Origin of the sequence: Bacillus sp. FSL K6-1218 (assembly GCF_038006445.1) — a bacterium.
GTDB lineage: Bacteria > Bacillota > Bacilli > Bacillales > Bacillaceae_G > Bacillus_A > Bacillus_A thuringiensis_S.
In genome coordinates this window covers 5,392,413-5,450,083 of record NZ_JBBOVE010000001.1, presented here as the reverse complement: position 1 = coordinate 5,450,083, position 57,671 = coordinate 5,392,413, and the positions used below count along the sequence as shown (strand labels likewise).

Sequence of the window (57,671 nt, the reverse complement as noted above, 5' to 3'; positions counted from 1 at the left end):
ATTCCCGCAATTATTAGGTTTAGCGTTAATGATTTTCTTGCTTGGCTTAATTCCAGTAGCGGGGGTTATCATTTCGTTATTCCCACTTTGTATGATTGCTTACAATATTGGCGGTATTATGTACGTTGTTTATATTTTAGTTATCGTAACAGTTATTCATGCGCTTGAAAGTTACGTATTAAATCCGAAGTTTATGTCGCAAAAAACAAATTTACCGATTTTCTATACTTTTATGGTATTAATCTTTTCAGAACACTTCTTAGGTGTATGGGGACTGATTATCGGTATTCCAATCTTCATTTTCTTACTAGATGTTTTAGACGTGACAAGTGATGAAATGGAGAAGGATGTTGGAACAAAATAAAGTGAAGTAGAGAAAAAGCATCGATGTTCGATGCTTTTTCTTTTATAACATTATGTTTCTTATGCCATACTGTAAGGAGAATATAGAATAGGGGTGAAAGAATGGCTGTAAATGAAAAGGTAGAGTTGGCTACATTTGCTGGAGGGTGTTTTTGGTGTATGGTTTCTCCATTTGAAGAGATGGAGGGAATTATACAGGTTGTTTCAGGTTATACAGGCGGTCATAAAGAGGATCCAACGTATAAAGAAGTGTGCTCGGAAACAACAGGACATTATGAAGCGGTACAAATTACATTTGATGAAAATAAAATGCCGTATGAGGAATTGTTAAATATATATTGGAGACAAATTGATCCGACCGATATTGGGGGACAATTCCATGACCGCGGACAGTCTTATGAAACGGTGATTTTTTATCATAATGAACAACAACATAAAAAAGCAGAAGCCTCAAAAGAAGAGCTTGAGCAGAGTGGGCGCTTTTCGAAACCAATTGCGACAAAAATACTACCAGCAGCTACATTTTATCCAGCTGAGGAATATCACCAAGGATATCATAAGAGAAACACATTCCGCTATGAGTTATATCGTAAAGGCTCAGGACGAGATGCTTTTATTAAGCAACATTGGCCAAAGGATAATGCTCATTTAAAAGAAAAACTCAATGAGATGCAGTTTTATGTAACACAGGAAAATGGTACAGAACCACCATTTCGAAATGAGTATTGGAACCATAAAGAGGAAGGGCTTTATGTAGATATCGTTTCAGGTGAGCCGTTGTTTACTTCTCTAGATAAATTTGATAGTGGATGTGGATGGCCTAGTTTTACAAAACCAGTTATGTCAGCAAGTGTGAAAGAAAAGATGGATGTGAGTCATAATATGACACGTACAGAAGTGAGAAGTAAAGAAGGAGATTCACATCTTGGGCATGTATTTCCAGACGGTCCAGGACCGAATGGGCTTCGTTACTGCATTAATTCCGCAGCTCTTCGATTTATTCCAAAAGAGGAATTAGAAAAAGAAGGCTATGGCGATTTCTTAATCTTGTTTGGAAATAAAAAATAACCTCGCAGTTAGCGAGGTTATTTTTTTGCTATTTTGTTTTTTTCTTTTTAAATTTGCTTAATACTTCATAAACGATTGGAACAATAAGAAGTGTTAATAACGTTGAACTTGTTAATCCACCAATTACCGTTACACCAAGCCCTTTAGAAATTAAGCCGCTACCTTCAAATCCTAATGCAAGCGGGATAAGAGCCCCGATTGTTGCAATTGCAGTCATTAGAATAGGACGCAAGCGTGTTGCACCAGCTTCTAATAAAGCTTCACGTGTTGATAAACCTTCATTTTCTTTATGAATAACGCGGTCGATAAGCACGATTGCATTTGTTACAACGATACCGATTAACATAAGCGCCCCAATCATTGCAGATACACTTAATGTTTCACCAGAGATTAATAAGGCAACAAGAGCCCCAATAATTGTGAATGGTAGCGAGAATAAAATTGCGAATGGTGCAAGGGCACCGCCAAATGTAACGACAAGAACGAAGTATACAATGGCAATCGCAGCTAACATCGCTAGGCCAAGTTGCTTGAATGATTCTTGAATATCTTTAGTAACACCGCCCATAGAAACATCTACACCAGAAGGAAGATCCATTTTATCTACTTCTTTTTGGACTGCAGCAGATGCTTTTGAAACGTCATCAGATGTTAATTTGGCACTAACCTCTGCATAAACACGGCCATCTCGGTGTGTTACTGTATTCGATGTTTCACCTTCTTTTACAGTCATAACATCTTTTACAGCTACTTCATTACCAAGTGGTGTTGTAATTTTGCGATTTGTTAAGTCATCGATTGTTTCATAATTTTGTTTTTCAGCTTCTACATATACATTGATATCTTTACCGTCTTTTTTAATTGTTGTCAGAACAGGGCGATCATGTTGATTAGAAAGTCCCATTCCAATTTGAGCAGCCGTTAAGCCCATTTTACTCAGTTTTTCTTGATCTGCGACTAAAGTGTACTCTGCATATGTTTTTGCAATACTAGAATCTATATCTTTTAAGTCTTTATTTTTCTTCATGATATTTTGAATATCTTTTACGACAGGCTTAATGTCTTCTGAGCTATCTCCGTAAACGTATAGTTTAATTTCGTTACTACCGCCACTTGCTCCGAAGTCTTGGTTTTTCCATTCACCTTTTCCAGACATTTTTTGTAAATCTTTCACGACTTGTTCTTTTTCTTTTTCGAAGTTTTTCGTGTCGTTATCATATTGAACGAAGAACATAGCTTGATTTGTTTGACCAGGGCTCATTGGATTCTCTCCACCTAATGAGAACTGAATTGTTTTCACGTCTTTATTATCTTGGAAGTGTTTCTCAGCTTTCGTTGCAATTTTTTCAACGTCTTCTAATGTTTGACCTGGTTCAGGTTTGTATGTTGCGATAATCATTTTTTCTTCTTCAGAAGGTAAGAAACTTACACCGATAACCGGTACAAGTGCGAGACTACCAACTAATAGAAGGACAGCAATACTAGATGTAATAATTTTGTGATTTAAAGCCCATTCAAGTATACGTTTATACCCATTTGCTAATTTGCTTGGTTTCTCTTCATGATGTACCTCTTTTTCCCTCGTGCTTTCTTTCTTAAATAAGGAATGAGCAAGCATTGGTACGATTGTAACAGCCACTAGTAACGATGCTAATAAAGCGAAGACGATGGTTAAGGCGAATGGTAAGAACATTTCACCAATCATACCTTTTACAAGCCCTAGCGGTAAGAATACAGCGATTGTCACAATGGTAGAAGACATAATCGGAATAAACATTTCTTTCGTAGCTTCACGAATTAAATCTCTTCCGCGCAATTTCTCTTCTGATAACGACATACGTCGGTAAATATTTTCAATAACAACAATTGAGTCATCAACAACACGGCCTATAGCAACTGTCATTGCTCCAAGCGTCATAATGTTAAGCGTAATATCCATTTGCTTTATGACTAAAACAGCAATTAATAAAGAAAGTGGTATTGAAACGACAGAGATTAACGTTGTTCGAATATTTCGTAGGAACAGCATAATAATAACAATCGCAAAGATAGCACCGAAAATTGCTTTGCTCAGCATTGTTTCAACTGATTTTTCAATAGGTGCACCTTGGTCGAATGTTGAAATGATCTCTAAATCTTTATATTTTTTCTCAAAATCTTTTACTTTATCTTTTACTGCATTTACAACATCAACTGTATTTGCATCAGAGGCCTTCACAATTTGAATTCCAATTGCTTCTTTTCCATTTGTTCGAGAAATGGATTCTGCTTTCCCAACTTCTTTAATTTCAGCAATTTCGTCTAATGTAACTGTTGGAATTCCGTTCATAGCAGCTGGATTCATTTGCGGCGTTTGTGCACCAGCGCCAGCATTTTGACTACCTTGACCGTTAGGTGATGAAGGTATAGCTGGTATTTTGAGTTCTTTTAATGCTTTAATCGTTGTAATATTGCCATCTACAACAACTGATTTTTCCGTGTCTTTAAACGTGTATAAGCCAAGTGGTAAAGATACATCCGATCCTTTAATTACATTTTTTACAGTATCTTCACTTAGTCCTAGTTCTTTCATTTTATCTTTCTTGAAGACGAGCTGTACTTCATCTACTTGTTGACCTGCAATTTGAACAGATGCAACACCATCAAGTCCTTTTAATCCCGGTACAATATTTTTCTCTACATTTTCAGTTAAGGTAGCTAAAGATTCATTCTTGCTTGCTACGCTTAACGAAATAACAGGAAAAGCATTGAAGTTTACTCGTGAAACTTTAGGGTCTTTAACACCTTCCGGGAGTTTCACATTCGTGAGAGCTTCTTTAATTTCTGTTTCTGCTTTTTCCATATTTTTATCAAAATCGTATTCTACTTGAATAGAAGATGCATTTTGAAAAGACGATGAGCTCACAACGTTAACGCCGCTTAAATTTTGTAGTTGTTCTTCCATCGGCTTTGAAACTTTATCAGCTACTTCTTCTGGTGTAGCACCAGGATAGACCGTAGTTACTGTCACAATCGGTGTTGTAATATCAGGAATTGTTTCCAGCTTCATATTGAGTCCAGAGTAGATCCCCGCAATAGTAACAATAATGGTTAGTAGCCAAACTGCGAACTTATTTTTTAACGAGAAATTGATGATTTTGTTCATGTTTGCGCTCCCTTTGTATTGTATTGACCAACCGGTCAGTCTAATACATAATATAACTGACCGTTTGGTCAATCGTCAATAAAAAGAGACGGTATAATACATTTATAATAAGATGCGAGATTAAATTTAGGAGAGAAGATATGAAAGAAAAAGAGCGTTTAATTATAGAAGCGGCTATGAAGTTATTTGCTACTAAGGGTGTAAATGCGACATCAGTGCAGGAAATTGTGACAGCTAGTGGTATATCTAAAGGAGCTTTTTATTTATATTTCAAATCGAAGGATGAGCTTTTATTAGCGACACTTCGATATTATTATGACAAAATCCAAAAGAAAATGCTGGATATTGAGCAAGAGTCTTTATTACCACGTGAAAAATTTGCAAAACAATTACATTGTCAGTTTAATGATATACAAAAGCATAAAGAATTTATTATTATGCATGCGAGAGAAAATGCGATTCCGTTTAATAAAGAAGTGGAAGAATTTATGATGCGGATGAAGTTAGAGTCTCATGCATTTTATCGGAATAGTTTATTGTCCATTTATGGTGAAAAGGTTATGCCATATTTATTGGATTTAGTAATTATAGTAGAAGGCATATGCCGTGGGTATTTAGAATTAATTATTTTACAAGCAGCAGAAATTGACTTATCTTATGTCTCTGCTTTTATTTTAAAAAGAGTAGATAATTTAGTAGATGGCTTGGTAGAATCTTCGGAAGAACCTATTTTACACGAAGAAAAGCTTGGAGAATTCCTTTGTAAATCAGAGCTCATTAAGGAACAAGTTAAAGAGCATTTTTTAAAAGAAATTATTGTATTTAAGCGTAATTTAGCTGATCAATTAGAGGATGATGAGTTGCTAGTAACATTAGATGTTTTAGAGGCGGAAATGCGATTGCTTAATCCAAGAATTCCGGTAATTAGAGGTATGTTAGCAAATTTAGAGGCGTATCCGGAATTAAAAGAATTTCGATTACGCCTTATAGGATACTACAATATAAAAAATTCTTAATAAAAACAAGCAAAAACTCCTTGTCTACACAAGGAGTTTTTGCTTAAAGACTACTTACTATTTTGAGACCATTCTTCTACATCCCAAACCTTTGTGATCCAATCTTCATAGAATTCCGGTTCGTGACATACAAGGAGAATTGTTCCTTTATATGCTTTCATAGCCTTCTTAAGTTCGTCTTTTGCTGTAACATCAAGATGGTTTGTCGGCTCATCAAATAGTAGCCAGTTACTTTCTTCACCCATTAACTTACATAAACGAACTTTTGCTTGTTCTCCACCACTTAATTGACTTAATGGGCGAGAAATATGTTCATTTTTTAATCCGCATTTTGCTAACATCGCACGAATTTGATGCTGGTCTAGGCCAGGGAATGTATTCCATACATCATCAATTGGTGTTATATTATCAGCTTTAACTTCTTGCTCAAAGTATGCAGGCTCTAAGAAGTCACCAAGACTTGTTTTACCGTTTAAAGGTTTAATTTTACCTAAGATTGTTTTTAGTAACGTTGATTTACCAACACCATTACATCCAACAATAGCAATTTTTTCACCACGCTCAATTGTCATTGATAACTTTGGTAGTAGCGGATGTGTATATCCGATTTCTACATTTTCACCTTCAAAGACGAAGCGACTACTTGCACGACTTTCTTTAAATGAGAATTCAGGTTTGATTGCTGTTTCCGGACGATCAATAAGTTCCATGCGATCAAGTTGTTTTTGACGACTCTTTGCACGACCTGTCGTTGAATAACGAGCCTTGTTCTTTGCAATGAAGTCTTCTTGCTTTTTGATAAACTCGCGCTGCTTTTCATAAGCGTTTATATGTTGATTTTTATTGATTTCTGCTAGTTCTAGGAATTTTTCATATGTCGCTGTATAGCGTGTCATTTTTGTGAATTCTAGATGGAAAATAACATCAACACATTTGTTCATAAATTCCGTATCATGAGAAATCAATAAGAATGCATGTGGGTATTCTTTTAAATAAGTTGTTAACCAATGAATATGTTCAACGTCTAAATAGTTAGTAGGTTCATCAAGCAATAACACCTCTGGTTGTTCAAGTAATAGCTTTGCAAGCAATACTTTTGTACGTTGTCCACCACTTAGTGCTGAAACATCACGATCTAAACCAATAGCATCAATTCCAAGACCACGTGCAGCCTCTTCAATTTTCATATCTAGTAAATAGAAACCACCTGCTTCAAGTGCATCTTGTATTTCTGCCATTTGTTCAAGAAGTTCTTCTAGTTCTTCTGGTGTAGCAGTTCCCATTTTTTCTGTAACTTCATTTAAAGCTGTTTCCTTTTCGAATAACGGTAAAAATGCATCCGCTAGTACATCACGAATTGTACGTCCAGGCGTTAAAACCGTATGCTGATCTAAGTAACCGTAATGTGTGCCTGGTGTCCATTCTACACGACCTTCGTCATGAATAAGCTGACCAGTAATGATATTCATGAATGTTGATTTACCAACACCATTTGCACCAACTAATCCAACGTGCTCACCTGCTAATAATCGCATAGATACATCTTTAAATAATGTACGATCGCCAAATGTATGTCCTAATTTTTCAACTGTTAATAAGCTCATAGTATCCTCCGTCCAACTTGAAATAGTACCTTGAATCATGATACTAAATTCTTTCATATAATGCCATCATTTCAAAATGTATATTTTTTCAAAAAAGGGTTGCATTAATTTTCTGAAAATATATAATGTAATTGAACAGTGGTTAATTAAATGTGTGAGGTATGAAATATGTCGCCAAGGAAAGCAGTTAAACAAGAACTAACAAGAGAAATGATTATGAATGTAGCTAGGGAGCTATTTATAGCACAAGGATATCAACATACTTCAATGCGCAAAATTGCAACAGAACTTGGATATAGCCATGGTTCGATTTATTATCATTTTAAAAACAAAGCAGAGCTATTTTACGCAATGGTAGAACAGGATTTTCAATTATTAAATAAAAAGTTAGATGAAATTTGTAATCAAAAATTATCGAGAGAAGAGCAACTAAGAGCAGTTTTATTCGGTTTTATTGAATTTGGTCTAAGAAATCAGAGTCATTATGAAATTATGTTTTTAATTAAAGATGCCGAATTAAAAGAGTGTTTGGAAAATAGTCCTAATGTTAGCTATGAAAAATTTGCGAAGGTTATTTCTTCTTTATGTGATGGGAAATTAAATGCGATGATAATATGGTCTGTTTTTTTATCATTACATGGATTTGTAGCACATTATTGCAGAAGTGGCCAAACGTTTGAAGAACTACAAGGTTTGGCTAAGGTACATGTAGAGTTTATTTCAAAATCGCTTCTTATGTAAGTGATTTTCTTTTTAATATTAATTGAACAGTGGTTAATTAATTTAGGAGGGGATTTATAATGAAAAAGGCTTTAGTATTAGGTGCTTCTGGTTCAATGGGTTATGCAATTGTAAACGAATTATGTGGCCGAGGGATTCATGTGGTTGCTTTTGCAAGAAATAAGGAGAGATTAGGTGCATTATTTTCTGGGAACAAACATGTAGAAGTTGTAGCCGGCGATGTATTTATAAAAGAGGATATAATGAATGCTGCTAAAGATGTTGATATTATATTTCATGCTGTAAATATTCCGTATTCAGATTGGGAGAAACAGCAAGAGAAATTATTAATAAATATATTAGAGGTATCGAAACATTACGGTATCAAAATAGGAATAGTTGATAATATTTATGCGTATGGAAGGCAAGGGGAAGGGCTTGTAAAAGAAGAGGCTAAAAAGAGACCACACACAAAGAAAGGGAAGATTCGTTTACAACTTGAAGAGTTGGCAAAACAAGCTAATGTACGAATGTTTATTGCTCATTTCCCAGACTTTTATGGTCCAAATGCAGAAAGCACACTTGTTCATCATACATTAAAGGGAATACTTGCAAATAAAATGTCTAGCTTTGTTGGAGATAAAAAGATTGCCCGTGAATATATTTTTACACCAGATGGTGCAAAAGCAATGGTTGAATTAGCTTTACATGATGAGGCCTATGGACAAAATTGGAACATACCAGGTTATGGTGTTATTACAGGTGAGGAAATGATTCAACACATACGGGAATTAACGGGATATACCAAACGAGTAATAACTGTAAAAAGAGGAATGATCCAGTTTATTGGTCTGTTTGATAAGCAGATGAAAGAATTTATGGAAATGCTATACTTGACGGAAAAACCAATTGTATTAAGCGGGGAGAAATATGAGAGGTGTATCGGGGATATACCAAAAACTTCGTATTATAATGGGCTAAAAGAAATGATTATATCTATGCAAAAAAGGGTGTGTAAATGTTAGTATATAAAAAAGTTACTTCTACCTACAGAAGTAACTTTTTTGTTATGCCTTTTGTTTAACTTCACTAACTTTCTTTTCAGCTACAATAAAATGCGGTCTACGTTTTGTTTCATAATAAATACGACCGATATATTCACCAATAACACCTAGGAATATGAGTTGAATACCGCCAATAAATAGTATAGCGGAAATGAGAGTAAAGTAACCAGGAACTTCCACACCACCAAGGATAATTTGAACGAACGTAGTGATTACATATAAAAGTCCAAAAATGGTTGTTAGTAATCCAAGATATATAGATAGACGTAACGGTTTATTATTGAATGAAATTACACCATCAATTCCGTAATTTAATAATTTCGAGAAGGTCCATTTACTTTCTCCATCAGAACGTAATACATTTTCATATTCAATGATCAATTCGTTATAACCAATCCAAGAGAATAAGCCCTTTGAAAATCGGTTGTACTCACTTAAAGATACTAATGAATCCACTGCTCTTCGACTTAAAAGTCTAAAGTCACCAATACCATCTACTAATTCAATATCTACAAACTTATTCATCACCTTATAGTAAAGACGAGAGACGAAAGAGCGAACGGGTGAATCACCGGTTCTTGTCCTTTTTGCAATGACTTGGTCGTAGCCGTCGTTATATCCTTCTAACAGTTCTTTTATTAACGTAGGAGGGTGTTGTAAGTCAGCATCCATAATAACAATGGCATCGCCTGTAGCGTATTTTAAACCAGCTAACATTGCAGCTTCTTTTCCGAAGTTTCGACTAAACGATATATAGTGTACCGATGAATCTGAACTAGCTAAATCACGTAAAATATTTAATGTATCATCTTTACTACCATCATTAACAAAAACAAATTCATAATCGGTAGTTAATTTATGAATTTCAAGAGAAGTCTCTGAATAAAAGGCTCGAAGCACCTTTTCTTCATTGTAGCATGGTACAACGATTGAAAGAGTCATTTTTGACACTCCTTGTTTGTAGTGGGTTAAAACAATGTTATGCGTTTTTATATGAAGCTATCCAATTGGATAGCTTCATGATTCATTGATTGCTCATTATTGCTTTTTAAAAGAAAATTTTCGTCGTGCTTTTGGATTTGTGAAAATTAGTAAAGCTACACAAATAATTAGTGAAATGATTGATATAATCATACCTAATTTGAAGTAAGGTGTAACGTAATTCATTTCGATTACATGTGAGCCTTTTGTAATGGGAACACCGATAAAGGCAGAATTCGCTTTCGTAAATTCCTTTTCTTTTCCATCAACTTTTATAGTCCAACCTTTACTATATGGAACAGATAAATATAGGAGCCCGTCTTTATTTGAGTTGATATCCCCTTTTAAATAATTGTTCTTATAATAAATATTTTCAAGCCTATTTTCAGTTAATTTTTTTGTTTCTTTTTGTACACTTTCATAGTTTACGATATTTGCTTGTAAGTCACCTAATTCATACTCACCTGCCATATCAATAGAGATAGTTAGGTTTTCTGGACGCTCATTGCCTAAATTGTAAACAAATCTTTCTAACGGATACGAGTATGCACCAGCATCGTCACCTTTTCCAATCGTTTTTCCATTAACAGTTGCATTGAATGTACCTGTATTTTTCAATTTTAATTCTATCAGTAGGTCACCAGGCGTATTAGGATAATGGATAGGTACGATCATATTTCCAAAGCCATGAACAATTAGTTTGTTTCCTTCTTTTACCATGTTTTCGAATTTTGCTTTTTCCGTTTTAATAGATACTGCCTTTGATTTAAGGTCTTGTTTATTAAAATGGTTTAATGAAAATTCTTTTGTATTATTAACGACAACAGCATGTAATAATAATTGATCACGCTGAGCGAAGTTTAATTTAGAAAACTCTTCTTCACTTATAGCCGAATCATATACATACCCTAACGGTAAGGCATAGTCATTTTTGTAAATATTATATGGTCCTACTTGCTGTAATAGTTTATATCCATAAGGTACATTCTTTGGATCTGTATCAGCACTTAATACGCGATATTTTATACCTAGCATATTTTCAAGTAGTAGTCGACTATCAGCTTGATAAAACATTGAAGGTGTATCGTACATTTGGAATACGCCATATTTATTTTTCATAAAGTCATGGACATAATAATTAACCAAGCTTTGATACGTACTTACGCCATGATATCCTTGTAGCATTGGTGTGTTATATTCACTATATGGATTAAGAATACGATAAAAGTCTTTATCATTTTCTTGTATGTAGCGAATTGCAGCAATTTCTTCTTTATTATCATAGCCTGGTTCGTGTAACTTTTCAGTTGAAATCTGGCTCTGTCCGTAAACGGTACTAAGTATATTATTCGCATACATATAATTCATAGAAATTGTGCTAACGAGTATGTTCAATACAACTAAAAATTGTATGAAGGGTTTAGAAATATAACGCCATAAACATACTGTAATAACAGAAAGAACGACAGTTCCGAGTAAAATGTTATCAACGTCTTGTAAAGGTTTATCAGTTACATTTATATTTGCTTTTCTATAAAATGCATAAATGAATAATCCAATAGACACTAATAAACTTATTAAATAAGGTAATTTGTAGTCTTTCTTATGAATAATCATCCAATCTAGAATGTATGCAATTGTTTGGGCAATGACAAATACAAATAAATAAAACCATCTAGATTGCATTGCTGAAAAACCATTAAATACAGAATATGTATATGGAAGCATAAACAGAATGAACATGAATAACGTAAAGAATACTTTATTTTTAACGAGTTTATCACGTATAAACATTCCAAATACGATTAAGAATAAAATTAAAGCTGGTAAAGCCAGTTGATGATTTTCAGCACTATACATGAAGAAAATATTTTCCATTAAATCTTTATAAAATTTATCTTCAAATAATAGTGGTATCTCAAACTTTTTTGATAGTCGATCGGCGCTAAATACGGCATTAACTGATGGGAGGAAGCAAACGGCGGCTAAACCGAGTGATAGTCCGTACAATAAGCCGATTCTAATATAATAAGTTAGAAAAGAGCCAATCGTTTTATTTTGTTGTGTCGCAAAGTATTGGAATAATGCATAAATGAATATGAAAATACTTGTGATAAAAGCAAAATAAAAGTTTGATGCTAACATTAAAGTAGCAGCGATTAGGAAAAGTCCGCGCTTCTTTTCAATAATATATTTATCAAGTCCCCATATTACTAATGGTAAAAATACAATGGCATCAGCCATGAAATCCCATAGTAAAGAGTGGCGGATGAAAGTAATACAGCCACCATATATAATAGCAGCAACAAAAGATGAGAATGCTGTTTTATTATGGTAACGTAAAGAGCCATACATGAATAACATAGCTAAAAAGTTTTTTAAAATACTCATGTATAATTTCACGTCATAAACTTGCTCAAGACTTAGTTTAGGTAGTAACAGTGTAATCCAGAAAAATGGTGATGTGCTGTAATAATAACTAAACTCTCCAAATAAATCTCCACCTAACCCATAATCAAAAGACCAGAAAAGGTTGCCATCTTTAAAGGCATGTTGCAGAAGAAACGTAAAGAAGCCAAATTGGCGTAATGCATCCCCTGTACCAGAAAAGGCTTGATTAGATGTTAAAAAGAAATAATGAAAAGCAAAAGCACACAATAATAATATTGGCATAATTATTATCGTTTTCTTGGAAAAGAACTTATTATTCGGCTTTATGCTCATAAAAATTGATAATCCTCCTTTAAAAGTTGTTATCATGTAGCAACTAGTTTTTAGGTAGCATATAAAAACACACCAATTTTTAAAGGTGTGTTCTTTAGTTTTAACATGAGAAAATATATATTTTTGTTGAAGCATATATATTTTTACAGGCGTTGAAATTCATAGTTTACATGTAATTTAGTATAAGGCATTTTCAGAAAGTAAGTCAATTTGACCTGGAATATATAGAATTTTTTTACTGAAGAAAAATGGTAGTATATAAAAAACAAAAAGCTTTTCCATTTTTAAATAGGAAAAGCTTTTTGTTTTTAAGCATGTTTGCGAATGAGCTTTTGTTTTATAAACCCTAAAACGAACCCACGTATTTGAGGGTCAATTAAAACCCCGATTATACCGTATAGTATACCAGTAAGCGTTAAAGCAACTAATGGTGGTAAGTTGATTAATGCAATTCGGTATATACCGTAACTAATAATAAAGGCTAAGGAATTAAATATAATTCCTTTAACTAATAATTGCATGCCTTTACGAATAAAGAGTGTAAATCCGATTAATAGTGTAATTTCGGTAAGGATAGCTGCGGCAGCTGCCCCCATCATTCCATATTTACTACCTAATACAATATAACCTATGATAGCAACAACTAATCCAATAGTCATTGTTGTTGCGCGTTTCCATTGCTGGCCAATTGTTGTTAAATTGTCGGCTAGTGGATAGTTAATTGATTGTAAAATAACCATAAACGCTAAAATAGCAAGAGCGTCACCAGCGGGGGCGTACTTTTCTCCTAATAAACTAACAATCCAGAAACTTGGATCAGCAATAAAGGGGATAGAAATTCCCATTCCTAAAAAAGACATAAGTTTTAATTCAAAACTTGATAATTTCCTATGTTCTTCAATGTTTTTCTCATTACCAAAAGCAAAAAGCCTTGGATAAAAGGCAGCTGCAATTACTCCCGGTATTTGATATAGTACAGCTGGTATTTTAGATGCAGCACCAAAGAATCCAACTTGATTATATGTTGAAACCTTTTCTAAGATAATAGGCCCCAATTGTGGTAAGAGCATAATGATGATTCCATTGATTGTGAAAATAAGTAGTTGATCTAAAATACCTTTATCCCAACCCTTATGGACTTTCGTATAGCGTATTGTCATTATAAAGGCGATAACACCTGTTACAAGACTAGATACCCCGTACATGGCAGCAACCATCATAAGTGACCATTGGAAAGACATCCCTAGTAATAGGGCAGCAGCAGCTGTTACACCTTGTAGTACGGAAATAATAGCTGTAAATTGCATGCGTTCTGTTACTTGGAAGTAAGCCATCCCAACACCTTGTAAGGTTGCTCCGAACATTGTTGGTAGAACAACCCAATATACCATCGCACGTAAGTAAGCATCGGGATAGAAGAACTGGGCAAAAATAGCGAAAAGTACAGAAATTACGATAGCTAATATTAAACGAATACGTAAATAACTACTTATTAGCACGCTAATATTAGCATCGCTTCTCGTTCCTTCACGCATAAACGTATGTGTCAAACCTGCATCTGTAAAGTAACAAATAACAGCTGAAACTGCTAACGCAGTTGTAAACATACCGTAATCACTTGGAGAAACATATCTTGCAAAGAAAATGGTTGCAATAGCCAGTACAAAACGGACAGTAATGTTTCCTACAAAGAGGTAGGATGCGTTTTTTAGAATTTTATTTGTTTTCATGAGAAAGGACCTTTCTATTCTTTAGGACCGGATTAGCTTGTCCTATTTGTAAATTTGATTTGTTCACAGAAAGAGAGAGTATCGTTATATTTTCAGTTTAAGAAAACAGAAATTTAATTCGGATAAACCAAAGCATTGCATATAGCTTTTTACTACGCTTTCCATTTTTTGAATAGATTTTACGGCAATATTTCTTGATATCTTTTTTGATTAATTGAACTTGTGATTTATCTAATTGAGAGTTTTCTTTAATATATATACAAGCGTTATTGATGACTGTATAAGGGAATAAATAAGTCTCAAGAATTTCAATAAGTGACTGAGAATCTTTTGTAATGAAATCTTGAGATTTATTATGTACCCAGTCCTTCATACGATTGAATACTTCCAGCTCTTTTGTTGTTTTTAATTCATAATCTTTATATTTAGAAGAAAGATTTCCTTCTGATAAGATTCTATAATATGTTAAGTATTCATCGACATAACATACATTTGTCACACTCATAAGTTTAAATAAAAACTCCAAATCTTCGCCCCAACTACATCCTGGTGTAAAACGAATGTTATGATCCATTACGATGGATCGTTTGAAAATCCAAGTACTTGTTTGAGCAACAACCTGATGTGTTAGGAATGCTTTTGCCATATCGCCTTTAATAAAGTTTGTTGTATGCTCAACCTTCTCGCCTGTTTCTTCGTAGAAATTCATATAACCACAATAGCACGCGTCCATTTTGTTTTTTTGCATACTTTCGACTTGCTTCTCAATTTTAGTTGGATGCCATAAGTCATCACTGTCAAGGAAAGCGACATATTCTCCGCTAGCACTTTCGATACCTGTATTACGAGCTACCGAAACACCTTGGTTTTTTTGATGAACGTATTTTACTTGCCCTGGATATTTTTCGGCAAGGTTTTTCACGATAGAAGGTGATTGATCTTTACTTCCATCATCTACAATTACAATTTCAATGTTTTTATATGTTTGATCTAGTATTGACTGCATCGTTTCTTCAATATATTTTTCCGTGTTATACAGAGGTATGACAACAGAAACAAGTTGCTTTTGTTCCATCATAGAATTTTTATCTCCTCAAGTTTTTTATGTCTTGCACCATATATACAAGCCCTTTGAAAGGGAGAAGATTACAAGAACATCTGTATAAGTTTAACGCATATAAACTTTGTAAATCAACTTTCTATTGTTGTACTTTGTATAAAAAGTATTTATTATAGAACGTATTGTGTTGTAAAAATATAGAAAAATATTTTGAAGATTATGTATCTGAAGGGAGAAGATGAGATGTTAGGGCGATTTACTCGCAAATCTAATATAGTCCTTTTAGGGATTATTATGATTGTCGGGTTTGCACTTCGTTTTGCAACTTTACAAACACATGGTGCAGATCTATCTATAGCTAGCGATGATATAGGTTATCAAAAAACGGCAAATATTTTATTGGAAACAGGGATGTTAACATACCATGAACCAGATAAACCAACGATTCATATTATGCCGGGTTTTCCAGCCTTATTAGCTACTGTATTTTACTTTTTTGGAAATGGCAGTGAAGGTCTTTTTGTAGCCAAATTAATCATTATTCTATTAGGGGTACTTAGTATTTTGCTAACTTATAAGATTGGTACTTATTTATTGAATCCTGCTGCAGGATTAATAGGTGCTTTCTTATTAGCTGTGTATCCTCCAGAGATTGTTATGGAAAATTTAACTTTAACAGAAGGGCCGTTTCTATTCCTTTCATTAGGATTAGTATATTGGAGTTTAAAATTAGCTGATACTCATAAAACGAAACATCTTCTGATTGTATTAATTTTCTATTTTTTAGCACTGTACCTCCGCGTACAAATTGCATTATATCCAATCTTACTATTTGGGTATCTTTTAATGAAACGCTATCCATTCCGGATTATGATGAAGCAGGCGATTATAAGCATAGGAATAGGACTTATCGTACTTGGACCATGGTGGGCCCGCAATTACATTCAATTTGATAAATTTATCCCACTAACTGCTGGGGCAGGGAATCCGTTATTACTTGGAACGTATCAAGGGAAAGGCTACCCAGAAGGTAAGGATATGGGGGAACTTGAAATAGAATTACATGCAAAGTACCCTAATCTTGAAGCACATGAATTTATGGAGTTAGAAGAAAAAATAGCGATTGATAAAATGAAAGAATGGTGGAAAACGGATAAGGGCTCTATGATAGAGAGTTATTTAGTCTTGAAACCAGAAATTCTTTGGAAAAAACCGTATTATTCTATAGAGCATAATATTGAAGTATTCAATGTTTCTGCAAAGGATATGAATGAAATATATAATTTTATTAAGACGATGTTTTTAATATGTACAGTACTCTCATTTATTTTCCTTTTAAAAAGATGGAGAGAGACTACATTTTTATGGTCAATCCTTTTATTGCAAACAGCTTTAACATGTTTTTATGTTGCATATGAACGATATGCATTACCGTTAATACCATTTTTATTTATTATAATTGGAGTCGGTACTGTGGCAACGGTTATGAAAATTAGTAAATTATTAATTAGAAAAAAATAGTTTGAAAGAAAAAACATCTTAATTTTTTTGGAAAATTAAGATGTTTTTTCGTATATATTCATATTTAAATAGGGAACTATTCGTTATCAGTTTCAGTTTGCGTTACGTTTAATTTTTGCTTTAATAACGCATAATCTTGCGTTAATGTTACAAGTTGATGATGTAATTTAGAAATTTTTCTTGTTAAGTCAAAAATTAAGATGAAACAGAATAATAGTCCAAATAAAAATAAAACAGATGGAGGATATTCTACGTGTAATAGTTGTCCAATCCAATTTATAATTTTTTCAGTAGAACTTAAAATTGCCATTGAAACACAAACGAAAATCCATAAAATGGCATATTTAGTTTCTAAAGCTCCACGACGAATGGAATTAATAATTAATAAAAATAATAATAGAATGAAGATAAATGAAAAGGTAATTATAGGCATTTATTATCAACCTTTCACAATTTTTTGCATCAATATAGCAAGACTTACTTTAATCATGTAATATGCAGATTTAAGAGGTGTAATAGAAGATTGTCCCCCTTGGCGCTCTTGCATATTTACCGATATTTCATTAATGCGTAATTTTTTCTTTTTTAAATGAATAAGGACTTCTGGTTCTGGATAATCTTTTGGATAATTATGTGCAAAAATCTTAATTACTTCTCGATTGATAGCACGATACCCAGAAGTTGGATCCATAAAGGTTTGTTTTGTTAGTACTTTCAGTAGAGCAGTAAAATAAAAAATACCAACTCTTCTGGAAATACTACCTTTATAGGCTGTTTTCTCTGTAAAACGTGAACCTAGCACCATATCGCATTGGTCTTCAGCAATAGGTTTTATAATTTTGTACAAGTCATCAGGATTATGTTGCCCATCAGCATCGAACTGAATTGCAATATCATATCCATTCTCATATGCGTATTTATAACCAGTTTGTACAGCTGAGCCAATACCTAGATTATATGGTAAGTTCACAAGGTGAACAGGAAAATCATTTACGATTTGAGCTGTTTTATCATGTGATCCATCATTAATAACGCAAATGCTTAATTCTGTAAAATGCTGTTTTAGTTTTAATAATCTTGTTAATGTATCCGCAATTGCTTCTTCCTCGTTATACGCAGGAATAATAATTAACGTTTTTGGTATTGAAATTGGTACCTCAATAGACATTATCGCACCATCCCTTATATACTTAATTATATTATAGTTATTTTTAAACGAACCTTATCTAATATACCATTAATAGTATAGCAAAATAAAGGAAAAACTGGTGGGTTATTTTAGGAGACAAACAGTAAATAAAAGATAAGAGCTGGAATTTTTTACAATAAAAAATACATGCAAGGATGAAATAAACCTGTGCATGTATGAAGTGAGGTATCATATTATATATTCCATGGCTTACTTAAAGTTAAAACTTCAGCCATCTCTTTACTTTTTAAACGTCCCTTTTTTCGGCTTTCCGCGCGTTCTGAACCGGTTGTGTGTAACCAATGTTCTTCCTGAGTTTCAGGGAGTACTTGTGGTACGGACGAAGGTTTTCCATCTTTTATTGCCACAAATGTAATGAAGCAAGTAGCAGCAATTCTACGCTCGCCTGCTAATAAATTTTCTGCGATTACTTTTACGAAAACTTCCATTGAAGATTTCCCTGTATAACATACAAATGCTTCATAACAAACCGAATCAGCTTGGTGAATTGGAGTTAAAAAATCAACTGAATCAATAGATGCTGTTACGCAATGTTTACGACTATGTCTTGCAGCCGCAATTGAAGCAATACTATCAATTTCTGCTAATAATTTCCCTCCAAAAAGTGTTTGGTGATTATTTAAATCGTTAGGAAAAACACGTGTTGTCTTAATTGCTTTAGATTCTCGCATGAATTTCTTTTCCATATATTCAGCCCCTATAGTCTGTTTTCAATCAGAATAATATGTGTAAGCGGATTACTCATATTAGATATTTAATGAAGTAAAGTGTATTCCAAAAGAGGATTATTTAAACTTCTCTATTTGTATTCATGTAACTGAAAGAAAATTTATTTTATCTAAAATGTAGTGTAAAAGAGGATTCGCTTACATTGCAAGTAAAAAGTAATGACTATGTATTTGTCATAGAATTTCCCTATCAGCCGTGTACCCATTCATGATAGAATCGTTTTGTTATGAATGGAAATAGAGGTGCAATGGACATATGAATCATATACAAACAAATTTTTCATCTTTCTTCAATAAAATTACGATCGGTGCGATGCTCGCATTTTTTGTTTATAGTTGTTGGGCAGCATTTGAGACAAGTAAGCAATTTTTTGGGGGAAGTACAACAAGTGTAACAATCATATTGGCAATTTTCGTCATACTCATTTTGTTAGTGGCATCAATTCTACAATATCGTTTTACAGATAAACAATTTCTTATTTTTCTTATAAGTGTATCTATAGTTGTGAGGCTTAGTATGCTGTTATTTGTAGATGCTTCAATAATTGGTGATATGAAAGTGATGTATGAGTCTGCAAAGCAGATTGCAATTGGTAATAATATAGGGACTGTAACTCATTTGCCTTTTATTATATATGAGTCAGTAATTATTCGTATATTTGGTGATACATTATTCGCTTTACAACTATTTAATGTGTTATTTTGCGCAGGAACCGCATTTTTTATTTATCGTATTGCGGCAATGGTTTTTGGAGAAGAATGCGGTCGTATTGCTTCTATATTTTATGCCCTGTATATTCCAAATATATTCATGAGTTCCGTATTAACTCCTGAGTCACTTGCAATATTTTTATTTTATTTTGCTTGTTACATACTTTTATATAAAGGATTAGATCATCCTTATATGTGGGTGTTTTCAGCGATTTTATTTGCAGTTAGTAATATGATTTTCCCAATGGGATTATTTCTTCCTATTTTTATCACTGTATATGTATTATTAATTGAATTGTTTCAATCAACAACGAAACAAAAAGTGTTACTAAAGATGATAGGGATACTTATTCTATTTTATAGTGCTCATTTTGTTGTGAATTATGGAATTAAGGCAATGGGACTGTCACAATATACGATTACGAATGAGGCGTATGTTCAATCTGTCTTAATTGGAAAAACGCAACATGAGGAAAAAATATCGGAAAATCAAAGTGTAACAGAGCATATTGATCAAAAGTTAAAAGAGATTGAGGGAGAAAGATTTAAACTTTTAGAACCGATGATAAATCAGTTTTCAGATGAGGGGATAAATTCTATTCTTTTCAAATGTGAAAAACTGATATATATAGCCGTAACATTGTTTATGACTATAGCCCTATTACACTTCCTTATTAAGAAACAACAAAATGAGGGATATATGTTGTTCTTATTTTTAATTAGTGGCTCCGTATTGTTAAGGCTCTTCCAAGTAGATATGGCATATTACAATGTAATTATGCCGGCATTGTTTATTTTGCAGAGCTTTGGTGTTTATATGAGTTATGTGTATTGTCAAAAAATATTTTTCAGAAAATAAAAAGAATCCATTCTGGATTCTTTTTTTGATGGAAGATGAAATTTAGTAGTCAGTGCAGATGAAAAGTATGCCTGACCTGAATTTTATCCCGCTATTTTCCGGACAGTAAGACCCCCACCTCAAAATTCAGCGAAAGCAAAGAAGTTAGGTGGGGGCCCTGCTGCCCGTAAAAGCCTGATTGGTGAGGGCTAATAATCAGTGGGGATGAACAAAACCCCCACTGATTAAAGTTTCACTTTATCTTATCGATTTAGTTCTAGTTGCAAACTATCGGCTGTTAGAGCCATTTGTGAGGAATCATCTTGAATTCCTTTCATTACTTGTGAAATAGCTTGTAGCTCATGTTCAATTTTCTTATTCTGTTCTTTTGAGTTAGACATATCTTTTACAATTTCTTGGAAATATCGATCTGTTGCCGACATACTATCCGTTCCTTCCGATACGAGAGAGCTAATTTGTTTCACGGAAGACGAGACACGGGTAATTTGTTCATTTGTTTTTTCGACGAGCTTTGTAACGTTAAATATAGATTCTTTCGTTTGCTCTGATAATTTTCGGATTTCACCAGCAACAACAGAAAACCCCTTCCCAAATTCTCCAGCACGTGCAGACTCGATAGCAGCATTTAGTGCGAGTAAATTTGTTTGCTCCGCGATCGATTTAACGATATCTATGATTTCGTTAATTTTATTAGAAATATCGAGAAGTTCATGAGTATCTGTAATAATCGTTTCCATATTCATTTGAATAGATCCCATTCGTTTGTTTTGCTGGTTTAATTGTTCTTTCCCTTTATTCGCTTTTTCTTCAGATGTTGTAGCTAATGATGTACCTGTTTTAGCGATCTCTACAATAGTTTCAGACTTAGCGGTTAGTTTTTGAATAGAAGAGCTTGTCTTTTCAGATACAGCAGCTAGTTCTGTTGCGATATGCGTAATTGTCATAGCAGTTAGTTCTTTTTCTTTCTCATGCTCTTTTTGCATTCTTTCATATTCAGATTCATAAGCTGCAAGAACAAGTTCTTGTTCAAGAGTGAATAATTTATTTATGACATTTATAGAATAGGAAAAATCATCGATTGTTGTTATTTTTGTTTGCAAAATCTTCATGATAGAGCGGAATAATTCTTGATAAGCAGCAGTATACCATTTTCGATGTAAGCCAATTTGTACATGTCTTTTGGCAATCCTAACACGCTGTTCAATAAAATCTTCATGCATATTGCCGCTGAATAATTCTTTAATATGTGTTTTTAAAGTTTGCTTTAGTTTTGAAATAGAGCTGTAACGTTCAATAATAGTAATTAAATTAGGTTGTTTTGTAATGTTGGCATAGAATTTTTCAGTAATCCAATCAATTTCTGCATAAATAAAAGGCTGTAGTACTTTTACAACTTGTAAATCTTCTTTTGAAATGTGTAGCATATCCATTTGAATTTTCAGTTCAGAATTAGTAGGTACATTAAAAGTTATTTGTTGGTCCTTACTTAATTCGATTATACTGGCGTTTGTTTTATTAATATTTTTTTTGAAAACCCCAAGCATCATTCTTCCCCCTGTGTATAAAACGTTTTCAATTTTAAAACTAATATAGAGTAATTATATATGCTTATATATAATTACTCTATATTAGTTCGTAGAATAGTATATAAATTAAGAGAATTCTAGATAGAATTCTCTTAATGGCCTTTATTAATTTTAGCATGTGTTTTAAAGAAAACAGGGAAATGCACATTATATATTACAGTGACGACACGAATAACGAATGTTACTAATAAACAAACATAGAAAGCTAATACATGCGCCCCCATAGCGTATGTGATTAGGAAGCTAATTGCTCCTAAGATAGAAGCGATTGCGTAAATCTCTTTTCGGAATACGTAAGGGATATCTTGAGCACAAATGTCACGCAAAATACCGCCTCCAATACCTGTAATGACTCCCATTGAAACAACTAGAAATGAGGCGTCAACATGATGTGACATTGCCGCATTTGCACCAATAGCTGTAAAAACGCCTAAGCCAACAGCATCAGAAAGCATAATAACGACTTGAAGCTTATTGATGCGCTCAAAAAACATACAAGTAAATAATGCTGATAATACACTTACGAAAAAGTAAATGGGTTTTACAAATGCGACAGGGGGCAGGTTACCAATCATGATATCACGAATAATACCGCCGCCGAGCGCAGTAGCTACAGCTAAACAAAGGACACCAAATAAATCTAAATCTTTTTTTAAACCAACTAATGTACCAGAAATGGCAGCGGCGATAATGCCAAGAAACGTAAATATATCGATTAATAACATGGCCTTAATCCCTTCCTCTTAAAGATGTTCCAGAGAAAAAATATACACTAAAGTATTGGAAATAACAATTACTTTTCGCTACATGTAGAAAAACGGATAAAATACATAAAGAAAGCGTTTGAAAATGTTTGGAAATTAGCCATAAAGTAATTTGAAAAAGATATGAAAAGATCAATTTTACATTTTTTGATGTTTTATAGTTGGTAAAATGTTACAGTGGTAGGTACGCTGATTATATTTGCATAAAATGATAAAAAAATATGTATATACTGCCAAAAATAAGGGGATGGTTGTTAGATAGCTTTTGTAAAAATGGGGGAGTATAGCTAAAGGACGGTAATTTCTATTACTGATTAATACTTATCCGGGCTAGTTTTAGCTGGAAAAATAGTTCTCGATTTGAATATGAGTTATGTTATAATTGCTAGGTGTGTTTGAACGATAAAAAATTATGATTAAAAGATAATGTTAAGATTTTGTATGGAGGTCTTGGAATGTTAGCAAATCAAGCTAGGGTTAGATTTGAGCATTTTTTGCTCTTTTTTATTATTTTACAGCCTGTTTTAGATTTATTAACGTCTCTTAGCATCACTTTATTAAAATCAAATGCTACCGTTGGAATTTTAGTAAGATTCCTTATTATGGCTGTTGGTGGTATTTACATTTTAATTCAGGCAAAAGAGAAGGAAAATAGAAAGTTTTTAATTTATCTTATATTATTAGCCGGAGTTTTAGGAATAGGATTTATTAATAACAAACTAGTTAAAAATCCTATTGTACTTGGTGAAGAAGTTAAATTCGTTGCGAAAGCATTATATATATATATCATGCTGGGATCATACATTTTAGCTTTAAAATCATTGAAAAAGACAGTTAATATTAGTGATAAGGTTCGAAATAGTATTGTATATTCTACATTAATCATTAACGCAATTATGGTTATTTCTATTTCAACATCTACTGATTTTGGTAGTTATGAATGGATGAAGGTTGGTTCTCGAGGTTGGTTCTATGCAGGGAATGAACTAGGTTCAATCTTAGCTATTATTTTCCCTATTGTGGTACTATATTCTATTCAAAAAACAAAGAGCGTGAAGCACGTTTTATATTGGATTCCATCACTTTTAATGATTTATTCGCTAATTCAAGTTGGTACAAAAGTAGGGATGGGCTCAATTGGTGCTACGTTAGCGGCAGCAATCGGGATTATTTTCCTACAATTATTATTTGATAGAAAAAATCCGAACAAAAAATCTCTTGCGCTTAATGCAGTAATTGCTATTGTCCTATTAGCTGGTGTAGTTGGAACATTTAAACAAACACCATTAGCGCAAAATATGGGTATTCACAATAATTATTTAACAGAGCAAAATGTGGCACAACAAGGTCAAAAAGAACAAGAAATTAAAGAGAAGCTGAAAAAAGAGCAAGAACTTAAAGCAAAAGAAGAAAATCATCATAAAGTTGAAAAGCCAGAAGAAAAGGCGAAGATAGAAGAGGAAGTTAAGAAAGAGCTTGAGAAAGAGCAAAAGAAAGAAAATCAAGAAAATCTTATTTTCAGCGGACGTCAAGTATATGAAGAAAGACATAAGCAGTTCTTTAAAGAAGCGCCAATGACACAAAAATTACTAGGAATGGGCTATGCAGGTAACTTTAAATATAATGAACAAAAGCAGCCAGATCCAAAGCTAATCGAAATGGACTTCCACGATTGGTTTTATGATTTTGGAATTATTGGTTTTGTATTACTAATGATTCCATTTGTTTATTACGGCTTAAGAATCCTGCTAGCATTTATTACAAGGTTTAAAGAGATATTTAATATAAAATATGGAATGATCGCAGCAAGCTTATTGTTAGCATTAGGTATTGCTTATATTGCAGGACATATTTTAACAGCACCAGGAGTTGGGATTTACTTTGTAGTGGTGCTAGCTTATCTAATAGTAGACCTAGAAATTGAATGATAAAAATAAAAGCTAACTTTTGTTAGCTTTTATTTTTTAGTACAGTAAAATAAAAATAGCTGGAAACGTAGCGAGGATTTAAAGGAGGAAAAAACATGAGAATATTGCATATGAATGCAGGAGCAGAAGATGGGGGAGGGAAAACACATATTATTTCACTTCTCGATCAGTTTCCAACTGGTGAAGTAGAATTAGCAGTATTTGAAGATGGAATTGTTGCGAAGGAAGCAAGGGAATTAGGGATAAAAGTCCATGTGTTTTCACAAAAATCGCGCTATGATTTATCCATTTTAAAGAATATAAGTGAATTTATTAATAAAGAAAAATTTGATGTAGTTCATACGCATGGTCCTAGGGCTAATTTCTATGTTTCTTTAATGAAAAAGAAAATAAAGGCAAAATGGGTAACGACTATTCATAGTGATCCATTTCAAGACTTTACTAAACAAGGCTTAAAAGGTTGGATTTTTACGAAATTAAATTTGAAAGCCTTAAAAAATATAGACTTATTTTTCGTTGTAACAAATAGATTGAAAAAAAGCCTGGCAGCATTAGGGATTTCAAATGAAAAGATGCATGTTATTTATAATGGAATTGAATACGATGAGGAAAAAGCAGAAGGCTATAATAAAAAAGAAATGTTCAATATTGATGAAGATGTATTTACGGCAATCCAAGTAGCACGATTACATCCCGTCAAAGGACATGAAGTTTTATTCGATGCGTTACAACAAACAAAATTAGAGAAAATTAAAGTATTATTAGTTGGCGATGGCCCATTAGAAGAAAATCTAAAGTCATTAGCTACTGAAAAAGGGATTAACGATAAAGTAGAGTTTTTAGGACATCGTCAAGATGTAAAACAATTATTTGCGTCGTCACATGCAAATTTATTAACTTCCCATAGTGAAGGGTTCCCACTAGTTTTATTAGAAGCGGCAAACCAACGTGTACCATCAATTGTGACTAGGGCTGGAGAAATTGAGCCATTAATCGTAGATGAAACTTACGGATGGATTGTGCCAACAGGTGATGGAAAGACATTAGCATTAGCTTTAGAAGAAGCGTATGATAAGTGGAAAACGGGAGAATTAGCAGCAATGGGTAAACATATTTATGAGCATGCTACTATGAACTTCTCACTTCAAAAACTATATGAAGATACAAAAGAAACATATAAGCAATTAATAGCGAAAAACTTGTAATGATAGAGAGGATAGTTAACTATGGCAGTACAAACAGTTGATATTCTAGGCGTTCCTTTTTCTACAATGACAATGGATGAAACGGTCCAATATTTAAAAGAACAACTAGAAGCGGAACGAACTCATACGTTTCAGGTAGTAACAGCAAATCCTGAAATTGTTATGTGCGCAAAAAAGGATGAAAAGTTCTATCAAACATTATTGAATACAGATTTAATTACACCTGATGGTATTGGGGTTGTAAAGGCAAGTGGTATGCTTGGTACACCTTTAAAAGAGCGTGTAGCAGGTTTTGATTTAATGTGTAATTTACTTGCGAAGTTATCAGAAGATAGTAAACCAGTATCTGTTTTCTTATTAGGTGCAAAGCCACATGTTGTACAAGCTGCAGCAGATCATTTAACAAAGACATATTCAGCTGTATCCATCGCCGGTACACAAGATGGTTATTTTAAACAAGAAGACGAAGAGAATATTATTTCTCGCATTCAAGAAGCAAAACCAGATTTATTACTTGTTGCACTCGGTTTCCCGAGACAAGAGAACTTTATCCAAAACAATAAGCATCGTTTAGAAACGAAAATGGCTGTTGGAGTGGGTGGAAGTTTAGACGTATGGGCTGGAGAAGTAAAACGTGCACCAAAATGGATTCAAGCGATTCATTTAGAGTGGTTTTATAGATTATGCAGTAATCCAACACGCTGGCGTCGTCAGTTAGTATTAGCGGAATTTTTAAAAGAAGTAATGCGTTCGAAAAAGTAGCGAAATATCGCTGCTTTTTTTATTTGTTCATTTTTAATAAATTGAAACTTTAATCAGTGAGGCATTCCTACTGATTATTAGCCCTCACCAATCGGGATAGACGTTTTACTTTTTGGGAATGATGAAGGAGAAATTTTTTACACAAAAGTATTTTACTTATACAATTCACACATGTAAAATGATGTGTAAAGACACCTGTGTGAGGAGGACTTCTAGTGGGCAAGGTAAAAGAAATTTCGAAGCGCAAACTACTTGGTATAGCTGGGCTTGGATGGCTATTTGATGCAATGGATGTTGGAATGCTTTCATTTGTAATGGTAGCCTTGCAAAAGGATTGGGGATTAACGAGCCAGGAAATGGGCTGGATAGGTAGTATTAACTCAATCGGTATGGCAGTAGGAGCGCTTATTTTTGGGATACTATCAGATAAAATAGGGCGAAAATCAGTCTTTATTATTACATTATTATTATTTTCTATCGGTAGTGGTTTAACTGCGTTAACGACGACACTCGCGATGTTTCTCGTTTTACGCTTTGTAATTGGTATGGGGCTTGGCGGAGAGCTTCCGGTTGCCTCTACACTAGTATCAGAGAGTGTTGAAGCACATGAGCGTGGGAAAATTGTTGTGTTATTAGAAAGTTTTTGGGCAGGTGGATGGCTAATTGCAGCCCTTATCTCGTATTTTGTTATTCCGAAATATGGTTGGGAAGTTGCGATGGTATTGAGTGCAGTTCCAGCACTATATGCTTTATATTTAAGGTGGAATTTACCGGATTCCCCAAGGTTTCAAAAAGTTGAAAAAAGACCATCTGTTATTGAAAATATAAAATCAGTTTGGTCTGGGGAATATCGTAAAGCAACAATTATGCTATGGATTCTATGGTTTTGTGTTGTCTTTTCTTATTATGGAATGTTCCTTTGGTTACCGAGTGTAATGGTGCTAAAAGGATTTAGTTTAATAAAAAGTTTCCAATACGTACTTATTATGACATTAGCTCAACTTCCAGGATATTTCACCGCTGCTTGGTTTATTGAACGTCTCGGTCGTAAATTTGTGTTGGCTACGTATTTAATCGGGACAGCTTGCAGTGCCTATTTGTTTGGGGTTGCGGATTCATTAACAGTATTAATTGTGGCAGGTATGTTACTATCCTTCTTTAACTTAGGTGCTTGGGGAGCATTATACGCCTATACACCTGAACAGTATCCGACGGTTATTCGTGGTACTGGTGCAGGAATGGCAGCAGCATTTGGGCGTATTGGTGGTATTCTAGGGCCACTATTAGTGGGGTATTTAGTTGCCTCAGAAGCTTCACTATCACTAATATTTACGATTTTCTGCGGATCAATTTTAATTGGTGTATTCGCTGTAGTAATACTTGGACAGGAAACGAAGCAACGAGAATTAGTATAAAGTGAAATTTTAAACGTAGCCCTGACCGTTTATTATCCTACACTACTCAGCTCTTTCTAGGCAGTTAATGTAGGATAAAGGGGGAGAGGAAACCGAAGTGGTTTCCTTTTTTCTGTTTTTTTAGATAAATAATGGTATAGTAAGAAAAAGGGATTATTTCTTATAAAAGCGAATGTATACAGCAGGACATATGGACAAAGAATTAGGTGGTTGAAGAAATGAAAATTTTACTGATCATGGAAGAGGCAGAAGAGAGAAGAAAGTTAGCTGAAAATTTCACTGAAAATATGAGAAATGTAGAATGTTTTGAAGCAAAGACAGGAACAGAATCTTTATTTATGATGAAAAAACATATACCAGACTTTGTTTTTTTAAGTTCCAAATTACTAGATGGTACTGGTTTTGAATATGCAAGTTTATTACGAGAAATAAATTGCTATACAAAATTTATTTTTGTAGGTGAAAACATAGAAGAATCCATTACAGCTTTTCGTTTCCAAGCATTTTATTATTTATTACGACCATTTCGTGAAGAAGATTTACAATTTCTTTTATATAAAATAGGTAAAGAACAAGGTGAGAAAGCAAAGAGTTATTTGCGGAAACTACCGATAGAAAGCCAAGAGGGTATACGATATATTCTTCCAGAAGATATCGTATATGTAAGTAAAAATAAAGAAAATAAAACTGTTTCAATTTACACAACGAATAATCAGTATATTTCAACATATACACTTCAGGAATTAGAAAATAAGCTAAATGCATATGATTTTTTACGTGTGCATAAAAGCTATTTAATTAATATGTCATATGTAAAAGAACTGAAACCTTATTATAATGGCACGTATAATTTGTATTTAGATAGGTATGATGAGCAACCGATTCCAGTCAGTCGTAATTATGTAAAACGCCTTCGAAATAACATTGAATTATAGTAGGTAATGAGAGTATTTTAACATGATAAACTGAAAATCCTTCATGATAGGGAGGATTCAAGTTAAATATTCAGAAAATTTAGTACAATCTCCACTAAGAAATAGTATTGGGGGAATTGTATGTGAAGACATTGAAATCGATCTTACTTTGGGGCGTTATTACAGCGGTAGGAGCAGGTGCTTTTGGGGTGATAGCTTTATCACAAGGTGAAACCATTAATGCTGTATGGCTCTTAGTAGCTGCTGTATGTGTATATGCAGTTGCTTATCGCTTTTATAGTAGATTTATAGCGAGAAAGGTTTTTAATTTAGATGATAATCGGCAAACACCAGCCCATACATTAAATGATGGGAAAGACTATGTTCCAACAAATAAGTGGGTATTGTTTGGACATCACTTTGCAGCGATTGCTGGGGCGGGACCTTTAGTAGGACCGATTTTAGCAGCACAAATGGGATATTTACCAGGGACCATTTGGATTATTGTTGGGGTAGTTGTTGCGGGGGCTGTCCAAGATTTTGTCATTTTATTTGCTTCGATGAGACGTAATGGTAAATCGTTAGGAGAAATGATTAAGGATGAGATTGGGCCTGTTACAGGACTAATTGCAATGATAGGTATTTTAGGAATTATGATTATTTTATTAGCAGTATTAGCGTTAGTCGTAGTAAAGGCACTGATTGGAAGTCCTTGGGGAATGTTTACGATAGCAGCAACTATTCCTATCGCTATTTTAATGGGAGTTTACATGCGCTATATTAGGCCTGGTCGTGTTGGAGAAGGGTCAGTAATTGGTATTATCCTACTTATTTTATCTCTTATTGGAGGACAGTATGTAGCAGAAAATCCAACACTTGCAAGTATGTTCACATTTAGTGGTGAAACAATTGCTATTATGCTTATTGTATATGGATTTATTGCATCTGCATTACCAGTTTGGATGTTATTAGCACCACGTGATTATTTAAGTACATTTTTAAAAGTTGGAACAATTGTTGGATTGGCGATAGGTATTTTAATTGTAGCACCTGATTTACAAATGCCAGCAGTTTCGCAATTTATTGATGGAACAGGTCCTGTTTTCTCCGGTAATTTATTCCCATTCTTATTTATTACGATTGCCTGTGGTGCAGTCTCTGGATTCCATGCTCTTGTTTCATCAGGTACGACGCCAAAAATGATTGAACAAGAGGGACATGCACAGCCAATTGGTTACGGAGCAATGTTAATGGAGTCGTTTGTAGCTGCGATGGCAATGATTGCAGCTTGTGTATTAACACCAGGAACTTATTTTGCGATTAATAGTCCGGCAGCACTTATTGGTACGGATGTATCGCAGGCAGCTCAAGTTATTTCTTCATGGGGATTTGCTATTACACCAAATGAACTAAAAGAACTTGCTGTAAATGTTGGAGAGCAAACAATTTTATCACGTACAGGTGGCGCACCAACGTTAGCGATAGGTATGGCATATATTTTCTCACAAGTAATAGGTGGAACGGCGATGATGGCATTCTGGTATCATTTTGCTATTCTCTTTGAAGCCCTATTTATTTTAACAACGATTGACGCAGGAACGCGTGTAGGACGATTTATGATTCAAGATATTTTAGGGCATGTATATAAGCCGTTTGCGAAAACAGATTCTACATTAGCGAATGTGATAGCTACAACGTTATGTGTATTAGGATGGGGTTATTTTTTGTACCAAGGGGTAGTAGACCCGCTTGGTGGAATTAATACATTATGGCCACTTTTCGGTATTGCAAATCAAATGTTAGCAGGTATTGCATTATTACTTGGAACGACAATTTTGTTCAAAATGGGGAAAAAGGCATATGTTTGGGTGACACTTATTCCAACTGTTGGATTGCTTATTGTAACGATGACGGCGGGTTATCAAAAGCTATTTCATGAAAACCCTAAAATAGGATTTCTATCTCATGCAAAGGTGTTCCAGGGAGCATTAGATGAGGGGAAAGTGTTAGCACCAGCTAAAAATGTTGCTCAAATGAAGCAAATTATTTTCAATGATTATATTGATGCAGCGCTTTGCGGGATTTTTATGATAGTTGTAATCGCTGTATTAATTTCTGCAATTCGAATTTGGATTCAAGTATTAAGAAATAAGCCGATGCCGCTAAAAGAGGCACCATATATTTCTAGAGATGAAAGTGAGTCGAGGAACTATTATGCTTAAACGACTACGGAAAGTATGGGGGGAAAGAAAACGCTTTATTAGTTTGCTCGTTGGGGTACCAAGTTATGAAGTATATGTGGAGCATATGAAAAAGCATCATCCTGAAGAAGAGGTTGTATGTCAAAAGCAATTTTTTGCTGAGGCACAAGAAGCAAGATTTAATGCAAAGGGTGGAAAAATATCACGCTGTTGTTAATGAAAAAGGGCGAGTTTTCGCCCTTTTTATTTTTTTGCTGTTTCACGTGGAACAGCAAAAAATAAACAAAAAACTTTGGGAATTATAGGGATTTCGTATACAATAAAGTGAGGAAGGGGATAGATGGAAAAGTAGGGAGATTATTTTATGTTAAGGGACTTATTTGTAAATACAACAATTATTCTTTCCTTTATTTTTGTTGGAGGTCAGCTTTTAAGAGATAGGCCGTTAAAAGAAGAGTTTTCTCTTTGGCAGAAATGTGTAGTAGGTATTCTTACTGGAATATTAGGTATATTACTAATGTATTTCGGTGTTCATGTTGGTACCATCCTATTGGATTTGCGCTACTTAGCTGTTATTTTAGCTGTTATAATTGGAGGCCCGATAGCGAGTACTATAGCTGTTAGTATGATTTTAGTAACTAGGTTATTATTTATGGATTATTCATTAGCTTCTCAAGTAGCTTTTTATACAATTATTGCGATAGGAGTAGGTAGTATCTTTATTTCGCGTCTAAATCTCTCTCTAGGAGAAAAGTGGGCATGGTTACATACATATATTTTATCTATTCTAATCCCCTCACTATATATATGGTTAATTAAAGATATTAACATAGTAGGATTATATTTAATTTCTAGTATTATTACAGGCTACATAACGTTCATAAGTGCAAATTACGTTTTACAATCCAATGAGTTATTCCAAACGATGAAGCAATACGCAACGGTAGACGCATTGACAGGTCTAGGAAACGTAAGACAGTTTGATTTAGAGATGAATCGTCATATTAGTAATAAGAACATGAAAAATGATTCGCTTTGTTTACTACTTATAGATATTGACCACTTTAAGTACGTAAATGATACGTACGGGCATCCTGCAGGGGACGAAGTGTTAAAACAAGTAGGATGTATTTTACGAGAAACTTCACAATTTCCAGATTTGGCTTTTCGAAAGGGTGGAGAGGAGTTTGCGCTTTTGATACCGAATAAGGGATTAGCTTACGGAATTCGTATGGGCGAGCAAATTCGTATAGCTGTTGAAAGTCACTCATTTCAATTGTTAGATGGAACAAAAATAAAAATTACGGTTTCGGTAGGGGTTTCAGAGTATGAAGGTTCATCAGAGCAATTTATTCAAGCGGCGGATGATGCGTTATACTACTCGAAACGAAATGGTAGAAATAAGGTCAGTTCTGCATCTTAAAGATAAGATGACCAGAAGACATAAAGCTTATAAAAAACACTCACAGAGGCAATGTATGAACCTTGTGAGTGTTTTTATTTATATATTAGACAAGTTCTTTTGATACAACGAATTTACGATATGCACCATGGTGAGTTGGACCTACGTATTCGTTAATTTTGAATGAGTAACGAATAGCAGCTGTGATGAATTCTTTAGCAGTTTTTACTGCTTCTTTCACAGGTTTTCCTTTTGCAAGTTCTGCTGTAATTGCAGCAGAATATGTACAACCTGCACCGTGTGTATTGGTTGTATCGATTTTTTCTGATTCTAGAAGATCGAATGTTTCTCCATCATATAGGACGTCGATTGCAGTTTCCGTACCAAGTTTGCTTCCACCTTTAATTAGTACGTATTTGGCACCTAAAGTGTGGATTTTCTTCGCTGCTTCTTTCATGTCCTCAAGAGAATTAATTTTCACACCGCTTAATTGGTAAGCTTCAAATAAGTTTGGTGTTACAACTAATGCCTTTGGCACAAGAACGTCACGTAAGCAATCGTTCGTTTCAGGATGTAATGCTTCATCTGCACCTTTACATACCATAACAGGGTCAACTACTACATTTTTGAAATTGTGCTTTTCGATTGTTTCTGCAACCATTTCAATAATTTCTACTGATCCAAGCATACCTGTTTTTAAAGCGTCTACGCCAACACCTTCAATTGTTGTTTCTAATTGTGGTTTTAATGTAGAAGCTGGGATTGGAAATACGTTATGTGCCCAACCGTTATGTGGATCCATCGTTACGATTGTTGTAAGAGATGTCATTCCGTATACGCCAAGTTCTTGGAATGTTTTTAAATCTGCTTGTATACCAGCACCGCCACTTGTGTCAGAACCAGCGATAGTAAGTGCTTTATTTAATGTCATTATGAAAGCCCCCTCAAGTGATATAATGAAAACTATGTTTTCACCATTATATCAATGTTACGAATAAGTACAAAGTGAAAAGTAGATGATTTATTTTAAGAGCTATTTAAAATCTTGTATGCAGGAGACTGAGTATGTTTCGAGATAATCGTACAAATGAATTAGTTATATTAAAGGAAATTGCAGAAACATTAAATACATCAAATGATACATATCATGTATTGCAAGCAGTGCTAGAAAAATTGCTCAGTGTAACAGGTTTAACGACAGGCTGGATTTTTCTCGCGGATGAAAATGGGAAGTATACGAAGGTGATCGATTACCAGTTACCAGAGGCACTTACATATGAAAATAAACGCCCGATGTGTGAAGGTGAGTGTTGGTGTTTACGCGGCTTCGTAGATGGGAAATTAGAGAGAGCCGTTAATATTATTGAATGTAAAAGAATTAATAATGCAATTGAATATAATTGGGGAGATACAGAAGGAATTCTTCATCATGCTACGGTTCCTTTAAAGGCTGGAGGAGAGAAATTTGGTGTTTTAAATGTAGCTAGCCCAGGTAAAACACATTTTTCGGAAGAAGAATTAGTATTGCTCCAATCAGTTGCTTTCCAAATCGGTACGGCTTTAAAGCGAACAAAATTATATGAAAATGAAAAGCGAAGAGCACATTATTATGTGAAGTTGGAGCGGTTTATTCAAGCTTTAAAAACGATTCATAAGTTTAATGTATTACCTGAAAAAGTGGTAAATCACGTAGGTGAAGTATTTCAGTGGAATCAAGTGGCGTTTTTTATTAGGGAAGAAATAGAGTTATCTTTGCGAGCTTCTTATGGGCAGGAAGAGTTACAAGAGGATGTAAAAGAAGCGGCAAAGAAGGCGTTAGAACAAGGTGAGCTAGCTCTATTAAAACATGTAAATGGAGTTGTTATTGCTACGCCAATACATATTCAAAATCATATATTTGGTGTTTTATGTGTTAGTTTAAATAATGGGGAATTTGATGTTAATACAATAGATATAATTCAAGCGTTATCGAATCACGTTTCATTAATAATAGAGAATCTAAGATTAAACGAACAGCGCCGTGAACTCGTACGAATGGAAGAAAGAAACCGATTAGCAAGGGATTTACATGATTCTGTTTCGCAAAAATTATTTTCATTAACCTTTATGACAAAAGGGGCTGAGGCAGTTTTAAAAGGTCAAAATGAAAAGGTTGACCAATCTTTGCATGAGATGCGTGAACTAGCGCAAGGAGCTTTAAAGGAAATGAGAACATTAATTTGGCAGCTTCGTCCGGCAGGGTTAGAAAAAGGTTTATTACCAGCTTTAAAGCAGTACGGTGAAAACTTGGGACTGAAAATTAGGGAACAAGTTACAGGTGTTCGTGATTTACCGCGTGTAGTAGAGGAAGCGCTATGGAGAATTGGACAAGAAGCTTTAAATAACGTAAGTAAACATGCGAATGTCAGAGAAGCAACGATTTATTTCAAAGTGACAGAGAAGAATGTATCATTAGAAATAGTCGATCAAGGAAAGGGCTTTGTAGAAAAGGATATAAAAGAGAAGAAATCACTCGGCATGACTACGATGCGTGAAAGAGTAGAATTAGTTGGTGGAACAATTAAAATTGTAAGTAGTAAGAAGCGAACGAGCGTAAAAGTAAAAGTACCATTATGATGTGAAAATGAGGGAAGTTTGTGAAAATAAAAGTATTGTTAGTCGATGATCATACAGTCGTTTTAAAAGGATTAGCATTTTTCTTAAGTACACAGGAAGATTTAGCGTTAGTTGGAGAAGCAAATAATGGGAAAGAAGCGTTAGTGAAAGTAGGGGAGACGAATCCAGATGTTGTATTAATGGATTTATATATGCCCGAAATGGATGGTGTCGAGGCGACGGCATGCATCAAAAAAGAATATCCGAATGTGAAAGTAATTGTATTAACTAGCTTTTCTGATCAGGCGCATGTTTTACCAGCGTTAAGGGCGGGGGCAAGTGGGTATATTTTAAAAGATGTAGAACCAGATCAGCTTGTTGAAGCTATTCGAAGCGCATATAAAGGGAATATTCAATTGCATCCGGATATAGCAAATACTCTTCTCTCTCAAACATTACCTGTGGAAGAAAAGGAAGAAGAACCTTTTCTTCAAGTGGGTGTGCTAACGGCGAGAGAAAATGAAGTGTTGCAACTATTAGCAAAAGGGATGAGCAATAAGGAAATTGCATCTGTTTTAGTTATTACAGAAAAGACAGTTAAGGCACATGTAAGTAGCATTTTGAGTAAATTAAATTTATCCGATCGTACGCAAGCGGCGTTATATGCAGTGAAAAATGGAATTGTATAAGACGAAAGTCGTAAGACCTAGTTCGCCTTTAGAAGGTGGACTTTTTTTATGGAAAAATACGTCTATGTGAGGACGAAATTGTCCTGATATAAAGATAAAATATGTTTGTAAGCAACAAAACAACAATTACAAGGGATACCTTTTTTGAAAGCATATAACAACATAAGAGTGAGTACTAGGAGGAAGAAATAATGGCAACAGTTTTATTCGTTAAAGCAAACAACCGTCCAGCGGAACAAGCAGTTAGTGTAAAATTATATGAGGCATTTTTAGCAAACTATAAAGAAGCACATCCAAATGATACAGTAGTAGAACTTGATTTATATAAAGAAGAATTACCATATGTAGGCGTAGACATGATCAATGGTACATTTAAGGCAGGTAAAGGATTTGATTTAACAGAAGAAGAGGCAAAAGCAGTAGCAGTAGCTGATAAGTACTTAAATCAATTTCTAGAAGCTGATAAAGTTGTTTTCGGCTTCCCATTATGGAACTTAACGATTCCAGCAGTACTACACACATATATTGATTATTTAAACCGTGCTGGTAAAACGTTTAAATATACGCCTGAAGGTCCAGTTGGTCTAATTGGAGATAAGAAGATTGCATTATTAAACGCGCGAGGCGGCGTATATTCTGAAGGTCCAGCAGCTGAGGTAGAAATGGCTGTTAAATATGTAGCAAGTATGATGGGCTTCTTCGGTGCAACAAACATGGAAACAGTAGTTATCGAAGGACATAATCAATTCCCAGACAAAGCAGAAGAAATTATTACTGCAGGTCTTGAAGAAGCTGCTAAAGTAGCAAGCAAATTTTAATTGAAATTATAATCGTCACTCGAAAAAACAGCATTAACATGTAAACGTTAATGCTGTTTTTTATATTTTTAGTTCATCAGCAAGTTTTTCTAATGTATTTCGATCTTGTATATAATATGTTCGGCCTTCTTTTTTTAAATAATTTTGTTGGCAAAATTGGTTTAATACATATAAAAGATGACGATAGCTGACGTTTAAGTATTCTGCAGCCTCAGTATGCTTTTCTATATAACAATTATTTTGCTCTGTTAATAAAATAAAAGCAGCTAATCGATTTTCGAAAGGATAACTATAGTTTTTTGCGTAATTTTCAGTGCGAGTAATTGTCTTTTCTCCAATAAATTTGCATAAGTGCTGTAAAAACGTTGCATCTTGTAATAAAAGTTGCTGACAATCTTTAAGAGGAAGTGCCAAACACATACAATCTTCTAGTACTTCAACGGACTTAGTAATATTTTCTACTCCTATTAATCCTAATTCCCCGATAAAAGATGGTGCTTGAATAAAGTTAATTAATGAAACCTTCCCGTTTTGATGACTCATATATATTTTTGCTTTCCCAGAAATTAAGTAATAGAGATAAGGGAGAGCATTTCCTTCGCTACATATCATCTCTTTCGTTTGAAAAGAATGTAGCTCTACATATGGCAAGACATGAAATGAAAATAGGGTATGGAATTGATGGATTTGCATGTATTGATAAATTTCTTCCTCATTTTTGCTGATTTTCATATTTTCACCCCCATGTATAGTATGAGATATCTCCTATTATCTTTACAAGAAGGAATGATACGATTTATGTAAATTTGTTTTTGTAGAAAAGAGAGTGTGATGAATTTATGAAAAAATATAAAACATTGTTATTTGATGTAGATGATACATTACTAGATTTCCAAAAGGCTGAAAAAGTGGCTTTACGGGTGCTTTTTGAAGAGAAGGGAATTCCTTTAACAGACGAGATAGAGGCTCGTTATAAAAAAATAAATAAAGGTCTTTGGGATGCTTTTGAAAAAGGTGAACTATCACGTAATGAAGTTGTAAATACACGATTTTCTCTGTTGTTTAAAGAGTATGGAGAAGAAGTAGACGGTATATTATTCGAAAATAATTATCGTAGCTACTTAGAAGAAGGAAATCAACTCATGCAAGGTGCGTTTGAATTTATAAAACAAATTCAAGGGGAGTATGAGTTGTATATAGTGACAAATGGTGTTTCTAAGACGCAAGATAAACGTTTGCGTAATGCAGGGTTACATTCATTATTTAAAGATGTTTTTATTTCGGAAGATACAGGTTTTCAAAAGCCGATGAAAGAGTATTTTGATTATGTTTTTGAACGGATTCCTAACTTTGCACCTGAAGAAGGGCTGATTATTGGGGATTCATTAAGTGCCGATATTAAAGGTGGATATGTAGCAGGAATTGATACTTGTTGGTTTAATCCAGAAAGGAAATTAAATGATAGTGGGATTATACCGACATATGAAGTGCATAATTTTGAAGAATTATACGCTCTATTAAAACAGTTTGTTTAATGAAAATAGATGATTGGGGTTTATTTTACATGAATCATTTTTTCTAAAGGTCTTTTTCAAGTTAGTATGGAATATATTTCTTTTGTTTCTTTATATGAAATTGTTAACATTTATTTTAGAACATTCAGAAAAACTGTTTGACATTAGGAAATTATTGCTATAAAATCAACGGTAATTGCATAGTCTTATCAAGAAAAGGTGGAGGGACAGGCCCGATGAAACCTTGGCAACAGCCGTATAACGGAATTGTGCCAAATCCTGCAGGTAGTAATCCTGAGAGATAAGAAAGAGCCTTTAGAGCGTGTTTTCAAACTGCTCCTTTCTTGTTTTCAGGAAGGGGGCAGTTTTTTATTTTGTATAAAAGAAAGGAGAATGAGAGATGGGAGAATCATGGGGAAAAGGAACGATTTGTGTGCAAGGTGGCTATACGCCAAAGAATGGTGAACCACGTGTTTTACCACTTTATCAAAGCACAACGTATAAATACGATACTTCGGATGATTTAGCAGCTCTATTTAACTTAGAGGCAGAAGGATATATTTATACGCGTATTGGAAACCCTACTCTAGCCGCATTTGAGCAGAAGTTATCAGATTTAGAAGGCGGTGTAGGAGCTGTTGCAACGGCTTCTGGGCAAGCAGCTATTATGCTCGCAGTTTTAAATATTTGTAGTAGTGGGGATCATTTACTTTGCTCTTCAACTGTTTACGGGGGAACGTTTAATTTATTTGGGGTGAGTTTACGTAAGCTTGGCATTGATGTTACGTTCTTTAATCCAAATTTAACGGCAGATGAAATTACGGCACTTGCTAACGATAAGACGAAACTTATCTATGCAGAATCATTAGGAAATCCAGCGATGAATGTTTTAAATTTCAAAGAATTTTCAGCTGCCGCTAAAGAATTAGAGGTACCTTTTATCGTTGATAATACATTAGCAACTCCTTATTTATGCCAAGCGTTTGAATATGGGGCAAATATTATTGTTCATTCTACGACTAAATATATCGATGGGCATGCGAGCTCTTTAGGCGGTATTGTAATTGACGGTGGAAACTTTGATTGGACAAATGGAAAATATCCTGAGCTTGTTGAACCAGATCCAAGTTATCACGGTGTAAGTTACGTTCAAAACTTTGGTGCAGCAGCATATATTGTGAAAGCACGTGTTCAACTATTAAGAGATTATGGAAATTGTATGAGCCCATTCAATGCATATATTAGCAATATTGGCTTAGAGACTTTGCATTTACGAATGGAGCGTCATAGCGAAAATGCTCTGGCAGTTGCTAAGTGGCTTGCTAATCATGAACGTATTGAATGGGTGAATTATCCGGGATTAGATAGTAATGAAAATTACTCGTTAGCACAAAAGTATTTGAAAAAAGGCGCTAGTGGGGTTTTAACATTTGGTATTAAAGGGGGATTAGAAGCAGCAAAAGAATTTATCGCAAATGTAAAACTAGCAACTCTTGTAACACACGTAGCTGATGCACGAACTTGCGTTATACATCCCGCTAGTACGACGCATAGACAATTAAATGCTGAAGATCAGCGTCTAGCTGGTGTTACATCTGATTTAATTCGTTTATCGGTTGGTATAGAAGATGTTTCTGATATTATTGCAGATTTGGAAGCAGCTCTAGTTGGAGGCAAAACACATGCCGATCATAATTGATAAAGATTTACCGGCTCGCAAAGTGTTGCAAAAAGAAAATATTTTTGTAATGACGAAGGAGCGAGCAGAAACACAAGATATACGCGCTTTGAAAATTGCTATATTAAATTTAATGCCAACGAAGCAAGATACAGAGGCACAATTACTTCGCTTAATTGGAAACACACCGTTGCAATTAGATGTTCATTTACTTCATATGGAATCACATCTGTCTCGTAATGTAGCGCAGAACCATTTAACGAGCTTTTATAAAACGTTTCGTGATATTGAAAATGAAAAATTTGATGGGCTCATTATTACAGGAGCACCAGTTGAAACTCTTTCTTTTGAAGAAGTAGATTATTGGGAAGAGCTTAAACGTATTATGGAGTATTCAAAAACGAATGTAACATCTACGCTCCATATTTGCTGGGGGGCACAGGCTGGTTTGTACTATCATTATGGTGTTCCAAAGTATCCCCTTAAGGAAAAAATGTTCGGTGTATTTGAACATGAGGTTTGCGAGCAACATGTGAAATTGTTACAAGGATTTGATGAATTGTTTTTTGCTCCGCATTCTCGTCATACAGAAGTACGAGAGAATGATATTAGAGAAGTGAAAGAATTAACATTGTTAGCAAACTCTGAAGAAGCAGGTGTTCACCTTGTTATTGGGCCAGAAGGAAGGCAAGTTTTTGCCCTTGGACATAGCGAATATAGTTGTGAGACGTTAAAACAAGAATACGAACGAGATCGTGACAAGGGATTAAATATTGATGTGCCAAAAAACTATTTTAAACATAATAATCCAGATGAAAAGCCGCTTGTTAGGTGGAGGAGTCATGGTAATTTATTGTTTTCTAATTGGTTGAATTATTACGTGTATCAAGAAACCCCTTATATATTGTAAAGAAAGATTGTGTAACACGTGGCAACGTTTTCCTTGTAAAGATTAACTTATATTTTTCCGAATGTTCAAAATACATTGTTTTTCAGATTTTTTACTCATATAATTTCATCTAAACACAATTTTTGAGGGGTGGACAGTACTATGAAAGAAATTCAAGTTGGGTTATTAGGTCTTGGGACAGTTGGCAGTGGTGTGGTTCGTATTATTACGGATCATCAAGAACGACTCATACACCAAGTAGGTTGTCCAGTTAAGGTAACGAAAGTATTAGTGCAAAACATTGAGAAAGAGAGAGAGGTAGAGGTACCTTCTACTCTATTAACACAAGATGCAAATGAAATTTTAGATAATCCAAATATTGATGTTGTCATCGAAGTGATGGGTGGCATTGATGATGCAAAATCATATATTTTACAAGCTTTAAAAAGCGGAAAGCATGTTGTAACTGCAAATAAAGACTTAATGGCATTACATGGAGCTGAATTATTAGCGACAGCAAAAGATAATAAGGCTGATTTATTCTATGAGGCGAGTGTGGCAGGAGGAATTCCAATTTTACGCAGTATTGTAGAAGGACTTTCTTCAGATCTTATTACGAAAGTAATGGGAATTGTAAATGGAACGACAAATTTTATTTTGACGAAAATGTCAGACGAAGGGAGAGCATATAACGACGTGTTAAAAGAAGCCCAACAACTTGGATTTGCAGAAGCAGATCCAACATCAGACGTAGAAGGTTTAGATGCAGCAAGAAAAATGACGATTTTAGCTACTCTCGGTTTCTCTACAAATGTAGAGCTTGGAGATGTGAAAGTAAAAGGGATTACCTCTATTACAGAGGAAGATATTGAATACAGTAAGAGCTTAGGTTATACAATTAAATTAATCGGTCTTGCAAAACGAGATGGTGAAAAATTGGAGGTTACAGTTGAACCAACTTTACTTCCAAATACACATCCTCTTGCGGCAGTACAAAATGAATATAACGCTGTGTATGTGTACGGTGAAGCAGTTGGAGAAACGATGTTTTATGGACCAGGCGCAGGAAGTTTACCGACAGCGACAGCTGTTGTTTCGGATTTAGTTGCTGTAATGCAAAATATTAGATTAGGGGTAACAGGAAATAGTGCAGTAGTCCCACAATATCAAAAAGTATTAAAAGAGCCAGACGAAATTGTCGTGAAAAAGTTTTTAAGACTTCATGTAAAAGACGAAATTGGTGTATTTGCAAAAATTACTTCACTGTTCTCTGAGCGTGGCGTTAGCTTTGAAAAGATTATTCAAATGCCGCTTGAAGAGAAAGGAAAGGCTGAAATTGTAATTGTAACGCATCGTGCGTCTCTTGCTGATTATGATTATATTCTACATACGTTGCAAGGGTATGAAGAAATCGATTGTTTGAAAGCGAACTATCGAATTGAAGGGGATGCTAAGTAGTATCTCTTACCATAAAACAGAAAGAGCCTATTAAGCAGCTTGCTTAATAGGCTCTTTTCTATTTAAAATCTGCGTACCAACTTGAATAAATGCTTGGATAATCCAGCCTGTTGTAAAGGATAAGATGATTGTTCCAAAATAGATAGGTCCATCTAATAAAAAGCTTAACGTTAAAAATAAAAAGGCTAATGAAATCTCTGTTCTTCTAAACGTCCATTTTTTCTTTTCAGCAACCGTTAAAACGAAAGCTTCTTGAGGCGCTGCGCAAAGGTTTGTAGAGACGTAAAGACCAATTCCAGCTCCAACGAATAGATTTCCGCAAATAAGTGTTATATATTTTGGAAGAGAGCGGATAGCGTCCATAATAGTTGTAATGGAACCAATCCAATCAACAAAAAGAGAAATAAGAACCATCGTTACAATTGTACCGATTGTAATTTGTTTTTTATTCCAAAAGAGTACGATAAGTGTAAAGGCAAAGTTAATCATGAAAATCCAAAAACCAATACTTATCCCAAAATTTTGATATAGTGCAATAAAGAAGGAATCATAAGGACTAAGTCCAAAGGAAGTAATTGTTGTCATCATATTAATACCGATGGCAAGAATGAGTAAACCGCCAATGAAAAATATATATTCTAATTTGAATCGAAGCATAGTTGTATATCCTTTCTAAATGTATTTGCTAGGAAAGGATATATTGTGGAAAGCTTACCAGGTCAAGGGAGAATTTTTGTGAGAAGGGGAAAATGAGATGACAAATATAAGAAAGATTGCTGAACTTGCTGGAGTATCTGTTTCAACTGTTTCACGTGTACTAAATAATCATCCGTACGTAAATGAACAGAAACGAAAAGAAATTTTAGCAATTATAGAAGAATTAAATTACACGCAAAACGTGAATGCAATTCATTTAGTGAAAGGAAAAACGAATGTAATTGGCGTTTTATTGCCACACGTAAATGATCAATATTATAGTGCTATTATCGAGGGGATATCAAAAGAAACAGCAAAGAATAATTATAATATGATGCTTTGCCAGACAAATTATAGCGAAGAAAGAGAACTAGAAATTTTAAATATGTTAAAAATGAAAAAGCTTGATGGGGTTATTATTTGTTCTCGGACAAATAGTAAGGAGAAGCTTGAAGAATATACGAAATTCGGCCCGATTGTTATGTGTGAAGAAATAGATTCAAAATGCATTTCAAGTGTCCATATTGATTACTACAAAGTATTTTCACGTGGGATGAAAAGCTTAATAGATGCCGGTCATACAAGTATTGGATATTGTATTGGAAGAAGTAATAGCGTTAATAGCCAAAGACGAAAGAAGGCGTATGAAGATTCGCTTCAACAGAGTATCGTAACACCGTTAGAGACCTGGAAATTTGAGGGGTGTTTTACAGTGGAAGATGGACGCAATGTAATTAGAGAATGGGCTCATATGTCAGTAAAACCGACGGCGTTCCTTGTATCTTGTAACCATATTGCAGCGGGGATGGTTACAGAAGCAAACAAACAAGGAATTCGTATTCCAGAGGATATTACGATTATTGGGTGTGATGATCAAGAGGTGGCAGATATATTGGGTATAACGACGATTTCGCATTCTAGTAAAAACGTTGGAGTGAAAGCATTTGAATTATTATATGAAAAGATTAATGAAGAGAAATTAGATGTGAAGCATATAGAGTTATTACCAGAGTTAGTAGATAGAGAAACGACATAATTGAGAAGGTGTGAAAATCGCTTTTCAAAATTTCGTTTGGTATAATTATGGACAATCTATGAGGGCTAAAAGGGGTTTTGATATGAGATCAAAAGTAGTAAAAGTAATTCTACTCATTACAATTGCATCTTTCTGTGTATTTGCATATGGCTTTGTTTCAGGTGTAAATGATGTATTAAATCCGAAAGCTTCAAATTTAATTAAAAAGACCGATGTAGTGGCGAAAGAGAAAAAGAAAACAGGAACGTTACAAATCGTTAGTTTAGGTGATTCATTAACGCGTGGCGTTGGTGATAAAGAAGGAATTGGCTATGTTGGGCGAATGAAAGAGGATTTACAAAAAGATTATAAGCAAAAAATTGCATTAACAAATTTAGCAGTTAGTGGTGCAAAAATGCCCGATTTATTAAAACAAATTGAAAGTAGTGGCGCTCAATATTCAATTAAGCAAGCAGATGTAATCGTGTTAACGATTGGTGGGAATGATTTGTTCCCAGGCTGGGAATCGCTTGGGAAAATAGATTTAGAGACGTATCGTCCTGATACAGAAACATTTCAAAATGAAGCAAAGAAAATTATAGAAGAAATTCGTAAATTAAATACAGATAGTCCGATTTTTTGGCTTGGTTTATACAATCCTTTTGAAGATGTAGAAGATTTAAAAGGGTCTTCAAACATTGTTGTGGACTGGAATGCATCTTTAGAGAAGCTAGCACTAAACGATAAAAATGTGTATATTACACCGACATTTGATTTATTCCAAAACCGTGGAAAAGATTTATTATACTCTGATCATTTTCATCCGAATGAAGTAGGTTATACGTATATGGCAGAACGTTTAGTTCAAAATGTTGTAAGTAAATTAAAACTAGAACAAGGAGGGGTAAAATGACGACGATACTTTCCGTACGAGACTTGAAGAAGGTAATTGGAAAGAAGACTCTTGTAGAGAATATTTCCTTTGATGTAAAGCAAGGAGAAGTGTTCGGGTTCCTAGGACCAAATGGCGCTGGAAAGACGACTACCATTCGAATGTTAGTCGGATTAATTAAGGCAACAGAAGGTACAATTTCTATCGGTGGTTATTCGATTAAGGACAATTTCAGAGAAGCGATGCGTCAAATTGGTAGTATCGTTGAAAACCCAGAGTTGTATACATATTTAACGGGATGGGAAAATTTAAAGCAATTTGCTCGTATGTTAGGTGATATATCAGATGAACGTATTATTGAAATTGCTAAAATGGTTCATTTGGATGAAAGAATTCATGACAAGGTAAAAACGTACTCACTTGGTATGAAACAGCGCCTTGGAATTGCGCAGGCGCTCCTTGGGAATCCTAAATTACTTATATTAGATGAGCCAACGAATGGTTTAGATCCAGCTGGGATTAGAGAACTTAGGGAATTTATACATAAGCTTGTGAAAGAAGAAAATATGAGCGTGTTTATTTCAAGTCACTTGCTAAGTGAAGTGCAAATGATATGCGATCGCGTTGCTATTATTCATAAAGGAAAGATGATAACAGTTGCCAAGGTTGAAGAATTAATTAAAACAGCAAGTGATCGTGTAGAATGGATTGTTACACCAATTTCTAAGGCGAAAGATATGCTAGAAGCGGCCGAAGCAGTAAGAGAAGTGAGTGTAGAAGGCGAGCGATTATTATGCCGCATGGATATTGCATCTATAAGTAGTTGGAATAAACACTTTGTAGAAAATGAAATAGATGTACATAGCGTTAAGGAGCTTGTATTTACGCTAGAAGATTTATTTATTGAACTCACAAGGGGTGAGCAGCATGCGTGAATTTGCGAATCTAGTTTTAAATGAATCAGAAAAGATTTACCGTAAGAAACGTATTTTTGTTGTCATGCTTATTTTAGCAATCTTGATCCCGCTTTTTGTGTATGCGCAGTATCGTGAAATAGAAACGACACAAAAAAGACTCGGTACAACTGATTGGAAGGTTTCATTGCAACAGCAAATTGTTGATTCTCAGAATCGGTTGAACAATTCTAGATTGCCAGAAGAATGGCGTGATTGGTTAAAGGTAAGAGTTGAGCAACAACAATATTATTTAGATCATGATATTAACCCGATGGCGCCGGGTGCACCGACTTTTGTCAGAGCATTTATTGAACAAGGAATTACATTGTTTATTCCGCTTCTCGTAATGATTGTCGCCATTGATATCGTTTCAGGAGAACGAAGTGATGGGACGATGAAGATGTTACTTACGCGGCCGATTCGGCGCTGGAAAATACTCCTTAGTAAATACGTGACGATGTTATTTTTCATTTCGCTCATACTGTTTCTTGTAGGTTTGTTTGCTTACATATTATCAGGGCTTGTATTTGGGTACTCGGGATGGAATTTACCTGTTTTAACAGGATTCGTCATTGATAAGGAAACGTTAAATACGAACTTTGTGCATCTTATTCCGCAGTGGCAATACATCTTAATGGCTTATGGACTAGCCTGGTTTGTTGCTATCGTTGTCGGAACTATATCATTTATGGTCTCTGTTTTAATTCGTAATACACCAGCTGGTATGGGCGTTATGCTAGCTGCATTAATTGCAGGTGGTATCTTAAGCTCATTCGCAACATCTTGGGAAGGCGCGAAATATATTTTTAGCGTGAATTTATCATTAACGGATTATTTATCAGGAAAATTACCTGCATTACAAGGCTTATCAATGGGATTTTCTTTGATGAATTTAACTGTTTGGGCAGTTGTTTCTCTTATTATTTCGTTCTTAGTATTTACAAAACAGGATATGTTGAATTAATTGGAAAGGAAGTGAAAGCATGAAAAATGTTTTAAAAAATGATTGGGGACCATTATTGGCACCAGAATTCGAGAAAGAGTATTATCTTACTCTATCCAGTTTTTTGACAGAAGAATACAGCACGCATGTTGTTTATCCGAAGGTAGAAGATATTTTTAACGCTCTTCAGTATACAAGTTATGAAAATACAAAGGTTGTTATTTTAGGACAAGATCCGTATCATGGACCGAATCAAGCGCATGGTTTAAGCTTTTCTGTACAACCTGGTGTTAAAACACCACCATCATTGTTAAACATGTATAAGGAGCTTCGAGATGAATATGGTTATGAAATTCCGAATAACGGTTATTTAGTAAAATGGGCGGAGCAAGGAGTATTACTACTAAATACCGTATTAACAGTTCGTCAAAGTGAAGCAAATTCTCATAAGGGAAAAGGATGGGAGCACTTCACAGATCGTGTGATTCAACTGTTGAATGAACGTGAAAAGCCAGTTATTTTCATATTGTGGGGGCGCCATGCGCAGGCGAAGAAGAAGTTAATTACGAATCCGAATCATCATATTATCGAGTCTGTACATCCAAGTCCATTATCGGCAAGACGTGGTTTCTTTGGTAGTAAGCCATACTCTAAAGTAAATACGATTTTAGCTAATATGGGCGAAAGAGAAATTGATTGGGAAATTCCAAATTTATAAATAGAAAAGGTAGTTAACAGTCGTTAACTACCTTTTTATTATTATTGCTCGTTCTTTAATTTTGCATCTAGTACAAAAGTACCGAATGGGATAACTGATGAAACGAATGCTCCAAGTGCCCATAAAATTGATTTACGGTGTACGATTGTTACTTGAATTACTGCAAAGATGAATAGAATAAATAGAACACCATGAGCCATGCCTGTAATTTTAACAGCTGTTGCAAATCCTGCGAAATATTTCAATGGCATTGCTACAAATAATAGTAATAGGAAAGAAATACCCTCAACTAGTCCAATTGCTCTTAATCGTCCGATTGGTGTAGATAACATAAAGTAGCCTCCTTTAACGTATGCTTGTATATAGTAAATTTGTATTCTTTTTCAAAATAAAATAGTCTATTTTGTTTCATTATATACAAAAAGAAAGTTTACACTACGAGAATAGTGCAAAGTTCAAAATATAGTCACAAAAGCATGAGAATTTAAATAAAAACCTATTTGAAGTATTTGACTTCAAATAGGTTTTGTGAATGAAAATATTAAACAAGTACATCCGTTTTTAAAACGAATTTCTCTACAACTTTTGCAACACCATCGTTCATATTTGTATCTGTTACGTAGTTTGCAATTTCTTTAATATCATCAGGTGCATTGCCCATTGCAACGCCAAGACCAGCAAATTCAATCATTGCTTGGTCGTTATAGCTATCGCCCATTGCGATAATTTCTTCACGCTTAATGCCAAGCTTTTGAATCAGTTTGTTTAAGCTCGTTCCTTTTGTAACACCGGCTTCGGTAAATTCTAAGAAGAATGGTTTCGAACGCATCACGCTTAATTGGCCTTCTAGTTGTTTTTGTAGTTTCTTTTCAACTTCAACAAGGCGTTCAGCTTCTTTATTCATTAATACTTTTACTACAGGCTCTTTAACTGCGGCTTTAAAGTCATCTACTACAACAATTGGCATACCAGTAATATCGCCCTCAATTTCAGTATAAGGATTATTTTCTTCCGTTACGATATCATCGCCCATATAAGTATGAATCCATACATCTTCAGTTTTACTAATTTCAAATAGATTGTGAACGATTTCAGGAGATAGCGTACTACTAAAGATTTCTTCGTTTGTTTTACAGTTAATAATTTTTGCGCCATTAAAAGATAGAATGAAACTGCCGTATTCTTCTAAACGAAGTTCTTTGGCTACATTGCGCATACCAAATGTTGGACGTCCAGAAGCAAGTACAACCTTTATCCCTTGCTCTTGTGCAGTCATTAATGCTTCTTTCGTACGAGGTGAAATAGTATGGTCATCACGTAATAAAGTATCATCTAAATCTAAAACAATCATTTTATAAGTCATATAGAGAATTCCTTTCTTTAATTGAAATCAAAATACATGTTCATGAAAATGTTGAGGAATAATAGTAAGACATCAAACCTCTTTGAAAAGAAGTAGATAAATTATTATGAGTGTGTTGCTCATAATATCGGTTAATAATCATTGGGGATGGATAAAACCCCAATGATTAAAGTTTGATTTTATCGTAACAACTCTAAAGGTAGAGTGCAATAATGGAAGTTTTCCAATTTACGATATTTGTTTTGCTGTGGAACGAGAAAATAGTATTTCTAGCAAGATTGCCATTACAGATCCAAGAACGAGACCGTTACTTAAAAACGATGCTAGAAATGGTGGAAGTGTGGAATATGCTCCTGCTGGAACAAACATAACTCCGACTCCTGTAAAGATTGAAAGACCGGCTACTTTAAATAATCGTTCTTTATCCTGGACAGTTTCGTATTCTCGAAAGGCGAGGCCGATCATGCTTGCGAATACAGGATAAATAGCGGCATAACCAACTGCAACAGGGATTGCTGCAAAGAATGAAGTGATCTTTGGAAATATACTAACGACAATAATAAAGCTTGACCCTAATATAAACGGGAGACGTTTATAAATATTAGTCGTTGCAATAAAACCTGCTGATCCAGAAATAGCGACAGGCCCAATAGCTGAAAACAGGCCGCCTAGCAATTGGTTGATTCCTGTTATAATGCCAGCTTGTTTAAAACGATCTGATGCCGCATTTTTTTCATATTTAGAGACAACCTTTTGAACAACGCGAATACTTGCTAACATATTTGTTAGAAGTAAGAGTGTAACGAAAATAACCGTAATTACCATGTTCCATTCAACACGAGGCATTCCGAAAACAAATAAGGATGGAAAACGGATTATGTCTGTCACTGGTGTTATTGGATTAGATAATCCGAAGTATGCGAATAATATCCAGCCGAATACGATACTGAAAAGAACAGAATATTGTCCAATAATAGGTAGCTTCATGATGAAAAAGGATAGTAAAATAACAATGAGTGAAAGAATAAATACGTTAGGTTGTACTTCTGTATGTTTTCCATCAAGGCCAAACATTCCCTTTAAGAAGGAGCCACTAAGCTGCGCGACAAGAAGAAATAAATATGTTCCAATGACTGTCGGTGTAAAATAGCGAACGAGTTTATCAATAAGTCCAAAAACGCTAAGAATAATACAAATAATACCGCTTAATAAGAAAGCATATTGAAGAACTTTAAGTGTCTCATTGTTTGATCCAAATAATACGACGCCTAAACTTGCGTAAAGGGAGAAAATTCCCCACCAAAGGCCAGCAGGACCTTCTTGAATAGGAAGTTTATGCCCAAATATAGCTTGCAAGAGACCAGCAAAGCCTAGAACAAATAATGTTCTTTGTACGAATGCGATAGCTTCAGCGCCATCAAGACCATAACTAGTTGCGACACTAATTGGTACAATAAGGCTTCCAGCTAAAATAAATAGTGCCCATTGTAAGGCGGAAAGAAATGTCTTCATTATATCAACCTCTTTCATAGATTCCGTATCTAGTATATACGTATTTTATTTCCACTGGCAAAGATTGTAGATAGAGAAAAGAGTTGAAATACGGTATGAATGCACGTAAGCAATTATGGATAGCAGTTATATGTATGACTTTTGTTGTAATTCTAGGAACGATAGGATTTATGACAATTGAAGAGATTAGTTTGTTTCAAGCATTTTGGATGACGGTGATTACTGTATTGACTGTTGGATACGGAGATGCTGTTCCTGTAACGCAAGCGGGGAAAGTATTTGCGCTCCTTATTATTCCTGTTGGCGTAGGTATTGTTACGTATGCAATTGGGGTAGTGGCAGCTATGATTATTGAAGGGAATTTATTTCGTGCAGTGCGGAGGAAGAAGATGGATAAACAAATAGCGCAGTTGAAAAATCATATTATAGTATGTGGTTGCGGTAGAGTGGGGCTTCAAGTTGTACATGAATTGCAAGAAAAGAAAATTCCATTTGTTGTTGTCGATAAAGATGAAAGTGTATTAGAGAAGGGAAAGCTTTTGTATATACATGGAGATGCGACGGAGGATCAAGTTTTACATCATGCTGGAATTTCAAAAGCGGCTGGTTTAGTTGCTATCGTAGCAAATGATGCTGAAAATGTATTTATTACATTAACAGCAAGAGGATTAAACGATGCAATTAAAATTGTGGCGAGATCTGAAAAGCCAGAAACTGAAGAGAAATTAAGGCGTGCGGGTGCAAATAAAGTTATTAATCCATCCAGTATGGCAGGAATACATATTGCAAAAGGTATTGCGAATCCATTAACAGTTCATTATATTGATACAGTGCTGTATGGGATAGAACAGTCATTTGTCATTGAAGAAATTTTAGTTGGAAAAGATTCAATATTAGTTGGTAAATCGTTACTAGAGAGTGATGTGAGGAATCAGTTTGATGTAACGATATTAGCGATTTTGAGAAATGGGGATATTATACATAATCCAACGGGGCAGGAAAAACTGCAAGAACATGATATGATAATAGTATTTGGTTTAGTAGAGAAGCTGAAGCAATTTGAGAAAGAACTACAAAGTACGAGGTGATAAGGAATGCAAATATCGAGCGATAAGATTTTAAATAAAATGGCGAATGAAATTGCAAAGGCAAAAAGTAGTGAAGGACAAAAATCAAAAGATCATTTATTAGTTGTGCGTGCTTTATGCGATTTACTATTAGATGAACAGGTTGAATCTTCTACGTATAGGGAGCCGCAAATTCAATCGCAAGTAATTGGATCGCAGCCTATAAAGACAGTTCAACCAGTTATGCCAGTTTCTGGAGAACCTGTGTATATTAAAGAAGAAGGTGCAAATGGTAATTCTTTATTTGATTTTTAAGGATTAAATCGTTTGGCTTATATGAAAAAATTGCTTATGATAAAAGTAAAAAAGGGGAATTAAGATGAAAATTTTCTTTTTACTAGGTTGTATTGCAGCGGGGCTATCTGTTGCGTTAGGAGCCTTTGGAGCACACGGTTTAGAAAATAAAATTTCTGCGAAAATGTTAGAAGTTTGGAAAACAGGTGTTACATATCAAATGTTTCATGCAGGTGGACTATTCGTAGTTGCTTTATTGATGGATAAGGTTCAATCATCACTTTTAACTACTGCTGGTTGGCTTATGGTAGCTGGGATTATTATGTTTTCAGGCAGTTTGTATGCATTAAGTACGACAGGTATTAAGTTCTTTGGACCAATTACACCTCTTGGTGGCGTAGCGTTTATTGTAGCATGGATTTTAGTCGGAACTGCAGTTGTAAAAGGTTTATAAAAAAACAAAAGCTGGCATATGCCAGCTTTTTTTATGGTCTTGGAGCATAAGTTGCTTGTTGACTAGGTAAGTACGTAATTTCTTCGGGGAATTCCACATAATCTAAGTAAATCATTAATAGTAAATAACGTTTCCCTGATTGTGGCTCACTAATTACAATATGATCACGACCAGCCGCTTCAATAATACCTGTATACGATTGTGTACCGAGTGAACTACCACGTTCATACGTCATTACAACTGTGGCTTGCTTGCCCTTGTTCAAGCGGAGAATATTTTCAATATACGACTGTTCTAATGGTAACATGCCTTGAGAAACAGCATATTGAGCTTGCGCAGCTTGTTGTTGCATCGCTTGCTGTTGCTGTTGTTGTGGGGTCGTTTGTTGCGGTTGTACATAAGTTCCAGATGGTTGATAAAATCCAGTTCCGTAATACGGGTTTTGTTGCTGTGCCATTCAAAAATCCCTCCTTATTATCAATCCTTAATAAACGCTAGGACAATCTTCGCCAGATGGCTGGAAGAAGCAGTGCTTTTTGAAGCGACCAGAGTTTTGTTGATTATACCAAGTTGATGGACAAGGGCCTTCAGGTCTAAAAAACCATAAGGCAAAATTTGCAGGCCAAAAGCGTTGTCCCTGAATCGTTCGCCTTGCTAAAGCAATATCTTGTTCCCTTGCACGTTGATAAAAATATCCTTTTTGCGTTGCCTCAAAACCACCAGGGTTTTGATAAACCATTTGACGTAAATTACGTATTTTTTTAAAATCTAAACAATTTCCGCGGACACGATTTACCCCAACGTTTCCGACCATCAACATCCCCTGTTGACCTTCTCCTTCAGCTTCAGCACGCATCAGTCTAGCTAATAACTTTACATCTTCTTCGTTATACGCGATAACGCCCATTATGTGTCACCTCTCTTTTTGGAATCCCTTGTGGAAAGAGGTTTATCCCGCATTAACGGGCAGTAAGACTCCCACCTTAAAATTGGGCTGGAGCAAAGAAGGTGGGTGGGAGATCAAACTGCCCGTAAAAGCCCGATTGGTTCAACTAATAATCAGTGGGGATGAACAAAACCCCCACTGATTAAAGTTTCACTTTATCTCTAGATGAAGTGTGTAACAATTACTAGTTCATACGTATGAGGAAAAGGACTCAGATATGACAACCAAACGAAGTTTTACATGGAGAGAAGAAAATAAAAAAAGCTAGCGTGAGCTAGCTTTTCATCATTATTAAAATACTTTAGACCATAAGTTTGAGAAGAAATCTCCAATAGAGCGCATTGTTAGCATAAACCAATTTGCTTTTTCAACTTCCCCTGTCGTTTTTGCAGTAGCTTTCATACTTTTACTACCGTCTAAGAAACCATATTTATCAGTTGATTCTAAAGTAATTGAGCCTACTTTGGTATCTTTCTTAACAGGAGCAACTAAATGTCCATCTTCAGCAAGGGATTTATCTAATTCAGTCCCAATTTTATAAGGCTCTTTGCTACCTTTTTTCGCAATTACTGTTATTTCTTTTTCGGGTGCAACAGTTACTTGGTCTTCTTTCCCTTTTACTACAGAGATTGTATTGTTTTTAATAACTTTTAATTTTTGTTTTTCAAAGTTATTAAATCCATATTCGATTAATTCACGAGATTCTGTGAAGCGTTCATCCATTGATTTTGTTTTAATAATAACCGAGATAAGACGAACATCACCACGTTTCGCTGTAATAGTGAACCCATATCCAGCGGTATCAGAACTACCAGTTTTTAAACCGTCCGTTCCATCATAAGAGAAGGCAGCGCCTGGTAACATCCAGTTCCAGTTTTCCATACGAATCGGTTTTGGATGATTGTCTGGGAAGTTTCTAAATCTTTGTTTTGTATCCTCTAGCATTTCTGGATACTTTGTAATAATCGTTTTTGCAAGAATACCCATACCGCGAGCTGACATGGAGTTTTCTCCAGTCGGATCTGTTCCTTCAGGATGTTTTCCTTTTAAGTCAGCATTATTTAACCCGGTAGAGTTTACAAATTTATATTTCTTTAATCCTAGCTTTTTAGCATGTTCATTTACAAGATTTAAGAAGTTTTTCTCACTTCCTGCAAGAAGTTCTGCTAAAGCGATACTAGATCCATTTGCAGAGAATATAACAATAGAATGATATAATTCTTTTACAGTATATTGACGTCCTTTTTCGAACGGTACATTAGAGAATTCATTATTACGAGAGACTTCATAAGCGTAATCAGAAATATTTACTTTCGTATCCCATGTGATTTTTCCTTCTTTAATTGCTTCTAAAACAGCGTAAACAACAATTAATTTTGACATACTAGCAATAGCTAGCAATTCATCTGGATTTTGCTCGTGAAGTATTTTTCCTGTATCTGCATCAAATAAAAGTGCAGCAGCTGCCTCAATATGTATTTTTTCTTCTGCATGGGATGTTGTTACTCCTAAGGAAGAAATTGACAATACAAACAATAGTAAAATAGACAAGATTTTTTTCATATAGATTATCACCTTCGCATCGTTATTTAGCATATAGCTCGTATCATTTTAGCATATCTTTATATATAAAAAGGTTACAATTTTACAAGAAATTTGAAAAAATGTTGGTTTTTCTTCAAAAATGCAGAAAAAAGGAGATTTTTGAGGATAAATATAGAGAAGAATAAAAAAAGGAACGAATTTCGTTCCTTTTCACCATTTATATGTGTAAAAATTTCTCTACTTTTTCGTCTGGTAAAATGTTTCCAACGAAGAATGTTCCAAACTCACCATAACGAGCACTTACTTCATCGAAGCGCATTTCATATATAAGTTTTTTAAATTGAAGAACATCGTCAGCGAATAATGTTACGCCCCATTCGAAATCGTCGAATCCAACAGATCCTGAAATCACTTGGCGTACTTTACCTGCATATTGACGTCCAATTTTACTATGACTGTACATCATTTTTTTACGCTCTTCCATAGGAAGCATGTACCAGTTGTCATCACCTTGGCGACGCTTATCCATTGGATAGAAGCAAATATGATTTGCTTTCGGCAATTCAGGATATAAGCGAGCTAAAATTTGCGGGTTTTGGTATGGATCCTCATCAGCTGGAAGATAGTTGCTTAATTCAACAACAGATACGTAAGAATATGCAGGAACCATATATTCAGCTAAAGTTGTTTTATTCAATTCTGTCTCAATTTCATTTAACTCTTCCATTGTTGGACGTAAAATCATAAGCATAATATCAGCTTTTTGGCCAACAACTGTATACATTGCGTGACTACCTTTTTTCGCAGTAGCTACTTCGTTCCATTTTTCAACGACATTTAAAAATTCAGACACTGCTTGTCCGCGTTCGTCGCTAGATAATGTTTTCCATGCAGCCCAATCAATAGAACGTAAATCATGTAAACAATACCAGCCATCTAACGTTGTTGTTGCTTCACTCATTCTATTCACCTCAGTTAATGATAGTTTTACACGTTAACTATAGCATATATAGTTTTAAAATAATCTATATAAAACCTTGGCGCATAAAATTGTCACATTTAAGAGTTTAAGTAAGGTGAATTTCCTGGCTGAATTTTATGAAAATATAATCATTTTTATTTTATCTATTTTTTGGGAGCTATAAGTTTAAAATATAGAAGAAAAGCAGTATTCTTAAAGATAGAGTTTTTTAACATATGTAGGAGGGTTTATTCGTGAGCAACTTATTTACAACAGTAAAAGAAAAAGTTCAAGGAAAAGGCATTTCTATCGTACTTCCTGAAGGAACTGATGAAAGAATTTTAGGCGCTGCAGAGCGTTTAGCAAAAGAAGAGTTAGTAAAACCAATCTTAGTTGGTAATAAGGAAGAAATTAGCGCAAAAGCTGCTAGCATGAATTTAACATTAGCAGGCGTTGATATTTATGACCCAGCTACATATGAAGAAATGGATGCAATGGTAGCATCTTTCGTTGAACGCCGTAAAGGTAAAGCAACTGAAGAAGACGCTCGCAAAATCCTTAAAGACGAAAACTACTTCGGTACAATGCTTGTATACATGGGCAAAGCACACGGTTTAGTAAGTGGTGCAGCTCACTCTACAGCTGATACAGTTCGTCCAGCACTTCAAATCATTAAAACAAAACCAGGCGTTACAAAAACTTCTGGCGTATTCATCATGGTACGTGAAGAAGAGAAATATGTATTCGCTGATTGCGCAATTAACATTGCACCAAACAGCCAAGATTTAGCTGAAATTGGTATCGAGAGTGCAAAAACTGCTGAATTATTCGGTATTGACCCACGCGTTGCTATGTTAAGCTTCTCTACAAAAGGTTCTGCGAAATCTCCAGAAACAGAAAAAGTTGTAGAAGCAACTCGCATTGCAAAAGAAATGGCTCCAGAATTAACTTTAGATGGAGAATTCCAATTCGATGCTGCATTCGTACCATCTGTAGCTGAGAAAAAAGCTCCAGGTTCTACAATTCAAGGTGATGCTAACGTATTCGTATTCCCAAGCTTAGAAGCTGGTAATATCGGTTACAAAATCGCTCAACGTTTAGGTAACTTCGAAGCAGTAGGACCAATCTTACAAGGTTTAAACATGCCTGTAAATGACCTATCTCGTGGATGTAACGAAGAAGAAGTGTACAAGTTAGCTTTAATTACAGCAGCTCAAGCACTTTAATTCTATAATGAATTGAAATAAAGACCGTCGCTATTATAGCGACGGTCTTTATTTTTCTAAGCCAAGTGCTTTATTGTTACGATCAATAATCCGTTGTAAATTCGTCTCATATAAAGGTATTTCATCTATTGTTAATTGAGATGGTGTTAACTTTGGAGCGAATTGCTGCAATGTTTTTAAAAGGCGCATCATTAAATCTTGTACTGTAATGGTTTCGCCAAGTAATTCTGAAAGTGAAGCCATCGTACTCGGTACAATTTCAGGATACGTAAAGCGTGTTTCTTCTCCTTGAATGGCTAGGTTATAGAAATCACGAACGAGTGCGGCACGCTCAGAGCCACTTCCTGTAGCACAAAGATAAATTTGGACAGCGACACCCCCGCGAATACGGCGCTGTGAAATGCCAGCGAATTTTTGATCGCGAATACTTAAGTCATAGCTACCAGGACAGTAAGAACCTACAATTTCTTTTGCCTCGATTGTAACATCATAGTCGTGTAACATCTCCTGAATTAAGTGCCACATCGTATCGTATCCAAGATCAATATCAATCCCTTTTTCCGTCTCTTGGAATAAAAGTGATACGTTTAGAACACCTTCATCAAGTACGACTGCAAGTCCACCGGAATTACGAACGATAACATTGAAGTTGTTTTCTTTTAAAAAGGAAATCCCTTCTTCTAAGTGTGGTAGGCGTGAATCTTGAATGCCAAGAACAATTGTATTGTGATGAACCCAAGAACGCATTGTTGCAGCTGATT

General features: G+C 34.7%; 53 protein-coding genes, 1 pseudogene and 1 riboswitch (2 of these 55 cut by a window edge). Of the genes and pseudogenes, 31 read left to right on the top strand and 23 right to left on the bottom strand.

Going from position 1 to position 57,671, the window contains the following annotated elements; all coding sequences use genetic code 11:
• Together MHI26_RS27950 and msrB are read left to right on the top strand one after the other, a co-directional pair.
• Positions 1-364 carry the final stretch of an AI-2E family transporter gene (locus MHI26_RS27950; protein ID WP_001166011.1) on the top strand. The gene continues 671 nt to the left of window position 1, outside the view, so 364 of the gene's 1,035 nt are visible here — the last part of the coding sequence; the start codon falls outside the window, past its left edge; its stop codon occupies positions 362-364.
• Positions 365-465: 101 nt separating this feature from the next.
• Positions 466-1,431: a peptide-methionine (R)-S-oxide reductase MsrB gene (gene msrB / locus MHI26_RS27945; protein ID WP_061667939.1), complete on the top strand. Its 966-nt coding sequence runs from the start codon at positions 466-468 to the stop codon at positions 1,429-1,431.
• 28 nt (positions 1,432-1,459) lie between these two features.
• On the opposite strand, the gene MHI26_RS27940 is transcribed toward msrB, so the two are convergent.
• Positions 1,460-4,576: an efflux RND transporter permease subunit gene (locus MHI26_RS27940; RefSeq protein ID WP_061667938.1), complete on the bottom strand. Its 3,117-nt coding sequence runs from the start codon at positions 4,574-4,576 to the stop codon at positions 1,460-1,462.
• 140 nt (positions 4,577-4,716) lie between these two features.
• On the opposite strand from MHI26_RS27940, the gene MHI26_RS27935 reads away from it, so the two are divergent.
• Positions 4,717-5,592, top strand: a complete 876-nt coding sequence (locus tag MHI26_RS27935) for a TetR/AcrR family transcriptional regulator (protein WP_000659598.1) — start codon at positions 4,717-4,719, stop codon at positions 5,590-5,592.
• Between the two features lie 50 nt (positions 5,593-5,642).
• Here MHI26_RS27935 and MHI26_RS27930 read toward each other — a convergent pair whose 3' ends face one another.
• Positions 5,643-7,196: an ABC-F family ATP-binding cassette domain-containing protein gene (locus MHI26_RS27930; RefSeq protein ID WP_000055384.1), complete on the bottom strand. Its 1,554-nt coding sequence runs from the start codon at positions 7,194-7,196 to the stop codon at positions 5,643-5,645.
• 168 nt (positions 7,197-7,364) lie between these two features.
• Here MHI26_RS27930 and MHI26_RS27925 point away from each other — a divergent pair, with 168 nt between their 5' ends.
• The gene (locus MHI26_RS27925; RefSeq protein ID WP_061667937.1) at positions 7,365-7,937 is read left to right on the top strand and encodes a TetR/AcrR family transcriptional regulator; all 573 of its coding nucleotides are present in this window, start codon (positions 7,365-7,367) and stop codon (positions 7,935-7,937) included.
• 59 nt (positions 7,938-7,996) lie between these two features.
• Positions 7,997-8,941: an NAD(P)H-binding protein gene (locus MHI26_RS27920; protein WP_061667936.1), complete on the top strand. Its 945-nt coding sequence runs from the start codon at positions 7,997-7,999 to the stop codon at positions 8,939-8,941.
• A gap of 42 nt (positions 8,942-8,983) precedes the next feature.
• Here the strand turns inward: MHI26_RS27920 and MHI26_RS27915 are convergent, their stop codons facing one another.
• From MHI26_RS27915 to MHI26_RS27900, 4 genes are all read right to left on the bottom strand, one after another.
• Complete coding sequence (locus MHI26_RS27915) at positions 8,984-9,922, bottom strand: glycosyltransferase family 2 protein (protein WP_000175828.1); 939 nt, start codon at positions 9,920-9,922, stop codon at positions 8,984-8,986.
• Between the two features lie 96 nt (positions 9,923-10,018).
• Positions 10,019-12,685 (bottom strand): YfhO family protein, encoded by a 2,667-nt coding sequence (locus tag MHI26_RS27910; RefSeq protein WP_061667935.1) that lies wholly within the window; start codon positions 12,683-12,685, stop codon positions 10,019-10,021.
• A 308-nt stretch (positions 12,686-12,993) separates the two neighbouring features.
• Entirely contained in the window at positions 12,994-14,415 is a 1,422-nt protein-coding gene (locus tag MHI26_RS27905; RefSeq protein ID WP_000856134.1) for an oligosaccharide flippase family protein, read from the bottom strand.
• A 97-nt stretch (positions 14,416-14,512) separates the two neighbouring features.
• Positions 14,513-15,493, bottom strand: a complete 981-nt coding sequence (locus tag MHI26_RS27900; protein WP_061667934.1) for a glycosyltransferase family 2 protein — start codon at positions 15,491-15,493, stop codon at positions 14,513-14,515.
• Between the two features lie 225 nt (positions 15,494-15,718).
• Here MHI26_RS27900 and MHI26_RS27895 point away from each other — a divergent pair, with 225 nt between their 5' ends.
• Positions 15,719-16,996, top strand: a complete 1,278-nt coding sequence (locus tag MHI26_RS27895; protein WP_000901473.1) for a glycosyltransferase family 39 protein — start codon at positions 15,719-15,721, stop codon at positions 16,994-16,996.
• A gap of 76 nt (positions 16,997-17,072) precedes the next feature.
• Here the strand turns inward: MHI26_RS27895 and MHI26_RS27890 are convergent, their stop codons facing one another.
• From MHI26_RS27890 to MHI26_RS27880, 3 genes are all read right to left on the bottom strand, one after another.
• A complete protein-coding gene (locus tag MHI26_RS27890; protein WP_001121770.1) occupies positions 17,073-17,429 on the bottom strand; it encodes a DUF2304 domain-containing protein in 357 nt (118 codons plus the stop codon).
• Between the two features lie 6 nt (positions 17,430-17,435).
• Positions 17,436-18,164, bottom strand: coding sequence for a glycosyltransferase family 2 protein (locus MHI26_RS27885; RefSeq protein ID WP_000021478.1), 729 nt, complete (start codon positions 18,162-18,164; stop codon positions 17,436-17,438).
• Positions 18,165-18,379: 215 nt separating this feature from the next.
• Entirely contained in the window at positions 18,380-18,892 is a 513-nt protein-coding gene (locus MHI26_RS27880) for an acyl-CoA thioesterase (RefSeq protein ID WP_000412128.1), read from the bottom strand.
• Positions 18,893-19,190: 298 nt separating this feature from the next.
• On the opposite strand from MHI26_RS27880, the gene MHI26_RS27875 reads away from it, so the two are divergent.
• The gene (locus tag MHI26_RS27875; protein ID WP_061667933.1) at positions 19,191-20,504 is read left to right on the top strand and encodes an ArnT family glycosyltransferase; all 1,314 of its coding nucleotides are present in this window, start codon (positions 19,191-19,193) and stop codon (positions 20,502-20,504) included.
• 242 nt (positions 20,505-20,746) lie between these two features.
• On the opposite strand, the gene MHI26_RS31650 is transcribed toward MHI26_RS27875, so the two are convergent.
• The 3 genes and pseudogenes from MHI26_RS31650 to MHI26_RS27865 form a co-directional block, all read right to left on the bottom strand.
• Positions 20,747-21,448, bottom strand: coding sequence for a methyl-accepting chemotaxis protein (locus MHI26_RS31650; protein WP_390227533.1), 702 nt, complete (start codon positions 21,446-21,448; stop codon positions 20,747-20,749).
• A 54-nt stretch (positions 21,449-21,502) separates the two neighbouring features.
• Positions 21,503-22,048, bottom strand: a pseudogene (locus MHI26_RS31645) (protoglobin family protein); the annotation flags it as partial.
• A gap of 134 nt (positions 22,049-22,182) precedes the next feature.
• The gene (locus tag MHI26_RS27865; RefSeq protein WP_000924377.1) at positions 22,183-22,815 is read right to left on the bottom strand and encodes a trimeric intracellular cation channel family protein; all 633 of its coding nucleotides are present in this window, start codon (positions 22,813-22,815) and stop codon (positions 22,183-22,185) included.
• A 494-nt stretch (positions 22,816-23,309) separates the two neighbouring features.
• Between MHI26_RS27865 and MHI26_RS27860 the strand changes: the two genes are divergently transcribed.
• The 8 genes from MHI26_RS27860 (at position 23,310) to MHI26_RS27825 (ending at position 32,702) form a co-directional block, all read left to right on the top strand.
• On the top strand, positions 23,310-24,782 hold the full coding sequence (locus MHI26_RS27860) for an O-antigen ligase family protein (protein ID WP_000880754.1): 1,473 nt from the start codon (positions 23,310-23,312) through the stop codon (positions 24,780-24,782).
• A gap of 95 nt (positions 24,783-24,877) precedes the next feature.
• Complete coding sequence (locus MHI26_RS27855) at positions 24,878-25,987, top strand: glycosyltransferase family 4 protein (RefSeq protein ID WP_061667931.1); 1,110 nt, start codon at positions 24,878-24,880, stop codon at positions 25,985-25,987.
• A 21-nt stretch (positions 25,988-26,008) separates the two neighbouring features.
• Positions 26,009-26,749 (top strand): WecB/TagA/CpsF family glycosyltransferase, encoded by a 741-nt coding sequence (locus tag MHI26_RS27850; RefSeq protein WP_000290751.1) that lies wholly within the window; start codon positions 26,009-26,011, stop codon positions 26,747-26,749.
• A gap of 215 nt (positions 26,750-26,964) precedes the next feature.
• Positions 26,965-28,164, top strand: a complete 1,200-nt coding sequence (locus tag MHI26_RS27845; protein WP_061667930.1) for an MFS transporter — start codon at positions 26,965-26,967, stop codon at positions 28,162-28,164.
• A 218-nt stretch (positions 28,165-28,382) separates the two neighbouring features.
• Positions 28,383-29,099: a LytR/AlgR family response regulator transcription factor gene (locus tag MHI26_RS27840; RefSeq protein WP_000698260.1), complete on the top strand. Its 717-nt coding sequence runs from the start codon at positions 28,383-28,385 to the stop codon at positions 29,097-29,099.
• A gap of 122 nt (positions 29,100-29,221) precedes the next feature.
• On the top strand, positions 29,222-31,300 hold the full coding sequence (gene cstA, locus MHI26_RS27835) for a carbon starvation protein CstA (protein ID WP_000854307.1): 2,079 nt from the start codon (positions 29,222-29,224) through the stop codon (positions 31,298-31,300).
• Positions 31,293-31,496, top strand: a complete 204-nt coding sequence (locus MHI26_RS27830; RefSeq protein ID WP_000919819.1) for a YbdD/YjiX family protein — start codon at positions 31,293-31,295, stop codon at positions 31,494-31,496. Before cstA ends, MHI26_RS27830 begins: the two co-directional genes overlap by 8 nt.
• Before the next feature lie 147 nt (positions 31,497-31,643).
• Positions 31,644-32,702 carry a GGDEF domain-containing protein gene (locus MHI26_RS27825; RefSeq protein ID WP_000942922.1) on the top strand — a complete coding sequence of 353 codons (1,059 nt, stop codon included), beginning with the start codon at positions 31,644-31,646 and terminating at the stop codon, positions 32,700-32,702.
• 85 nt (positions 32,703-32,787) lie between these two features.
• Here MHI26_RS27825 and pdxK read toward each other — a convergent pair whose 3' ends face one another.
• Positions 32,788-33,612 carry a pyridoxine/pyridoxal/pyridoxamine kinase gene (pdxK, locus tag MHI26_RS27820; RefSeq protein ID WP_000174261.1) on the bottom strand — a complete coding sequence of 275 codons (825 nt, stop codon included), beginning with the start codon at positions 33,610-33,612 and terminating at the stop codon, positions 32,788-32,790.
• Between the two features lie 134 nt (positions 33,613-33,746).
• Here pdxK and MHI26_RS27815 point away from each other — a divergent pair, with 134 nt between their 5' ends.
• The 3 genes from MHI26_RS27815 to MHI26_RS27805 all read left to right on the top strand — a co-directional run bounded on the left by MHI26_RS27815 (position 33,747) and on the right by MHI26_RS27805 (position 36,783).
• Positions 33,747-35,297 carry a GAF domain-containing sensor histidine kinase gene (locus MHI26_RS27815; protein ID WP_000488151.1) on the top strand — a complete coding sequence of 517 codons (1,551 nt, stop codon included), beginning with the start codon at positions 33,747-33,749 and terminating at the stop codon, positions 35,295-35,297.
• 20 nt (positions 35,298-35,317) lie between these two features.
• Positions 35,318-35,965, top strand: coding sequence for a response regulator (locus MHI26_RS27810; RefSeq protein ID WP_000695793.1), 648 nt, complete (start codon positions 35,318-35,320; stop codon positions 35,963-35,965).
• A 191-nt stretch (positions 35,966-36,156) separates the two neighbouring features.
• Complete coding sequence (locus MHI26_RS27805) at positions 36,157-36,783, top strand: FMN-dependent NADH-azoreductase (RefSeq protein ID WP_000246726.1); 627 nt, start codon at positions 36,157-36,159, stop codon at positions 36,781-36,783.
• Positions 36,784-36,843: 60 nt separating this feature from the next.
• Here MHI26_RS27805 and MHI26_RS27800 read toward each other — a convergent pair whose 3' ends face one another.
• On the bottom strand, positions 36,844-37,515 hold the full coding sequence (locus MHI26_RS27800; protein ID WP_061667929.1) for a transcriptional regulator YeiL: 672 nt from the start codon (positions 37,513-37,515) through the stop codon (positions 36,844-36,846).
• Positions 37,516-37,622: 107 nt separating this feature from the next.
• Between MHI26_RS27800 and MHI26_RS27795 the strand changes: the two genes are divergently transcribed.
• The 4 genes from MHI26_RS27795 (at position 37,623) to MHI26_RS27780 (ending at position 42,322) form a co-directional block, all read left to right on the top strand.
• Entirely contained in the window at positions 37,623-38,318 is a 696-nt protein-coding gene (locus tag MHI26_RS27795; protein ID WP_061667928.1) for a YjjG family noncanonical pyrimidine nucleotidase, read from the top strand.
• A 182-nt stretch (positions 38,319-38,500) separates the two neighbouring features.
• A riboswitch (SAM riboswitch) is annotated at positions 38,501-38,605 on the top strand.
• A 92-nt stretch (positions 38,606-38,697) separates the two neighbouring features.
• The gene (locus MHI26_RS27790) at positions 38,698-39,996 is read left to right on the top strand and encodes a bifunctional O-acetylhomoserine aminocarboxypropyltransferase/cysteine synthase (RefSeq protein WP_000504786.1); all 1,299 of its coding nucleotides are present in this window, start codon (positions 38,698-38,700) and stop codon (positions 39,994-39,996) included.
• A complete protein-coding gene (metA, locus tag MHI26_RS27785) occupies positions 39,980-40,885 on the top strand; it encodes a homoserine O-acetyltransferase MetA (RefSeq protein WP_001121532.1) in 906 nt (301 codons plus the stop codon). The genes MHI26_RS27790 and metA overlap by 17 nt, the downstream gene beginning before the upstream one ends.
• Positions 40,886-41,026: 141 nt before the next feature.
• Positions 41,027-42,322 (top strand): homoserine dehydrogenase, encoded by a 1,296-nt coding sequence (locus MHI26_RS27780; RefSeq protein WP_000659109.1) that lies wholly within the window; start codon positions 41,027-41,029, stop codon positions 42,320-42,322.
• Between the two features lie 30 nt (positions 42,323-42,352).
• Here the strand turns inward: MHI26_RS27780 and MHI26_RS27775 are convergent, their stop codons facing one another.
• Entirely contained in the window at positions 42,353-42,979 is a 627-nt protein-coding gene (locus MHI26_RS27775) for a YczE/YyaS/YitT family protein (protein WP_000943411.1), read from the bottom strand.
• A gap of 97 nt (positions 42,980-43,076) precedes the next feature.
• Here MHI26_RS27775 and MHI26_RS27770 point away from each other — a divergent pair, with 97 nt between their 5' ends.
• Genes MHI26_RS27770 through MHI26_RS27750 form a run of 5 tightly spaced genes read left to right on the top strand, consistent with a single transcriptional unit; the run spans position 43,077 to position 47,542 of the window.
• A complete protein-coding gene (locus MHI26_RS27770; protein WP_061667927.1) occupies positions 43,077-44,054 on the top strand; it encodes a LacI family DNA-binding transcriptional regulator in 978 nt (325 codons plus the stop codon).
• 10 nt (positions 44,055-44,064) lie between these two features.
• The gene (locus MHI26_RS27765; protein WP_116365991.1) at positions 44,065-44,946 is read left to right on the top strand and encodes an SGNH/GDSL hydrolase family protein; all 882 of its coding nucleotides are present in this window, start codon (positions 44,065-44,067) and stop codon (positions 44,944-44,946) included.
• Entirely contained in the window at positions 44,943-45,860 is a 918-nt protein-coding gene (locus tag MHI26_RS27760; protein WP_061667925.1) for an ABC transporter ATP-binding protein, read from the top strand. Before MHI26_RS27765 ends, MHI26_RS27760 begins: the two co-directional genes overlap by 4 nt.
• Positions 45,853-46,845 (top strand): ABC transporter permease subunit, encoded by a 993-nt coding sequence (locus tag MHI26_RS27755; RefSeq protein WP_001206475.1) that lies wholly within the window; start codon positions 45,853-45,855, stop codon positions 46,843-46,845. Before MHI26_RS27760 ends, MHI26_RS27755 begins: the two co-directional genes overlap by 8 nt.
• A 19-nt stretch (positions 46,846-46,864) precedes the next feature.
• The gene (locus MHI26_RS27750) at positions 46,865-47,542 is read left to right on the top strand and encodes a uracil-DNA glycosylase (RefSeq protein WP_000800193.1); all 678 of its coding nucleotides are present in this window, start codon (positions 46,865-46,867) and stop codon (positions 47,540-47,542) included.
• 41 nt (positions 47,543-47,583) lie between these two features.
• On the opposite strand, the gene MHI26_RS27745 is transcribed toward MHI26_RS27750, so the two are convergent.
• From MHI26_RS27745 to MHI26_RS27735, 3 genes are all read right to left on the bottom strand, one after another.
• Positions 47,584-47,874, bottom strand: coding sequence for a DUF3817 domain-containing protein (locus tag MHI26_RS27745; protein ID WP_000953395.1), 291 nt, complete (start codon positions 47,872-47,874; stop codon positions 47,584-47,586).
• A 209-nt stretch (positions 47,875-48,083) separates the two neighbouring features.
• The gene (locus MHI26_RS27740; RefSeq protein ID WP_061667924.1) at positions 48,084-48,905 is read right to left on the bottom strand and encodes a Cof-type HAD-IIB family hydrolase; all 822 of its coding nucleotides are present in this window, start codon (positions 48,903-48,905) and stop codon (positions 48,084-48,086) included.
• A gap of 228 nt (positions 48,906-49,133) precedes the next feature.
• Positions 49,134-50,417 carry a purine/pyrimidine permease gene (locus tag MHI26_RS27735; RefSeq protein ID WP_061667923.1) on the bottom strand — a complete coding sequence of 428 codons (1,284 nt, stop codon included), beginning with the start codon at positions 50,415-50,417 and terminating at the stop codon, positions 49,134-49,136.
• A gap of 95 nt (positions 50,418-50,512) precedes the next feature.
• On the opposite strand from MHI26_RS27735, the gene MHI26_RS27730 reads away from it, so the two are divergent.
• From MHI26_RS27730 to MHI26_RS27720, 3 genes are all read left to right on the top strand, one after another.
• Positions 50,513-51,505, top strand: a complete 993-nt coding sequence (locus MHI26_RS27730) for a potassium channel family protein (RefSeq protein ID WP_061667922.1) — start codon at positions 50,513-50,515, stop codon at positions 51,503-51,505.
• A gap of 6 nt (positions 51,506-51,511) precedes the next feature.
• Positions 51,512-51,799 carry a YwdI family protein gene (locus tag MHI26_RS27725; protein ID WP_001167339.1) on the top strand — a complete coding sequence of 96 codons (288 nt, stop codon included), beginning with the start codon at positions 51,512-51,514 and terminating at the stop codon, positions 51,797-51,799.
• Between the two features lie 64 nt (positions 51,800-51,863).
• The gene (locus tag MHI26_RS27720) at positions 51,864-52,232 is read left to right on the top strand and encodes a DUF423 domain-containing protein (RefSeq protein WP_000688315.1); all 369 of its coding nucleotides are present in this window, start codon (positions 51,864-51,866) and stop codon (positions 52,230-52,232) included.
• Between the two features lie 31 nt (positions 52,233-52,263).
• Here the strand turns inward: MHI26_RS27720 and gerQ are convergent, their stop codons facing one another.
• The 4 genes from gerQ to hemQ all read right to left on the bottom strand — a co-directional run bounded on the left by gerQ (position 52,264) and on the right by hemQ (position 55,684).
• A complete protein-coding gene (gene gerQ / locus MHI26_RS27715; protein WP_061667921.1) occupies positions 52,264-52,689 on the bottom strand; it encodes a spore coat protein GerQ in 426 nt (141 codons plus the stop codon).
• Between the two features lie 27 nt (positions 52,690-52,716).
• On the bottom strand, positions 52,717-53,139 hold the full coding sequence (cwlJ, locus tag MHI26_RS27710) for a cell wall hydrolase CwlJ (protein WP_000538161.1): 423 nt from the start codon (positions 53,137-53,139) through the stop codon (positions 52,717-52,719).
• Between the two features lie 330 nt (positions 53,140-53,469).
• Positions 53,470-54,741, bottom strand: a complete 1,272-nt coding sequence (locus tag MHI26_RS27705; protein ID WP_061667920.1) for a serine hydrolase — start codon at positions 54,739-54,741, stop codon at positions 53,470-53,472.
• Between the two features lie 199 nt (positions 54,742-54,940).
• The gene (hemQ, locus tag MHI26_RS27700; RefSeq protein WP_001287595.1) at positions 54,941-55,684 is read right to left on the bottom strand and encodes a hydrogen peroxide-dependent heme synthase; all 744 of its coding nucleotides are present in this window, start codon (positions 55,682-55,684) and stop codon (positions 54,941-54,943) included.
• A gap of 254 nt (positions 55,685-55,938) precedes the next feature.
• Between hemQ and pta the strand changes: the two genes are divergently transcribed.
• Positions 55,939-56,910: a phosphate acetyltransferase gene (gene pta, locus MHI26_RS27695; RefSeq protein WP_000067216.1), complete on the top strand. Its 972-nt coding sequence runs from the start codon at positions 55,939-55,941 to the stop codon at positions 56,908-56,910.
• 48 nt (positions 56,911-56,958) lie between these two features.
• Here the strand turns inward: pta and MHI26_RS27690 are convergent, their stop codons facing one another.
• Positions 56,959-57,671: the 3' portion of a lipoate--protein ligase family protein gene (locus MHI26_RS27690; RefSeq protein ID WP_000071955.1), read on the bottom strand. The gene runs 133 nt beyond the window's last position; only the last 713 of its 846 coding nucleotides appear in the window; the start codon falls outside the window, past its right edge — the gene reads right to left on this strand; the stop codon is at positions 56,959-56,961.

Bases quoted from the DNA above. Each gene is read 5' to 3' on its own strand.
- msrB (WP_061667939.1), top strand. From the start codon at position 466: ATGGCTGTAAATGAAAAGGTAGAGTTGGCTACATTTGCTGGAGGGTGT.
- MHI26_RS27940 (WP_061667938.1), bottom strand. From the start codon at position 4,576: ATGAACAAAATCATCAATTTCTCGTTAAAAAATAAGTTCGCAGTTTGG.
- MHI26_RS27935 (WP_000659598.1), top strand. From the start codon at position 4,717: ATGAAAGAAAAAGAGCGTTTAATTATAGAAGCGGCTATGAAGTTATTT.
- MHI26_RS27930 (WP_000055384.1), bottom strand. From the start codon at position 7,196: ATGAGCTTATTAACAGTTGAAAAATTAGGACATACATTTGGCGATCGT.
- MHI26_RS27925 (WP_061667937.1), top strand. From the start codon at position 7,365: ATGTCGCCAAGGAAAGCAGTTAAACAAGAACTAACAAGAGAAATGATT.
- MHI26_RS27920 (WP_061667936.1), top strand. From the start codon at position 7,997: ATGAAAAAGGCTTTAGTATTAGGTGCTTCTGGTTCAATGGGTTATGCA.
- MHI26_RS27915 (WP_000175828.1), bottom strand. From the start codon at position 9,922: ATGACTCTTTCAATCGTTGTACCATGCTACAATGAAGAAAAGGTGCTT.
- MHI26_RS27910 (WP_061667935.1), bottom strand. From the start codon at position 12,685: ATGAGCATAAAGCCGAATAATAAGTTCTTTTCCAAGAAAACGATAATA.
- MHI26_RS27905 (WP_000856134.1), bottom strand. From the start codon at position 14,415: ATGAAAACAAATAAAATTCTAAAAAACGCATCCTACCTCTTTGTAGGA.
- MHI26_RS27900 (WP_061667934.1), bottom strand. From the start codon at position 15,493: ATGATGGAACAAAAGCAACTTGTTTCTGTTGTCATACCTCTGTATAAC.
- MHI26_RS27895 (WP_000901473.1), top strand. From the start codon at position 15,719: ATGTTAGGGCGATTTACTCGCAAATCTAATATAGTCCTTTTAGGGATT.
- MHI26_RS27890 (WP_001121770.1), bottom strand. From the start codon at position 17,429: ATGCCTATAATTACCTTTTCATTTATCTTCATTCTATTATTATTTTTA.
- MHI26_RS27885 (WP_000021478.1), bottom strand. From the start codon at position 18,164: ATGTCTATTGAGGTACCAATTTCAATACCAAAAACGTTAATTATTATT.
- MHI26_RS27880 (WP_000412128.1), bottom strand. From the start codon at position 18,892: ATGGAAAAGAAATTCATGCGAGAATCTAAAGCAATTAAGACAACACGT.
- MHI26_RS27875 (WP_061667933.1), top strand. From the start codon at position 19,191: ATGAATCATATACAAACAAATTTTTCATCTTTCTTCAATAAAATTACG.
- MHI26_RS31650 (WP_390227533.1), bottom strand. From the start codon at position 21,448: ATGACAATTACGCATATCGCAACAGAACTAGCTGCTGTATCTGAAAAG.
- MHI26_RS27865 (WP_000924377.1), bottom strand. From the start codon at position 22,815: ATGTTATTAATCGATATATTTACGTTTCTTGGCATTATCGCCGCTGCC.
- MHI26_RS27860 (WP_000880754.1), top strand. From the start codon at position 23,310: ATGTTAGCAAATCAAGCTAGGGTTAGATTTGAGCATTTTTTGCTCTTT.
- MHI26_RS27855 (WP_061667931.1), top strand. From the start codon at position 24,878: ATGAGAATATTGCATATGAATGCAGGAGCAGAAGATGGGGGAGGGAAA.
- MHI26_RS27850 (WP_000290751.1), top strand. From the start codon at position 26,009: ATGGCAGTACAAACAGTTGATATTCTAGGCGTTCCTTTTTCTACAATG.
- MHI26_RS27840 (WP_000698260.1), top strand. From the start codon at position 28,383: ATGAAAATTTTACTGATCATGGAAGAGGCAGAAGAGAGAAGAAAGTTA.
- MHI26_RS27830 (WP_000919819.1), top strand. From the start codon at position 31,293: ATGCTTAAACGACTACGGAAAGTATGGGGGGAAAGAAAACGCTTTATT.
- MHI26_RS27825 (WP_000942922.1), top strand. From the start codon at position 31,644: ATGTTAAGGGACTTATTTGTAAATACAACAATTATTCTTTCCTTTATT.
- pdxK (WP_000174261.1), bottom strand. From the start codon at position 33,612: ATGACATTAAATAAAGCACTTACTATCGCTGGTTCTGACACAAGTGGC.
- MHI26_RS27815 (WP_000488151.1), top strand. From the start codon at position 33,747: ATGTTTCGAGATAATCGTACAAATGAATTAGTTATATTAAAGGAAATT.
- MHI26_RS27805 (WP_000246726.1), top strand. From the start codon at position 36,157: ATGGCAACAGTTTTATTCGTTAAAGCAAACAACCGTCCAGCGGAACAA.
- MHI26_RS27800 (WP_061667929.1), bottom strand. From the start codon at position 37,515: ATGAAAATCAGCAAAAATGAGGAAGAAATTTATCAATACATGCAAATC.
- MHI26_RS27795 (WP_061667928.1), top strand. From the start codon at position 37,623: ATGAAAAAATATAAAACATTGTTATTTGATGTAGATGATACATTACTA.
- MHI26_RS27790 (WP_000504786.1), top strand. From the start codon at position 38,698: ATGGGAGAATCATGGGGAAAAGGAACGATTTGTGTGCAAGGTGGCTAT.
- metA (WP_001121532.1), top strand. From the start codon at position 39,980: ATGCCGATCATAATTGATAAAGATTTACCGGCTCGCAAAGTGTTGCAA.
- MHI26_RS27780 (WP_000659109.1), top strand. From the start codon at position 41,027: ATGAAAGAAATTCAAGTTGGGTTATTAGGTCTTGGGACAGTTGGCAGT.
- MHI26_RS27775 (WP_000943411.1), bottom strand. From the start codon at position 42,979: ATGCTTCGATTCAAATTAGAATATATATTTTTCATTGGCGGTTTACTC.
- MHI26_RS27770 (WP_061667927.1), top strand. From the start codon at position 43,077: ATGACAAATATAAGAAAGATTGCTGAACTTGCTGGAGTATCTGTTTCA.
- MHI26_RS27760 (WP_061667925.1), top strand. From the start codon at position 44,943: ATGACGACGATACTTTCCGTACGAGACTTGAAGAAGGTAATTGGAAAG.
- MHI26_RS27755 (WP_001206475.1), top strand. From the start codon at position 45,853: ATGCGTGAATTTGCGAATCTAGTTTTAAATGAATCAGAAAAGATTTAC.
- MHI26_RS27750 (WP_000800193.1), top strand. From the start codon at position 46,865: ATGAAAAATGTTTTAAAAAATGATTGGGGACCATTATTGGCACCAGAA.
- MHI26_RS27745 (WP_000953395.1), bottom strand. From the start codon at position 47,874: ATGTTATCTACACCAATCGGACGATTAAGAGCAATTGGACTAGTTGAG.
- MHI26_RS27740 (WP_061667924.1), bottom strand. From the start codon at position 48,905: ATGACTTATAAAATGATTGTTTTAGATTTAGATGATACTTTATTACGT.
- MHI26_RS27735 (WP_061667923.1), bottom strand. From the start codon at position 50,417: ATGAAGACATTTCTTTCCGCCTTACAATGGGCACTATTTATTTTAGCT.
- MHI26_RS27730 (WP_061667922.1), top strand. From the start codon at position 50,513: ATGAATGCACGTAAGCAATTATGGATAGCAGTTATATGTATGACTTTT.
- MHI26_RS27725 (WP_001167339.1), top strand. From the start codon at position 51,512: ATGCAAATATCGAGCGATAAGATTTTAAATAAAATGGCGAATGAAATT.
- MHI26_RS27720 (WP_000688315.1), top strand. From the start codon at position 51,864: ATGAAAATTTTCTTTTTACTAGGTTGTATTGCAGCGGGGCTATCTGTT.
- gerQ (WP_061667921.1), bottom strand. From the start codon at position 52,689: ATGGCACAGCAACAAAACCCGTATTACGGAACTGGATTTTATCAACCA.
- cwlJ (WP_000538161.1), bottom strand. From the start codon at position 53,139: ATGGGCGTTATCGCGTATAACGAAGAAGATGTAAAGTTATTAGCTAGA.
- MHI26_RS27705 (WP_061667920.1), bottom strand. From the start codon at position 54,741: ATGAAAAAAATCTTGTCTATTTTACTATTGTTTGTATTGTCAATTTCT.
- hemQ (WP_001287595.1), bottom strand. From the start codon at position 55,684: ATGAGTGAAGCAACAACAACGTTAGATGGCTGGTATTGTTTACATGAT.